Genomic DNA, 56,937 nt, shown 5'->3' with positions numbered 1-56,937 from the left:
CGCCGCGTGGAGACGCAGCTTGACGCCCAAACCGAATAAACCATTTAGATCGCTATTGAAGGAACCATCATGAAACGCATTGTCCTTTTCCTCGTCACCAACGTCGCCGTGATGCTGGTGCTGAGCCTCACCGCCAGCCTGCTCGGCGTGAACCGCTTCCTCACTTCGAACGGCCTGAACCTGGGCATGCTGCTGGTGTTCGCCGCCCTGATGGGCTTTGGCGGCGCCTTCATCTCGCTCCTGATGTCGAAGACCATCGCCAAGTGGTCGACCGGCGCACGCGTGATCACCCAGCCGGCCAACGCCACCGAGCGCTGGCTGGTCGATACCGTCGCGGCGCAAGCCCAGCGCGCCGGCATCGGGATGCCGGAAGTGGCCGTGTATGAAGGCGAACCGAATGCCTTCGCCACCGGCACCACCAAAAACAGCTCGCTGGTGGCGGTGTCCACGGGCCTGCTGCAGTCGATGACCCAGGAAGAAGTCGAGGCCGTGCTGGCGCACGAAGTGGCCCACATCGCCAACGGCGACATGGTGACGCTGACCCTGATCCAGGGCGTGGTCAACACCTTCGTCATCTTCCTGGCGCGCATCGTCGGCTATTTTGTCGACAGCATGCTGCGCAAGAACGACGAAGAATCGTCCGGCCCCGGCATCGGCTATATGGTGACGGTGATCGTCTGCGAGATCCTGTTCGGCATCCTGGCCTCGATCATCGTGGCCTGGTTCTCGCGCCAGCGCGAATACCGCGCCGACCGCGGCGCCGCCCGGATCATCGGCCGTCCGCAGCCGATGATCGCCGCGCTGCGCCGCCTGGGCGGCCTGGCCGAGGGCGAGTTGCCGAAGAACATGGCCGCATTCGGCATTTCGGGCAAGGGCGCGCTGGCGCTGTTCTCGAGCCATCCGCCGATCGAATCGCGCATCGCGGCCCTGCAGGGGCAGTGATCGCCGTGAGGCGCCAAGGTTAGCGGGCGAACCGAGCGGCAGGGCAGGGCGGACGTAGACTGCGGTTTCGATCACATAAAGTCGATTCCGATGAAACGAACCCTCCTTTCCTGCCTGCTCATCGCCTGCTGCGCCTCCTCCTGGGCGAGCGTCGACACCTCGCCCAAGCCAGGCGGCGTTTACCGCCTCAAACCCGGGATCTACGTCGACACCAGCATGGATTGCGGATCGCCGCCGAACGCGGCGATCCGCCGCTACGACGGCAAGGGCATCAGCACCGCGCACACGCGCGCCTGCCGCGCCAAGGTGCTGTCGAAAAAAGGCAAGGTGTATACAGTGCGCCAGAGCTGTATCGATGCGGGTTCGGGGCCTGGACCACGCTTCGACCAGACCCAGAAGATCAGGGTGGCGGATGCGCTGACGTTCAGCCAGACGATCCGTGGCCATTCCACTACCTACCGATATTGCCCGGTCTACCAGCTGCCCAAAGATCTACGGGCCTACGCGCGTTAGAGACCGTCGTCGAGAAGCTCGAAGCCGAGCTTCCCGACATAGAAATCGATGGCCTCGTCGTAGTCGCGTACGACCAGTGCGATGTGCACGATGGATTGCTGCATGCCTTCTCCCTTGTCGCTTCATGTGCCCGGGCGGCGCACAAACGTCCACTGTACCTGATTCCACAGCATTGCGTCCTGGCGGCCGGCACGGCGTTCACGGAGACTTGCGCGCCTGGCCTCGCCCGGCGTGTGCCGACGGCGAGTACGGCCTGGCCGCGAAGAATCCCGCCACGAAACCAAGGCCGGCCGTGGCCCAGACCAGCGCTGCAATGACCTCGAAGGGCGTGCGCAGCGCGGGATGTGTGAACGCCAGGGGAAGCACCACGAGTCCGCGCAGGAGGCAGATCGCCGCGATGCCCGCTAGCGTCAGCCGCAGCATGGGCAGGCGGCGCACCAAGCCGAGCGCCGAGCAGGCGTAGAGGGCGCAGATGCCCATCAGGAACGCGATCGCGGCAGCGGAAACTGGCGCCAGCCAGGTCCCTGCATGTGCGGAGTCGACGATCCTGGGCGGCGCACCGAAAAACTGATACCAGGACGGGCCGCCGACGATGGCGGCCACGTGGATCGCCGCGCCGGCCAGCGAGATCGCCGCGGCGGCGTAGACCATGCGGGTAGGGAGGCTGTTCATCGCTGCAGGCTAACAGAACGGCACACCTGGAAATGCTCGGATTGTCACGTCCCGCCTATCCCCGCCGCGCCGCCTCGATCGCCGCGATGTCGATCTTCGTCATCGTCATCATCGCCTCGAACACGCGCTTGGCCACGGCCTGGTCCGGATCGGCCATCCCGTCGGTCAGCGCGCGCGGCGTGATCTGCCAGGACAGCCCCCACTTGTCCTTGCACCAGCCGCAGGCGCTCGCCTGGCCGCCGTTGCCGATGATGGCGTTCCACAGGCGGTCGGTTTCTGCCTGGTCGTCGGTCGCGATCTGGAAGGAGAAGGCTTCGCTGTGCGGGAAAATCGGCCCGCCGTTCAGGCCGATGCAGGGGATGCCGGCCACCGTGAATTCCACCGTCAGGACGTCGCCTTCCTTGCCGGCCGGGTAGTCGCCGGGTGCGCGCCGGATGGCGCCGACCCGGCTGTCGGGAATGGTGGCGGCGTAGAACTCGGCCGCTTCCTGGGCGGCGCCATTGAACCAGAGGCAAATCGTGTTTTTGCTGACCATGTCAATCTCCATTTGGTAAGGGGATATCGGGATGCGAGCCGACCTACGCACGCCAGCATAGCGCATCCGGATTGCAAGATTTGAATTGTTATAATCAACAATCCAATTCCGATTTCCCGGCGCGCCCGGTTCGCTTTCGCTCAACAGGAGGAGACCAGATGACGACAGGCAGTACCCCTGAAGAGCGGGACGAGCTTCCGCAGGACGAGGCTGGCCACGGCCAGAGTGCCGGCACGCCGGCGGCCGGCACCCTGGAAGGCGGCGCCTACAGTCCGCTCGGCGACCCGGGCATTCGTCACTGGCAGGCATCGCACATCTCCAGGCCCGGCTTCGAGGAGCGCGGCAACATCTTCTTCGCCGCCATCGAGATGACCCGCATGCCGATGGTGGTCACCGATCCGAACCAGCCGGACAACCCGATCGCTTTCGTGAACCGCGCCTTCCTCGACCTCACCCTGTACAAGGAAGAGGAAGTCCTGGGCCGCAACTGCCGTTTCCTGCAGGGCGAACAGACCGACCCGCACACGGTCGACGAGATCCGCCGCGCCCTGAGCGAAGAGCGGGCGGTGGCGGTCGACATCCTGAACTACAAGGCCGACGGCAGCGCGTTCTGGAATGGCCTGTTCGTCGGCCCCGTGTTCGACAATGAGGGCAAACTGCTCTACTGGTTCGCCTCGCAGATGGACATCACGCGGCGGCGCGTCTCGGAGCAATCCTACCTGCAGGCCCAGAAGATGGAAGCGATCGGCCAGCTCACGGCCGGCCTGGCGCACGACTTCAACAACCTGCTGCAGGTGGTGGCGGGCAACCTGGAAATCGCCGGCTCGCACATGGACGACCGGCTGCTGCTCGAGCAGGCCATCGAGCGCGCCCGCCTCGCCAGCGAAAAGGCCGGCAAGCTCACCCAGCAGCTCCTGACCTTCGCGCGCAAGCAGCGCCTGGAACCGAAACGCATCAACCTGAATTCCCTGGTGGTCGAGTTCAGCGAGATGCTGGTGCGGACCCTGGGCGACAAGGTCGACCTGCACCTTGACCTGAAACCGGGCCTGCCGTCCTGCACACTCGATCCGACCCATATGGAGATGGCGCTGCTGAACGTCCTGATCAACGCACGCGACGCCATGCCGGACGGCGGCAAGGTCACGGTCGCGACCTCGATCATGGACGACATCGAGAAGCTCGAACAGCATCGCCTCGCGCCGGGACGCCATGTGGTGATCTGCGTGATCGACGAGGGCGAGGGCATGTCGCCTGAAGTGGTGGCGCGCGCCACCGAACCCTTTTTCACGACCAAGGGTCCCGGCACGGGCCTGGGCCTGGCGATGGTGCACGGCTTCGTGCAGCAGTCGCATGGCCGGCTGGAGATCGAAAGCAGCCTGCAGCAGGGCACGATCATCCGCATGATCTTCCCGCAGGCCGCGAAGACGGGCATGGAAATGATGGCGGAGCGTGGCAACAAGGAAAGCCCGAAGTGGACACCCGAGGCGATCCTCGGCCGGCGCACCATCCTGGTGGTGGACGACAGCGAGGAAGTGCGGGAGCTGGCGGAGCAGTCGCTGCGCGGCATGGGCTACCGGGTGCTGGGCGCGGCCAGCGGCGAAGCCGCGCTCGAACTCATGGACCGCTACGGCAGCGTCGACCTGCTGTTCACCGACATCATCATGCCGGGCGGGATGAACGGGCTGCGCCTGGCCGAACTGGTGCGCGAGCGCCAGCCAGAGGTGCCGGTGCTGCTGGCGACGGGCTACATCGACGATTTGCCGTCTCCGATCGGCTCGGCGACCACGCTTCCGCTGCTGGTCAAGCCCTACCGCCTGAACGAACTGGCCGAGCGGGTGCGCCAGGCGCTCAAGGTCGACCGCCGCCAGCACCCGGCGGCCGGCTTCCAGCACGAAGGATGAGCATGCAGCATATTCTCCTGGTGGACGACGAAGAAGCGATCCTCTACGTCTTCCAGAAATACCTCGAACGCGCGGGCTTTGCCGTGTCGACGGCGGCCAACGCGGATGGCGCGGTCGCCGTCTTCGAATCCCGCCACGTCGATGCGCTCGTCACCGACCAGCGCATGCCGGGCATGACGGGCGACCTGCTGGTCCAGCGCCTGCGCAGCGTCCGCCCCGGCCTGCCCGCCATCATCGTGACCGCCTACGCCGCGGAGTGCAGCCCGGACCTGCAGAACGTGCCGGTGCTGAACAAGCCGGTGCCCCCTGCCGATCTGGTGTCGGCGGTCGAGCGGGCCCTGGCCAGTCAATAAGCCGCGCAGGCTGTATCCGTCCGCGGCAGCGCGCGGCCGGCAACGAAGGCGCCAACCTGGCGCTCGAAGCAGTCGGGCGCTGTCCACAGAATGAAGTGCGGCGCGCCTTTCACCTCGACCAGCGTGATCCTGCCCGCGCCGCGCAGGGCGGCGACGTGCTCGACGGCGCCCTCGTAGTGCGTCTTCGGGTCCAGCGTTCCGTTTAATACCAGCGTGGGCGGCAGCCGGGAAGGATGGCCGCCGAAGTAGCCGTCGCGTGGGTACAGAGGCAGGCCGGGCTGCAGCAGCAGGCCGGGCAGGGGACTGCTGAACAGGAGCGGGTCCTCTTCTGCTTTCAATGCGGCGGCGCTGAGGTGCGGGCGCAGATTGTTCTCGGAGCCGCTGATGATGCCCACCAGCGGAATCGAAGGCGACGACTGAACGTAGTCGCCCAGCGCGGCGCCCGCATCGAGCAGGCCCGCCTTCACCTGCGCCATTTCGCTGCCGCCTCCCTGGCCCAGGTCGCGCAGCAGCCAGGGTATGCGTGCGCGCAGCGCCGGCACGTCGAGCAGGCGTCCCATCAGGCGCGGCAAGCCATGCGCCTGCGGCGTGTCCGAGGCCAGCACGCGCCGGTACAGGTTTGCCGCCGGCTCGCCCAGCATGGCGGCGCAGCGCGGGTCGGCGTCGCAGCGCGCCAGCACCTGGCGGCCGACGTCGTCCACCACCAGGGAGCGCCGGCTCAGGTCCCATTTCCCGGCGGTTTCCAGAGGCACGAGCGAATCGAGCACCAGGCCGGTGACCGGCAGCGCGCCGATCTGAAAGGCCCTCAGCGCCAGTTGCGTGCCGTAGGAGACGGCGTAGACATAGACCGGCTTGCCGTCGTGATGACGCAGGATCAGCTGCCGCAGGTCGTGCGCCGCATTCGTGATCGTGAACTGGCGGGCGCGCCCGGGCTGGCCGTTCAAGCCATCGAAGCAGCTGGCCCATTCGGCGCCGGCGAGCGCCATGCCGCCCGGGCTGCCGGCGGCTTCCTCCGCGGGGCAGAGGCGGCTGGAAAATCCGGTGCCGCGGTGGTCCGGCACCAGCAGGTCGAAGCCGGGAAAGCTGCGGCGCAGGCGCTCGATGAAGGGGTAGAGGGAGGCGCCGGATTCTCCCGGGCCCCCGGCCACCAGCCACACCGTGCCCTTGCCTGGACCGGCGGCCGGAAACTTGCGCACGAATAGCGAAAGCTGCTCTCCCGTGACACCCGGCGCATGCGACAGGGGCGCCGTCTGGCGGGCACAGACGCTGTCGCCGAGGGCATCTTCACAGGGCTGGAAGCGCGCGCCCTGGGCGGGACCGCCATACAGGAGGGCCAGCAGCAGCGCCGCGAAGGGCGGGAATCCTTTTGTCATCGACGTTCCTTCGATCGGGGAGAAGGACGCCAGTGTGCGGTTCCCGCCTGCAAAGCGCCATCGCCCGGCGACAGGCCTACGCTACAAGGGAACGAGTTGAGGATTCGCTGCCGCCAGCCGATGCCTCAATCGAGGTCGGATGCGTCGTGGCGCTCGGCTACCTGCTCGTCCGGATTGCCGCGCACGCGGTTGACCTTGCGGCCGCGTACCACCGCGGGACGCGCCGCGATCTCGTCGGCCCAGCGGCGTACGTTCTTGTACTCGTGGACCGACAGGAATTCGCCGGCCTCGTACAGTTCGCCGCGCACCATGCCGCCATACCAGGGCCAGATCGCCATGTCGGCGATCGTGTATTCGTCGCCTGCCACGTAGCGGTGGCCGGCCAGCTGGCGCTCCAGCACGTCGAGCTGGCGCTTGGTTTCCATCGCATAGCGGTCGATCGGGTATTGCAGCTTCTCGGGCGCGTAGGCGTAGAAGTGGCCGAAGCCGCCGCCCACGAAAGGCGCGGAGCCCATCTGCCAGAACAGCCAGTTCATGGTCTCCACGCGCGCCGGACCGTTTGAGGGCAGGAAGGCGCCGAACTTCTCGGCCAGGTAGACCAGGATCGAGCCGGATTCGAACACGCGCACCGGCTCGGGGCCGCTGCGGTCGACCATGGCCGGGATCTTCGAGTTCGGGTTGGCGGCAACGAAGCCGCTCGAGAACTGCGCGCCTTCATTGATCTTGATGAGCCAGGCGTCGTACTCGGCGCCCGTGTGGCCGAGGGCCAGCAGCTCTTCCAGCATGATCGTCACCTTGACGCCGTTCGGCGTCCCCAGCGAATACAGCTGCAGCGGATGCCTGCCGACCGGAAGCTCGGCGTCGTGCGTCGGGCCGGCGACGGGACGGTTGATGTTGGCGAAGGTGCCGCCGTTCGAGGCGGGCGGAGTCCAGACTTTGGGTGGGACGTAGGGCTCGGTCATCGGGATTTCCTTGTCGTTGCCGGATGAAAGCAACCATTCTAGCCAAGGCAGCCGAAACACGTTTCCGGCTGCGGAAAATCGCCAACGGCCGAGTGATTGTCCTCGCTAAAGCAGGAGCGCTTCCTATACTCGAATGACTCGCCCACTGGCGGGGACGCTGTCGGAAAGGAGACCACCATGAGAAAGCTTGGAATCGTCGCGTTGGCCCTGGCCGCGTGGCCTGCGCTTGCATCGGCGCAGACGGAGGAAGTCCGGGTCATCGCGCCGCAGGACAGGATCGTGCTTCCGTCAAACATGCACAATGTCTGGTATGACGAGTTCGACGAGATCGCGGGCGAGTATGCGCTGTCGAACGGCCGGACCATGCGTTTGAGCATGTGCGGCAATCGCATGTACGCGACACTGAGCGGGGTAGGGAGGATGCCGCTCGTGGCGGTGTCGCCCTATGTGTTCGTGACCCGCGATGCGGCAATGCGCATCGCGGTCGAGGATCCGGCACGCTCGCCGCCGAATCGGCTCAACGCCCGCCTGACGGTCCCGGCGACGATGTTTTCCAGCATGGCGCCGGCCGGCGAACAACGCATCCTGATGGCCTGGCGCTAGCTTCATGCATCCCGCATCAAAGCGGCCGGGGATGGATACGGCGGTGTAAAGGCGTGCCATGTTTGGCGGTTCTGCCAACCCACCGGAACCGCCATGCACGTCGAAGTACCCGAATCCCACTCGTTCGAGGAATTCGCCGGCGAATACATCACGATCGTCGTGAATATCATCACGGCTCCGGCGCTGGAATCAAGGCAGGTGTCGCCGACAAAGAGGCTGTGAAGCATGCAGTCACTGGCGCAGGAGGAGACGTTGGCATCAGTATGGTGACGCCATCGCTGCAGCACGAAGCCTGGGACGTTACCGTGGCCAACCAGTCGCTTACCTGCGTGCCGACGGAACGGCTGAAGCACTACGCGACGCAGTATGCGACCATGCGCGATGCACAGGTGGTGCTGTCGAACCGCGGAACCAGCTTCCTGGATTACACGCGGATCGCCGATACGTTTAGCAGCTTCGAACTGGGCGAGCTCAATTCACGCGACTTCCATCGCGTCCTGACGCAGATGAACTCGACCTACGACGCGACCAACAGCCTGTTGAAAGGGCTGGAGAAGCTGATGGTCGAGGAGCAGCAGAAAACGTCGAAGCTACCCCACTGAGGCGGCCACGCCGAAAAAAAAGAACCCCGCCGCAGCGGGGTTTTTTGTTGGCTGAGCCTGCTTACACGTAAGCGGCCAGCGCACCCTTCATCTTCTTCAGTGCCGCCGATTCGATCTGGCGGATGCGCTCGGCCGACACGCCGAACTCTTCGGCCAGCGTGTGCAGGGTGGCGCCCGAACCGTCGTCGTTGGCCAGCCAGCGCGCCTCGACGATGCGGCGCGAACGCGGATCGAGCTTGCCCAGCGCGGTTTCCAGGCCCTCCGACTGCAGGCGGGTGACCTGTTCGGCTTCCAGCACCTTGGTCGGCTCCTGCTGGTCCGAGGACAGGTAGGCGATCGGCGCGAACTTGTCGTCTTCGTCGTCGGTCGGCGATTCGAGGGCGATGTCGCGGCCCGACAGGCGGGTTTCCATCTCGATCACTTCCTCGCGCTTGACGTCGAGCATCTTCGCCAGCTCATCCACCTGGGTCGGCGTCATCGCGTCCAGGCCCACCTTGTTGCTGCGCAGGTTGAAGAAGAGCTTGCGCTGGGCCTTGGTCGTCGCGACCTTCACCAGACGCCAGTTCTTCAGGATGTATTCGTGCATCTCGGCCTTGATCCAGTGCATCGCGTACGAAACGAGACGCACGCCCTGGTTCGGGTCGAAGCGCTTGACCGCTTTCATCAGGCCGATATTGCCTTCCTGGATCAGGTCGGCGTGGGGCAGGCCGTAGCCGAGGTAGCCACGCGCGATCGACACCACCAGGCGCAGGTGCGAGAGCACCAGCTTCTGTGCTGCTTCCAAATCATTCTTTTCCCGCAGCGACTTAGCCAGCGACACTTCTTCTTCGTGGCTCAGCATCGGCAGACGGTTGACGGCCGAGATGTAGGCGTCGATATTGCCGAGATTGCCGGTGAAACCCAGGTTGAGGGCACGACTGCCGGCAGGAACCAATGCGGATTGTGCGGACATATTCATTTCCCTTGTAGTAATCTTGCTGCACCCTTAATGTGCCACGAACCCCTGTCGCGCGACACCAGCGTTACTGCTTGTTACCGGGTGCTCATCTTGATTTTCGCTGTGTTCGGAACATATATTAGCACTCTCCCGGGGTGAGTGCTAGGCAAGCCATCGCTTTGCCGGAATCGATTAAGTTTGGCTAAAGTATTGCCTATAGGAATCAAAAACGCGCCGTTTCCACTGTAGAGTAGACGGCGCGAACTTAGTTGATTCAACTCAAACGTACGCCTAAAAGCACTGGAAATCGCCGTAAGGACAGGTTACGGAGGCTTGAAGACGGCTTCTGTTGGATGGCGCACGTTCGCACAGCGAGCCCTGTAGGACGAGGGCCCGTCTGCACGTAGGGAGGGACGGATAGGCCGTATCGGGCAGGTGGGGACCATGGGCAGGATTGCAAGTCCTGCCCATGTGAAATCTGCCTTACCGGACCCGCGCGAGGTGACGCTGCACAGAGAGCATGGCGCCGATCAGGCCGAGCCCGGCGCTGACCGCCAGCAAGCCGGCGATTTCCAGTCCGCCGAGCGGCGCCAGCTGGAATTCCGAGGCGTACAGGCGCGCGAACCCGGCGATCGCCCGGTTCAGGGGCGACAGCGCCAGCGTTACCGCGCCGAGGGCCACGGCGCCGGCGCACAGGCCGAGCAGGGCGCCGGTGTAGTAGAAGGGGCGGTGGATGAAATTGTCGGTCGCGCCCAGCAGCTTGGAGACGGCGATTTCTTCCTTCTGCGTCAGCACCTGCAGGCGGATGGTGTTGAACACCACTGCGATCACCACGATGCCGAGGGTGACGGCCAGCAGCAGCAGGGCCAGGCGCAGGATGTTCAGCAGGGCGGCCAGGCGCTTGACCCAGGCCGAGTCCACCTGCACGGTGTCCACGCCGGGCAGGGCGCGCAGCTGCCCGACGATCAGGTCGACCCCTTCCGCCGCGCCGCCGCGTGCGAAGCCTTCCAGCTTCAACACATAGCTGTCGGGCAGCGGGTTGTCGCCGAGGGTGTCGAGCACGTCGCTCAGGCCGCTCTTTTCCTTCAGCGAAGCCAGCGCCTGCTCGCGCGGCACGAAGCCGACGTTCGCGCGGCCGCCGCTTGCGACGATCCGGCGGATCTGCGGGGCCAGCGCATTGGCTTCCTCGCGCGTGGCATCCTGCTTCATGAACAGGCTGATTTCCGGATCGACCGAGAGCTGTTCGGACAGGGGACGGACGTTGTCGAGCAGGGTGATGCCGGCGAAGGGCAGCATCAGCGCGAAGGCGACCACCAGCACGTTGAACAGGAAGCTGCCCGGCGCCTTGCGCACGGTGGACAGGGCCGCGCCTAAGGCGAAGCGGTGCTGGCGGAACCACGGGCTCATACGCCACCTCCCACAATCTGGCCTTGTTCGAGGCGGATCACGCGTGCGGTCGCGCTGCCGAGCACCTGGTCGTCGTGGGTCGAGATCACGCAGGTCACACCCGCGGCGTGGAAGGCGCGCAGCGCGTCCAGCACGCGGTCGGCCGCGGCGCGGTCGAGGTTCGCCGTGGGCTCGTCGGCCAGGATGATCTGCGGCCGGTTGACGATGGCGCGCGCCACCGCCACGCGCTGCTGCTCGCCGCCGGAGAGCTCCAGCGGCATCGCTTTCGCGCGGTCCAGCAGGCCGACCTTGTCGAGCGCCGCGCGGGCGCGCCCCTCGGCCTGCGCCTTCGGAGCGCCGGTGACGAGCAGGGGCAGCATCACGTTGCCGAGGATGTTGCGGTCGTTGAGCAGGCGCTGGTGCTGGAAGATCAGGCCCAGGTTACGGCGCAGGAAGGGGATGCCGGCCTTCTTGATGCGGCCGATGTCCTGGCCGTTGACGGTGACCACGCCGCCGGTCGGACGTTCGACCGCGGCCACCATCTTCATCAGGGTCGACTTGCCGGCGCCGGAAGGGCCGGCCAGGTAGACCAGCTCGCCCTTGGCGATGTTCAGCGAGACATCGCGCAGGGCGTAGGCATCATGGGAATATTGCTTGGAGACGGACTGGAATTCGATCATGTGGTGTCTGGTTAACCGAGCAGCGCTTCGACGAATTCTTCGGCATTGAAAGGCTGCAGGTCGTCCAGCTTCTCGCCCACGCCGATGAAGTAGACCGGCACCGGGCGGGTGCGCGCGATCGCGGCCAGCACGCCGCCCTTGGCGGTGCCATCCAGCTTGGTGATCACCAGGCCGGTCAGCTGCAGGGCGTCGTCGAAGGCCTTCACCTGGGCCAGCGCATTCTGGCCGGTGTTGCCGTCGATGACGAGCAGGGTCTCGTGCGGGGCGCCATCCATGCCCTTGCCGATGACGCGCTTGATCTTCTTGAGTTCTTCCATCAGGTGCAGCTGGGTCGGCAGGCGGCCGGCCGTGTCGACCATGACCACGTCGACGCCGCGCGCCTTGCCCGACTGGACCGCATCGAAGGCGACGGCGGCCGGATCCCCCGACGCCTGCGAGATCACGGTGACGTTGTTGCGCTGGCCCCAGACCATCAGCTGCTCGCGCGCGGCGGCGCGGAAGGTGTCGCCGGCGGCCAGCAGCACCGACTGCTCTTCGCGCTGCATGTGCTTGGCCAGCTTGCCGATGGTGGTGGTCTTGCCGGCGCCGTTCACGCCCGAGATCATCATCACGAGCGGCTCGTGGCGGCCGAGTTCCAGGGGCTTCTGCAACGGACTCAGGAGTTCGACCATCAGCTCCTTCAGCGCGGTCTTGACCGCGGCGGCATCGAGCAGCTTGTCTTCCTTGACCTTGCGGCGCAGGGCGTCGAGCAGGTGCTGGGTCGCGTCCATGCCGGCGTCCGACATCAGGAGCGCGGATTCGAGTTCCTCGTACAGGTCTTCGTCGATGCGCGCGCCCACGAAGAGCAGCGACAGGTTGTTCGAGGTCTTGGACAGGCCGGCCTTCAGGCGCGTCATCCAGGACTGCTTCTTCTCGGCCTCGGTGGTGGGGCGCTCGGCGGTTTCCGGGAACAGCTCGCCGGCTTCCAGCGCAACAGGCGCGGGGGCGCTGAGCGGCTCCGGCGCCGGCTGGGGAGCGGGGGCGGGAGCAAGGGCGCTCGGCGCGGCCGGCTCGGGAGCCTGGGTTTCCTGCTTCTTTCTCTTGAAGAAACTAAACATATGTGGTGGCGGATCCTGCGCGCAAGCCGGCTGGCGCCGGCGATGAAAAAAGTAGCGAATATTTTACCAGAGCAGCAAGACTGTTCCGCCGTGCCCGGGTATTGACGCTTCAATATGCGTCGAAGGAACTATATGTTGTGTTATTGATGAAACCGACTGGCTGCTCAACAGTGCACGTCTGGAAAACGATTGCGACTTGCGCTATCTTGAACGCAGAGAGAAAACCTGTATAGAAATACGATAAACGGGACACACCGTGAAAATTTCAAATTTCCTGAAGCGCCTCATCTATGGTGACAACGCCACGGATGGCAGCGCTGCGAACCTGCGCAACATTATCGTGTGGGCGTTCATCGCCCTCGTCGCATTGTTCCTGACGAATCCTTCCGGCGAGCCGGTCAGTTTCTTCGACAAGCCGATTCCGCTGCCGGCCGAGCTGAACCTCGGACAATAACCGGCCGCAAAACAGCTAGGGTGGACGGCTCTGCCGTCCGCGCGTTCAGCCAGAACATGCGTTGCGGCAGTGCATCCGTGAGGTGAACGCGCGGACGGCGAAGCCGCCTCTCGCGGCCCGGTCCACCCTATTAGTTCTTGGCTTTTGCGACTTCCGCGTTCTTGCGGATCGTCTCCAGGGTCGCATTCGGCGTAATCAGGTTGCCGTCATAACGCAGTTCGATCACCGCCGGCAGTCCCTTGCCGTTCGCGTGCTCCAGCGCGCGCTGGAGCGCGGGCCCGAATTCCTCCGTCTTTTCCACCACCTCGCCATGGCCGCCGTAGGCGCGCGCCAACGCCGCGAAATCCGGATTGTGCAGCGTGGTGCCCGACACGCGGCCCGGGTAGTCGCGCTCCTGGTGCATGCGGATGGTGCCGAACATATTGTTGTTGAAGACCAGGATGATCACGCCCGCGCCGTATTGCACGGCGGTCGCCAGCTCCTGGCCCGTCATCATGAATTCGCCGTCGCCGGCGAAGGTGACGACGGTGCGCTTCGGATCGATGATCTTCGCCGCCACCCCGGCCGGCACCGCATAACCCATGGCGCCGTTGGTCGGCGCGAGCTGGGTGCGTTTGCCGCCATAGCGGTAGAAGCGGTGGGCCCAGGTCGCGTAGTTGCCGGCGCCGTTGGTGATGATGGTGTCGCGCGGCGCCTGCGCCATGAGTTCCTGCACCACCTGCCACAGGTCGAGCGGCGCGCCGCCCTGGGCGAAGATCGGCGGCTGGGCCTGCCATGCGGCCAGTTCGGCCTTCGCTTCCTCGACCGTGCCCGCCCAGGCCGAGGAGTCCACCGGCGCCATCGCCGCCAGCATCGCGCAGACCTGCGGCGCGCCGCTGGCGATCATGAGTTCGCCCTGGTAGACGCTGCCCAGTTCGTCCGGGTCGGCGTGGATATGAACGAGCTTCTGGCGCGGCACCGGGGACGAGAGCAGCGAATAGCCGCTGGTGGTCATCTCGCCCAGGCGCGGGCCGATGGCGATCACGAGGTCCGCTTCTTTCACGCGGGCGGCCAGCTTCGGATTGATGCCGATGCCGACGTCGCCCACGTAATTGGGATGCGCGTTATCCAGCAGGTCCTGGAAGCGGAAGGTGCAGCCCACCGGCAGGCGGTTGGCTTCGGCGAAGCGGGCCAGGTCGGCGCAGGCCTGCTCGGACCACGAGCCGCCGCCCAGCAGCACGATCGGTTTGCGGCTTTCGGCCAGCATGGTGCGCAGCTGCGCGATCTGGTCCGCGGAGGGCGCCGCCTGCACCGGCTGGTAGCGGCGGGCATCGGCTACTGCCGCTTTGGTGACCAGCATGTCTTCCGGCAGCGCCAGCACCACCGGGCCCGGACGGCCGCTGGTGGCGACCTGGAAGGCGCGCGCGATGTATTCGGGGATGCGGTCGGCGCGGTCGATCTGGGTGACCCACTTGGCCATCTGCCCGTACATGCGGCGGTAGTCGATTTCCTGGAAGGCTTCGCGGTCGATGAAGTCGCTGCCGACCTGGCCGATGAAGAGGATCATCGGGGTCGAGTCCTGGAAGGCGGTGTGCACGCCGATCGAGGCATTGGTCGCGCCCGGGCCGCGGGTGACGAAGCAGATGCCGGGCTTGCCGGTCATCTTGCCGTAGGCTTCGGCCATGAACGCCGCGCCGCCTTCCTGCCGGTTGATCACGAAACGGATGTCCGAGTCGTGCAGGGCGTCCAGCACGTCGAGGTAGCTTTCGCCGGGCACGCCGAAGGCGGTGTCCACGCCGTGGATATGGAGCGCATCGACCAGGATCTGGCCGCCGGTGCGGGAAGGGTGCGTCATGGTGGTGTCATCCTTATCAAAGAGGCTCCCGAGATTCTAGGCGAGCGGCCCGGGGGTGGCTTTTGAAATGGCGACATCAAATTACATCAACCGTCGGCCAGCACCGCCCGCAGCTCGGCCACCGGCAGCCCGTAAGTCTCGTGGATGCGCAAGATGACGGCAGCACTGATTGGCGATTTTCCGGACCGGATCTTACTGAGTGTGCAAGCGTTGATGCCGAGGACGCGCGATAGTTCGGCATCGGTGCGCAGGTAATGAAGGTCGCGCAGCCTGTCCATCAGGCGGGAAGCGTTGTTTCCAGGGAAACTGTACTCGATGGGCTGCAGGGATGAAACGACGGTTGGAGATGGATTGCGCATGGTTGGCGATATTGGTTGTAGAGATATTCAGGTCAGTTGCAACTCGGGTGTGCGTCCCGGCGTCAGCGCCGGCGCCCGGCGGACAGCGACATCCCCGGTTCCCGGCTTGTCCTGCAGCTTGAACACGGCCAGGGCATTCGCGATTCCATCGGTTTGACCGGCAAGCGTGGAAGCGGCCGCGGCAGCCTGCTCGACCAGGGCCGCGTTTTGCTGCGTCAGGTCGTCGAGATGGGTCGCTGCGGCGTTCACCTGGGCGATGCCGCGGCTTTGTTCTCCCGCCGCCGTGGCGATCCCATGCATGACCTGGCGCACGCCGTCGATCACCTTGGTGACGTGCTGCACCTGCTCGTCCACCACCCGGCTGATGCGCACGCTGTCATCGACCCTGGCGATCGACGCATTGACGAGCTGGGCCACGTCCTTGGCGGAAGCGCTGCAGCGCGCCGCGAGATTGCGCACTTCGCTGGCGACGACGGCGAAGCCGCGGCCCTGCTCGCCGGCGCGGGCCGCTTCCACTGCCGCGTTCAGCGCAAGGATGTTGGTCTGGAAGGCGATGCTGTCGATCATTCCGATGATGTCGAGGACCTGCCGCGAAGACGAGGCCACCGCATCCATGGACGCCAGCATCGCCTGCACCGACGCTTTGCCCTGCGCCGCGGTGTCCACCGCCTGTTCGGCCATGCTCGACGCTTCCATGAGCTGCCGCGTATTGTCCTCGACGCTGCGCGCGAGCTGTTCCAGGCTGGCCGCGGTTTCCTGCAAGTTGGAGGCCTGGGTTTCGGTGCGCGCCGACAAGTCCATATTGCCCAGGGCGATCTCGCTGGTGGCGGTGCGCATCTGGTCGAAGTTGGCGCGCACGTCGCCGATGACGCTGCGCAGGTTGATGCCGACCTGGCGCAGCGCGGCGACCAGCCTTCCCATTTCGCTGTCGGCAGGCTGGCAGAGCAGTGGCGTCATGTCGCATCCGGCAAGCCGGGTGCCGAGTGCCGTCGCCTGGCGCAGCGGCAGCAGCACGCGTCGCCGCACCAGCAGCCAGGACAGGATGCCGCACAGGCCCACGAGAAGCGCCAGCAAGCCGTCGCCGGCGCTGCCGGCGCGCGCGGCCAGCGCCATGCAGCCGCCCGTCGACACGGTCGCCAGTATGGCGGCCTGGGTGGCGATCCGCATGCGCGCCAGCGCGCCGATCCAGCCGCGCCAGCCCTTGGCGAGCGCCTGTCCCTGGCGCAGGACCACGTCGGTCTGCCCGGCGCGCATGGCGGCGTACAGGCGCTCCGCCGCCGCCACTTCCTGGCGCGACGGGCGGGTCCGCACCGACATGTAGCCGACCGGCCGGCCGTTCTCCAGAACCGGCGTCACGTTCGCCATCACCCAGTAGAAGTCGCCGTTCTTGCAACGGTTCTTGACCATGCCGGTCCATGGCAGCCCCTGGCGGATGGTCGTCCACAGGTCCGCGAACGCCTCTTCCGGCATGTCGGGATGGCGCACGATGTTTTGCGGGGCGCCGATGAGCTCGTCGAGCGTGAAACCGCTGACTTCGACGAAGTAGGGGTTGGCGCTGGTAATGCGTCCCTTGAGGTCGGTGGTCGAGACGATGGTGCGGCGCTCGCAGAGCATGATTTCGTGTTGCGTGACTGGATGATTGATTCTCACGAAGTGACTCCATCGATCAGGTGAATGAAAGGGCAGGACAGGGCGGTGTCAGGGTGGACTGGCCGGGCACGCCGCGCGCCGGCGGAGCGGGGTGTCCTGGGGCATGGGACGAGCGAGATGGAAGCCCTGTGCGGCCGGACAGCCGAGGGCGCGCAGCAGATCGGGTTCGCGTTCGGATTCGATTCCTCGTCGACGATCTGCATGCCGAAGATTCGGCCAGGCGCGCCACGAAGCCACGCGGGCGCAAATTGATTGACAAGGCAGAACGACATACGGCACTCCGGTTCGGCAATAGCCATGCGGAAGTGCATGGCGGATCGCAAACACGGCGGTGAGGGCCGCATGGCCTGGCATGTCCAGAGAGGGATCACGCAGGTAGTTGGACTCGGCGTGGATGGCGCAGCGAAAGGGGCAGGCGATCGGCGGCGGAGCTGGTTGAATACAGGCTAGCACCAAACATTCGTTGAAGCAACTTAATGTCAATACAGGCGCTACGGGAGCTTTCTGGCATGTCGAATTTGATGTAATTGAGCAACATTTCCCAGAATCGCTAAAATTGTGCCCGGGGCGCATGCTATGTTCGGCAAAAAAAATCGCAAGGCCACCCATGCAAGAAGCTCATCGTTCCCGCCTGTTGCTTGGCGCAACCGCTGTTGCACTGCTGCTGACGATCGCCGCCACATTGTCCTTTGCTTCCTATCACGCCTACGAGAGCGAAATGGACGAATGGCACGACCAGCTGGACAACACCTCGTTGTTGCTTGCCCAGCAGGTTGCCAATGAAATGTCGGTAGCCGATCTTCTGCTCGATGGAATGCTCGAGCGGATCGCCGCACTCCGGATCGACACCGAAGGCCAGCTGGAGCAGCACATGTCCACGCTCGCGGCCCACCAAGAATTACTGGTTCGCAAAAAAGCGCTGCCGCAGATCGACGTGGCCACGATTGCGGATAGCCAGGGCAAGGTCCTGAATTTCACCCGCAGCTTTCCGGCGCCGTCTATTTCACTGGCCGACCGCGACTACTTTCTCGCACAGCGCGACCGCCCGCAAGCCAGGTCGTTCATCAGCCGCCCGGTGCGCAACCGCGGCAACGGCGAATGGACCTTCTATCTGAGCCGGCGCATCTCCGCCGCCGACGGCCGCTTCCTCGGCATCGCGCTGGTGGGCATCTCGAGCGGCCGCCTCGCCACCTTCTTCAGCCGGATCAGCCTCGGTCCCGGCGCCGCCGTCATGCTGTGCCGCAGCGACTGGGTCGCACTGGCCGGCTCGCCGCGCGCCGGGATGGCGGACGGCGGCGCCGACTGCGCCGGCGGCGCGCGCCGGGTGCTCGATGGCGGGCGGCGTCATGGCGTCGAGGTGATCGCCGGCCGGATGGTCGCCGTCCGGATCGTGCCGGACCATCCGCTGCTGGTCGCCGTCAGCGCGAGCGATGCCGTCTACCTGCGCAAATGGCGAAGCTTTGCCCTGCAGCTTGCCATCGTGGGGCTGTTGTGCGGCGTGGCGGTGCTGGTCGGGTTCGCGCTGCTGCGGCGCGAGATGCGGCGGCGTGACGAAGCCATGCTGCGCCAGCGCGCCCTGCAGGCCGAGGCCGACGCCGCCAACCGGGCGAAGGGCGATTTCCTGGCCATGATGAGCCATGAGATCCGCACGCCGCTGACGTCGGTGATCGGCTTCGCCGAGGAGCTGGAACATGCCCGCGGGGTGGACGAGGCGGTGGAGCTGGGTGGCATCATCGTACGTAACGGCAAGACCTTACTCGCCCTCGTCAACGACATCCTCGACATGTCGAAGATCGAGTCGGGCCGGCTGGTGCTCGAACACGTCAGGTTCGCACCGCACGACGCGCTCGCCGCGGTCGACCTGCTCCTGTCCGGACAGGCAGAGCAGCGCGGCCTGGCATTCGACGCCACCCTGGCCCCGGATTGCCCGATGGCGGTGATCGGCGACCCGACCCGCTGGCGCCAGATACTGACGAACCTGCTTTCGAACGCGATCAAGTTCACGCAGCGCGGCGGCGTGTCGGTGCACGTCTGGTACGAGCAGGCCGCGCAGCTGCTGCATTGCCGGGTGAGCGATACCGGCATCGGGATGAGCGGCGAGCAGGTTGCACGGCTGTTCAAGCCCTTCGCGCAGGCAGACGGCAGCATCGTCCGGCGCTTCGGCGGCACTGGACTCGGCCTGTACCTGGTGCGCCAGCTGGCCGAGGCCATGGACGGGTCGGTCGAGGTCGAGACGGCGCCCGGCGCCGGCACCCGGATCACCGTCAGCATCCGCGCCAGAAGCGTCGCTCCTGCGATCGACTGGCAGGAGCGTGGCAGCGCGCCGGGCTGCGCGCGGCTGGCGGGGCGCGTGCTGCTGGTCGAGGACGGCGAGGACAATCGCCGGCTGATCGAAGCGCTGCTACGGCGCCACGGCCTCGAGGTGTCGTGCGCGGCGGATGGGGAGCAGGGCGTCGACATGGCCCTGCGTGTCCATCCCGATCTGGTGCTGATGGATATCCAGATGCCGGTGCTCGATGGCATGGCCGCGATCGGACGCATGCGCGCGGGGGGGGTGCGTGCGCCGGTCGTGGCCTTGACCGCCAACGTGCTGGCGCATGACCGCGAGCGTTACCGCCAGGCCGGCTTCGACGCCTGCCTGGCCAAGCCGATCGAACGCGAGGCCTTCGGGCGGCTGCTGGCGGCCTTTCTACCGCGTGCGCCGGCCGCGGCCGCGGCGTTCTCCGACCTGCCCGAGTTCAGGGCGCTGTGCGCCGCTTTCGCCGCCAGCCTGCCGGCGCGGCTGGAACAGATGCGCACCGCGCTCGACAAGGGAGATCGCGCGGCGCTGCGGCAGGTCGCCCATATGCTGAAAGGCGCGGCGCCCAGCTTCGCCTGTCCGCGGACCGGCGCCTCGGCCGCCGAGCTCGAGCGCCGCTGTCAGGTAGACGACCTGCATGCCTGCCGGGCGGCGCTGCAAGCGCTGGAAGCGGCCGCGCTGGCCGAAGCGGTGGGGGGCAGTCCCTGTCCGCCTATGCCGGATGAATAAACTGCGATCGCGGACGGCCGGATTACCGGCGGACTCTGGTATGGGCCTATGCTGCATGATACGCTTGAAACGCACGCGCGAATGCGGATCGACACCACTACGGGGACTGCAACCATGTCAGCATCCATCCTTCTGGTCGACGACGACCCTCTCCTGGTCAGGATGATCGGCGCGATGCTGGGTGACCTCGGCAGGGTGAGGTTCGCGACCGGCGGCGCGGCGGCGCTGCAGCTGATGGCGCAGGAAACGCCCGACCTGGTGCTGCTCGATGCGGAGATGCCCGGCATGGGCGGCCTCGAGGTGTGCGCGGCGATCCGCGCCGACCCCGGCTACGCCGGGGTGCCGGTCCTGTTCGTCAGCGCCCACGGCGACGAGGAGTTCGCGCGGCGCTGCCTCGGCGCCGGTGCTGCCGATCTCATCCACAAGCCGGTGTGCGCCGCGCTGCTCCAGGCGCGGGTGGCCACCCACCTGCGCCTGAAGCAGGCGCTCGACACCATCCGCCGCATGGATCGGGCGTCCGCGTCCGGGTATGCGGAGAGCGGGCGGCGCCCATGAATACCGGGCCCGCGCCGGCGCTCGTGGGCGGACTGTGCTTCGCGATCGGGCTGGCGCTGGCGTTCGGCGCCGGCATCGCCCAGCAGCGCGTCAACGACGGTCTCGTGGCGCGCCGCTTCGACGCCCTGGCGCACCAGACCGTCGACAGCGTGGCTGCGCGCATGCGCGCTTTCGAGTATGGCTTGCGCGGGATGCGGGGCATCGTTTCTTCCTCGGGCGGCCTGCCTGCGCCCGACCAGGTCCGGCGCTACGCTCGGACCCGCGATATCGAGAGCGAATTCCCGGGTGCGCGCGGCTTTGGCCTGATCTGGCGCGTCCCCGAGGAGGGTACGGAAGACTTCGTCGCGCGCATGCGCGCGGCCGGACGGCCGCAGTTCGCGCTCAGCCAGGTCGCACCGCACGCAGGCGATCGCTTCGTCATCAGCTATATCGAACCGGAGGCGCGCAACCGGGAGGCCATCGGACTCGACATCGCATCGGAGGACCGCCGCCGCGCCGCCGCGCTGGCTGCGCAGGCCAGCGGCCGCGCCGCCATCACTGAGCCGATCACGCTGGTGCAGGCCAGCGGGCAGACGCTGCGCTCTTTCCTGTTGCTGCTGCCGATTGCGACGCGCTCGTTCCAGCCCGCGCAGGGCAGTGACAGCGTGGCGGGATGGAGCTACGCGCCGATCGTCATCGACGAGGTGCTTGCAACGTTGCAGCTGCCGGAAAAATCGCTCTGGTTCGAACTGCGCGATGCCGGCAGCAGTGCCGACGCCGTGTTCTACCGATCCGCCGGGGCGGCGCCGGCGGCAGGCGCGGCCGCCGCCGATATCCGCATTCAGATGTTCAACCGTGACTGGGTCGCCCACTTGCGCGCGCAGCCTGCGCTGGTGGAGGAATTGCGCCTGACCTCGCCCGGCTTGGTCGGCGGCGTCGGCGCGCTGCTGGCAGCGCTGCTTGGCGGCACCGTATTCCTGCTGGCGCAGCGCCGGGCGCGCGCCCACGGCCTGCTGCTGGAGCGCGCATGGCGCGCCGCCATCGTCGACGCGTCCGAAGATGGGATCGTCGGCATCCGCATGGATGGCGCGATCACCGCCTGGAACGAGGGCGCCGCACGCCTGTTCGGACTCTCGGCCGGTCAGGCGCTGGGACGCCCGCTCGACGAGGTGCTGCCCGCACCCGGATGGATCGCCGAGCAGACCGCGCTGTTCGCGAGCGTCGGCGCCGGGCGCCGGGTCGCGCCGTTCGAGACGCAGCGCCGCCATGCCGGCGGGGACCTGGTCGACGTTTCGGTCGGCGCGGCTCCCATCCACGATGCCGAAGGCAGGATGGCCGGCGTGGCCCTGACCTTCCGCGACATCCGCCCGGCCAAGGCCGCGCGGGTGCAGCTCGAAGCACTCAACGCTTCGCTGGAACGCCAGGTCGCCGAGCGCACCGCCGCGCTCGACCAGGCCTTGCGCAACCTGCGCAACATCGTCGACGCGCTGCCGTCGATGATCGGCTACTGGGACCGCGCCTTGCGCATCCGGATGGCGAATCGGGCCTACGCGGACTGGTTCGGCGCCGAAGCCGGCCAGCTCGAAGGGCGGGAGATGGCCGAGCTGCTTCCAGCCGAGGCGTATGAGCTGAACCGGCCCATGATCGATGCGGCGCTGCGCGGCGAAGCCAGGACCTTCCGCCGCAGCCTGCCGCGGCCGGCGGACGGGACCATGTTCCACGCGCTGACCCACTACCTGCCGGACGTGGTCGGCGGCGTGGTCCAGGGTTTCTACGTGCTGGTCCACGACGTCACCGAGCTGGAAGCGCAGCGCGTGGCGCTGGAAGCGGAAAAGCGCGAGAAGGCCGGCCTGCTGGCCACGATCGATGCCCATGCCATTGTTTCGACGACCGACCGCAACGGCATCATCGTTTCGGCCAACGAACGGTTCTGTCAGGTTTCAGGCTACACGTCTGCCGAGCTGGTCGGGCGTACCCACCGGATCGTCAACTCGGGCGCCCACGCGGCCGGGTTCTGGCCGGAGGTATGGCGCACCGTCGCGGCCGGCCATAGCTGGCAGGGCGAGATCTGCAACCGCACCCGCGACGGCGCTCCATACTGGGTCGACAGCATCATCGCGCCCTTCCTGGACGAGCGTGGCCGCATCGAGAAGATCGTCAGCGTCAGCACCGACGTCACGGCGCGCAAGCTGGCCGAACTGGCGTCGCGCCAGGCCCTGGCCACGCTCGAATCGGTGCTGGAGTCGGCCACCCAGGTGGCGATCGTGGCCACCGACCGCGATGGAAGGGTCACGCTGTTCAACAGCGGCGCCGTGCAATTGCTTGGTTACGCCGCGGGGGAAGTGGTGGGGCGCGCCAACGTCATGCTCTGGTACCGCGAAGAGGAACTGTCGACGCGCGCCGCCGCGCTCGGCATGTCCGGCGAACCCGGCCGAACGCCGCATGCGCTCCTGACCGACGAGCGCAGCGCGGGCGTGCCGTTCGACTGCCACTACGTATGCGCCGACGGCAGCCTGGCGCCGGTGACGGCTTCGGTGGTGCCGATCCGCGACGCCGACCGCGCGGTGCTGGGCTATATCCACGTGGCCCATGACATCCGCTATCGCCTGGCCCAGGAGGCGCTGCTGAGGGACGCCGCCGCCGCCGCCGAGCGCGCCAACGAGGCCAAGAGCCGCTTCCTGGCCAATATGAGCCACGAGATTCGCACCCCCTTGAACGCGGTGATCGGCCTGGCCTGGCTGCTCGAACGCACCGCGCTGGACCAGGAACAGGCCGGCCACGTCGCCAACATCCGCAGCGCCGGCGGGGCCCTGCTCGGCATCGTCAACGATGTGCTCGACCTGTCGCGGATCGAGGCCGGCGAGATGCCGCTCGAGCATTTGGTGTTCAGCCTGCGCAACCTGTGTTCCGAGCTGCAGGCGGTGTTCGGCGACCAGGCGCGCGCCAAGGGCCTGGCGCTGCGCCTGGCGCCCGATCCGGCGCTGCCGGACGCCCTGGTGGGCGATCCGACACGGGTGCGCCAGATCCTGCTGAACCTGCTGGCCAACGCCATCAAGTTCACCGAGCGCGGCGAGGTCGAACTCTCGATCCGGCGCGTCGACGCCGCGGGGGAGGGATGCCGCCTGTGCTTCACCGTGCGCGATACCGGCATCGGCATCGCGCCCGATACGCTGGAGCGGCTGTTCCAGCCCTTCGCCCAGGCCGACGCGTCGACCACGCGGCGTTTCGGCGGCAGCGGACTCGGGCTGTCGATCGTTGTGAATCTGGTGGACATGATGGGTGGCCGGATCTCGGTCGCAAGCACGCCGGGAGAAGGCAGCTGCTTCGAAGTGGTATTGCCGTTCGAGATGGGCGACCCGCGGGCGCTGGAATTGCCCGGCTCCCGCGGCGAGCCGGGATTGCAGCGCCTGGACGGCGTGCGGATTCTGCTGGTGGACGATAGCGAGATCAACCTGGCGGTGGCCGGACGTCTGCTCGAGCTCGAAGGCGCCTGCGTGACGGTGGGTCGAAATGGCTCCGAGGCAATTGCAATTGTTGCCGCCCGGCCCGAGCTGCACCTGGTCCTGATGGACATCCAGATGCCGGTCATGGACGGGCTGGAGGCGGCGCGCCGGATCCTGCGGCAGATGGGCGAAGCAGCACCGCGGCTGGTCGCGCTGACCGCCGGGAATACCGTCAGCGAGCGCCAGCGCGCCCGCGAAGCGGGTTTCGCCGAGATCCTCTCCAAGCCGATCGATCCCGAGCGCCTGGTGGACGCCATCCTGCGCGTGCTCGCCATCGATGCCGGAGCGGCTCCCGCCGCGCTTGTCGCCGCCGACAGCGGCTGGCCCGAGATCGATGGGATCGATACCGCGCAGGCGAGGCGCCGCTTCGCCGGCGATTCCGCCATGTTCGGAGACATGCTGGCCGCCGTGCTGGCGCTGTGCGACGAGGCGTTGCTGCAGGGGGCGCAGGTGCCGCGCGACACCGCCGCCCTGGCCGGTCTCATGCACCGGCTGAAGGGCAATGCGGCCACGCTGGCGGCATCCGGCCTGGCCGAGACCGCCGCTCGCATCGAGACCGCCTGCCGCCGCAGGCGCGAGGAGGCGCTCGCTCCCGCGCTCGAGGACCTGGGCCGGCTGGCACGCCGCCTCGCCCGGGCGGCAGCGGGTGTTACGGGTGGGACGAAGGACAGGCGCAAACCGTCCCGCACGGCCGCACCAATGCCGATCGCGGAGCTCGAGCAACTGCTGCGCGCGCTGCTCGCGCAGGACCTGGACGCGCTCGGCCTGTTCCAGCGCATCGCCCCGTCGATCGAGGCGCACATGGGCACGAACGCGGCGGCCGTCCTGGCCGAGCAGATCCGTGGACTGCGTTTCGCCGAAGCCGTGGCCACGCTGCGCGAAGCGCAGACGCCGGGAGTGCCGGCCAACTAAGGCAGCTGTTGGGGATTGTTCCGAAAATGACACGCTATCGATTTCGATTTTACTGATTTCGCTGTCATTACATGATATCTTGCAGTAGAGAAAAACATAACGTATTCCAGGGGAAGACGGCCATGGCCACAGGAGTGAGGATGCGACGCACGCGGAGCTGGCTTGCCTGGCCCGTGCTCGCGTTCGTGCTGGTCCTGGCCGCTTGCCCCGCCCGCGCGGCGCCGGACGTCCTGCGGGTAGTCGCCGACAACAACTACCCGCCCTACCTCTTCATCGAGCGCGACGGCAAGGCGGAAGGCTACCTGGTCGACCTGTGGCGCCTGTGGGAGAAAAAGACCGGCGTCGCCGTCGATCTCCGGCCGATGCGCTGGGAAGCCGCGCAACAAGCGATGCGCGACGGTCGCGCGGATGTCATCGACATGCTGTTCCGCACGCCGCAACGCGAACTCGCCTACGACTTCGCGCGGCCCTACGCCAGGCTCGATGCCAGCATCTATGTCGACACCGCGCTCGCCGGCCTGCACGATGCGCACTCGCTGGCGGGCATGGCGGTGGGCGTGCAGCGTGGCGACGCCTGCATCGAAGTCCTGGCGGGCAAGGGAATCGCCACCTTGCGCCCCTATCCGGACTACGAAACGATCCTGGCGGCGGCGCGGGCAGGGGAAATCAAGGTCTTCTGCATGGACGACATGCCCGCCAACTACTATCTGTACCTGCACCAGGACGGGCAACGCTTCGCCAAGGCGTTTACCTTGTATTCGAACAGGTTCCACCAGGCCGTTCGCAAGGGCGACAAGGCGACTCTGGCGCTGGTCGAGCGCGGTATGGCGCGCATCAGCGCGGCGGAGCGGGAAGCGCTGCAACGCAAGTGGTTCAGCCAGCCGGTGGAATTCCAGCCCCGTGCGCGCACGCTGCTGTTCGCGGGCCTGGCCGGACTGGCGCTGCTGGGCATCGTCCTGGCCTGGATCTTTTCGCTGCGGCGCGCGGTCCGGGCCCGCACCGCCGAGATCGAGCTGAAGACCGGCCAGCTGGAGCAGGTGGCGCGCGCGCTGCTGGCCGACCAGGCGCAACTGCGCGCGCTGTTCGACGGCAGCCCGGACGCCATGGCGCTGAAGGACCGGAACCGGGTGTATATGCATTGCAACCGCGAGTTCGAATCCCTGATCGGCCTGCCGCGCGATCGCATCCTCGGGCATGGCGACGTCGAGCTGTTCGAGGACCAGTCCTTCGTCGCCCTGGTCAGGCAGGCGGACGAGCAGGTGCTGGAAAGCGGCAAGGCCTATCGCAGCAATGAGGTGGTCCTGGCGCGCGATGGCATCGAGCGCCATCTGGAAGTCATCAAGGTGCCGATCCGCGGCGCCGACGGGGGCGTCACCGGCGTACTGGCCGTGTCGCGCGACATCAGCGATCGCCGCCGCGCCGAGCGCGACCTGCGCATCGCCGCGGTGGCCTTCGAGAGCCAGGACGGGATGATGGTCACCGACGGCGCAGGCGTGATCGAGCGCGTGAACGCCGCCTTCAGCCGCATCACCGGCTTCCCGAGCGCGGAAGCGATCGGCCAGACCGCCCACATCCTGCGCTCCGGCTTGCACGACAAGGCGTTCTACGAAGCCATGTGGGAAGCATTGGGCCGGACCGGCTACTGGATCGGTGAAGTGGTCAACCGCTGCAAGGGCGGGCGGCTGTACACCGCGCGCTTGTCGATTACGGCCGTCCCCGACGCGCGCGGCCAGGCCATGCATTACGTGGCGAATCTACAGGATATTTCTTCGGAAAAGCAGGCGCGCGAGCTGGCCGAACACCTGCGCCTGTTCGACCACCTGACCGGTCTGGCGAACCGCACCCAGCTCGCGGAACGTCTTGCCGCCGCCGTCGCCGAGCGCGCCGAATTGCAGGAATTCGGGGCCGTCATGATGCTGGACCTGGACAATTTTCAAAAGATCAACGATTCGCTGGGACATGGCGTCGGCGACCAGTTGCTGGTGGAAGTCGCGCGCCGCCTGCTCGCCGTGCGGCGCGCCGGCGACCTGCTGGTCCGCTTCAGCGGCGACAGCTTCGTGCTGCTGTGCGAGTCGCTCGGCCCGGACCGCGTGGTGGCGGCGACGCGCGCCATGGCGATCGCCGAGGCGGCCCGCCGCGCCATGGCGGACCAGCTGGTGCTGGGGAGCCACCGCTTCGCCTGCAGCGGTTCGGTCGGGGTGACCCTGTTCCACGAGGACCGGGTGTCCGCCGACACCCTGCTGCAGCAGGCCGAACTCGCCATGTACAAGAGCAAGCGGGGCGGACGCGATATGGTGTGCTTCTTCGAGGACGCGATGCAGTCCGAGCTCGACGGCCGCAACCGCATGGAAAGCGAACTCCGGCTGGCGATCGAGCAAGAGCAGCTCGAGCTGCACTACCAGATTCAGGTCGACCGCAGCGGGCGGCCGGTCGGCGCCGAAGCCCTGATGCGCTGGCGCCATCCGACGGCCGGCCTGATCGCCCCGTCGGTCTTCATCCAGCTGGCCGAGGAAACCGGACTGATCCTGCCGATCGGGCGCTGGGCGCTCGCCTCTGCCTGCAGGCAGCTGTCCGCATGGAAGGGGCGGGCGCTACTGGAAGAGCTGACGATCGCGGTCAACGTGAGCCCCTTGCAGTTCAAGGTGGACAGCTTTGTCGACGACATCCTCGACGACGTGCGCGCGGCGGGCGCTTCGGCGGAGAAGCTCAAGCTCGAAGTCACCGAGAGCCTGGCCATCGACGATTTCCGCGCGTCGATCTCCAAGCTGGACGCACTCAAGAACCATGGCTTCAGCATCTCGCTCGACGATTTCGGCACCGGGAATTCGTCGCTGAACTACCTGACGCGCTTGCCGCTGACCCAGCTCAAGATCGACAAGTCCTTCGTCGACGAGCTGCCCGACAGCCACGCAGGCGCGATGGTCGCCCAGACCATCATCGCGATGGGACAGGGCCTGGGCCTGGATGTCATCGCCGAGGGCGTCGAGAACGAGGCGCAGCGCGACTTCCTCGCCGGCCACGGTTGCCATGCCTTCCAGGGCTACCTGTTCGGGCGGCCGGTGCCGGTGGCCGAGTTCGAGGCCATGGTGCAGGCGCGGGCACGCTCGCCGGCGCACTGAGGAGCGGCCACGCCGGCGCCGCTCATTTGCGCCGGTCCTGGGTGCGCGGCCGGCCGCCGGGCGCTTCCTGCCGGGGCGCCGGGAGGGAGTTCAGGATCTCGGCGGCCTGCACCAGCTCCACCGCGACATCGTTCAGCTTGCGCTGGTGCGAGCGCGCATGGGAGCGCAGCATCCGCAGCGCATCATGGCGGTCGATGCGGTAGCGTTCCATCAGCACGCCCACCGCCATGCCGGTTTCCCGCCCTTCGCGCAACGCAAGGGTCAGGCGCTGCTCGGCGGCGCGCAGATCCTGGATCTCCAGGGCCCGCGCCAGGGCGGCCCGCACGGCCGGCAGCAGCTGCGCCGGATCGATCGGTTTCACGAGGTAGCCGACGGCGCCGCATTCGGCGGCCTGCTCGGCGATCTCCGGCCCGCTATTGGCGGACAGGAACATGTACGGCACGCCTTCCAGCTGCGCCGCCAGTTCCAGGCCGGACATGCCGGGCAGGGCGATGTCGAGCACCGCCAGTTGCGGCTGTGGCTGTCCGGCATGCAGCAGCGCCAGCGCAGTGGCGCCGTCGCCGGCGGTCAGTACGCGTAATCCGGCCGACTCGAGGGTCTGCTTCAGTACCCCGAGCAACAGCGCGTCGTCGTCCACCAGCAGGATCAGCGGCGCCTGCGCGGCGGAGGGTGTGCTTTCGGGCGCCGCCGCATCGGCGGCGAATGCATCCGGCGCATCCGCGAGCGCCGCCTCGCATAGCCGGTCCAGCGCGTTCCGGCTGCCGGCGAGGTCGGCGGCCCGGCAGCATTGCTCGAGCTCGGTGGCGGCGGCGCCGACGCGGCGGCAGCCGAAGGTGGCCGCCGATCCGGACAGGAGGTGGGCCGGCGCCTGCACGCCGGGCAGGTCGCCGCGCTCCAGCGCGGCGCGCATCTGCCGCAGGTGTGAAGCGAGAGCGGCGCCGAATGCGGCGAGCAAGTCGGCGCCAGGGAGCGAAGTCGTGCGGGTGGGGTCGTTCATCATGCGGGCCTGGCCTGGGATGAAGCACTATATCATGGGTTGCTCTTATGAAAACTGTCGCCCCTTCGGTCATTTCAATCGGCGATATTGACAATGAAGTTGTCATGTGGCAACATCATTCCGGTGGCATCCCATTCGCAGTCCGGCCCTATCCGCCGCTGTCCTTGCCACGCTGAGTGCCCGCCCGTCCCGTTCCGGACGCCGCCGGCCGACACGGCCTCCGATCCGCCGTTCCCGTACACCGCCACGCTTTCGCGCGTGAGAGTTGCAGAACAGGAGTGCCCGTGATTTTCTTCCCCATCCAGGTGCCGGCCATCGCCCGGCTGCATCCAGCAATGCCCGGCATGTTGCTCGCGAGGCAATCATGCTGAAGACAGTCGACGTCGGCCAGCTGCGCCCTGGCATGTTCATCCACGATCTCGATTGCGGCTGGATGGCGCACCCATTCGTCCGCAGCCGCTTCCTGCTCGCCGCCGACGACGAGATCGACAGGATCCGAGGCGCCGGCCTGAGCAAGGTCGTGATCGATTGCGCGCGCGGCCTCGACGTCGAGGATGCGCCCAACGTGGAAGAGGTGCGCGCCGCCACCGAGGCCGGCATCGTGGCGCTCGCGGCGGCGCCGGTGGCGGGCATGCGCACCGCGCTGGACGAGGAGGTCGAGCGCGCCGCGGCGATCCGCAGGCAGGCGACCGGCCTGGTCAAGTCCGTGATGCGCGACGTGCGCCTGGGCAAGGCGGTCGAGCTGGACAAGGTGGCGCCGGTGGTGGAAAGCGTGACCGCGTCCATCCTGCGCAATGCGGCCGCCCTGGTGGGGCTGAGCGTAATCAAGGACAAGGACGACTATACCTTCCTGCATTCGGTCAGCGTCTGCACCCTGCTGGTGGCATTCTGCCGGTCGCGCAATCTCGATGCCCAGACCATCCGCCAGGCCGGCATCGGCGGTCTGCTCCACGATACCGGCAAGGCCCTGATCCCGGACGCCATCCTGAACAAGCCCGGCCGCCTGAGCGAGGAGGAATTCGCGATCGTGCGCCGCCACCCGCGCGATGGCTACGACCTGCTGCGCCGTAGCCCGGGCATCGGCGCGATCCCGCTCGACATCACGCTGCACCACCACGAGCGACACGATGGCGGCGGCTATCCGGAGCGGCTGGCGGGCGGCGCCATCGGCGAACTGGCGCGGATGGCGGCCATCGTCGATGTCTACGACGCCATCACGGCCGACCGCTGTTACCACAAGGGGCTGGCTCCGGCGCAGGCGCTGCGCAAGATGTATGAGTGGAGCATGCAGCATTTCGATCCGGTGCTGATGCAGGAATTCATCCGCTGCGTCGGCATCTATCCGGTCGGCACGCTGGTATTGCTGGAGTCGGACCGGCTGGCCGTCGTGATCGAGCCCAACGACAGCCTGCTGCTCAGGCCGAAGGTCAGGGTGTTCTACGACGTCAGGCGCCGTGCCTATTGCACGCCCGCGACGCTCGACCTGGCGCGTCCCGACGGCCACGGCGGCGCCGACCGGATCGTGCGCCACGAATCCGCCGAGACGTGGGGACTGGACCCCGCGCGCTGCACGGCGCACGCCTGAGCAACGCGGCTAATAATGAAAGGAAGAGGCATGACGTTCAAACATTGGAAAGTGGGCAGCAAGCTGCTCGGCGGGTTTCTCCTCCTGGTCCTGTTCGGCAGCGCGGTGGCGCTGGCAGGACTATTCAACATGAGCAAGATCAACGAGATGGCGGGCAATATGTATGAGCGCGAGCTCATGGGACTTTCCTATATCAAGGAAGCCAACGTCAACCTGGTCTATGTCGGCCGGGCACGCGGGAACTACCTGCTGGCCACCACCCACCAGGAACGTGCAGGCCACCTGGCCAACGTGCGCAAGCACATGGCGGAAATCGACGCGAACCTCGACAAGGCGCAGCGGCTATTCGTCACCGCCGAGGCCAGGCAGCTGTTTGCCCAGTATGCGTCCACCGCCAAGGAATACGAGGCCGAGATGGCGCGCGTGTTCGCGCTGGAGGACAGGGAGCCGCTGAGCCAGCGCAGCGAGGCGCTGACCCAGGCCCTGGCGCAAACGCGCCAGCGTGCCGATGTCCTCGACGACCTGCTGTCGCGCCTGGCGCTGCAAAAGGAAGCGCGGGCCCGGGCGGCCGCCGAGGAAGGCGCGCAAACCTTCCGGTCGGCCCGCGCCCTCATGCTGGCGCTGACCGTCTGCAGCGGCATCGCCGGCATTGCTCTGGGCATGCTGATTACCCGCGATCTGACCGGGCAGCTGGGGGGCGAGCCGCGCGAAGCCGCGCGTATCGCCAGCCTGATCGCCGCCGGCGACCTGGGCGTCGCGATCGAAACCAGGGCCGGCGACCAGGCAAGCATGCTGTACGCGATGAAGCAGATGCGCGACAGCCTGGCGCGCATCGTCGGCCAGGTGCGCAGCGGCGCCGAGTCGATCAGCACCGCATCGGCGCAGGTGGCGGCGGGCAGCCTCGACCTCTCGTCGCGCACCGAGCAGCAAGCCGGTTCGCTGGAGGAAACCGCGTCCTCGATGGAGGAGCTCACGGCCACCGTGAAGCAGAATGCGGACAATGCGCTGGAAGCGAACCGGCTGGCAGGGAAGGCGACCGCGGTGGCTGTCAAGGGAGGCGAAGCGATCCACGAGGTGGTGGAGACCATGGGACAGATCAACGACGCTTCCCGCAAGATCGTCGACATCATCGCCGTCATCGACGGCATCGCCTTCCAGACCAACATCCTGGCCCTGAATGCGGCGGTCGAGGCCGCGCGCGCGGGCGAGCAGGGACGCGGGTTCGCCGTGGTCGCGAGCGAGGTGCGCTTGCTTGCGCAGCGTTCGGCCAGCGCCGCGAAAGAGATCAAGCTCCTGATCGGCGACTCGGTCGACAAGGTCGAGATCGGCAGCAAGCTGGTGACCCATGCGGGCGCCACCATGAACGACATCGTCGAGAGCGTGCGCCAGGTGACGCTCATCATCGAGCAGATCTCGACGGCGAGCCGCGAGCAGACCTGCGGCATCGAGCAGATCAATCAGGCGGTCGCCGAAATGGACCAGGTCACGCAGCAGAACGCCGCGCTGGTCGAAGAAGCCGCCGCGGCGTGCGATTCGATGCAGGGGCAGGCCGCGCACCTCGCCGGCCTGGTCGGCGTCTTCAAGCTCGACGGCGCGCAGCGTGCTGCGGCGAAGCAGGGCCCGGTATCCCGGGGGCGGACCGCTTCCGGCGGATTCGCCGCTCCGGTCCTGTCCGCGCCGATGGCGCACGCCTGAAGAGCGGCGGGCTGGTGACGTCGTTCCGACCTCCCGGGCGGCGCAAACCGGTGCGAAGACTGCGCTGCGGGCCGCCGGCTTGCGCACGAAACGGCCGGAGCGAGGCCCGCATCGGTTACAATGTCGGCCGTGAAGCAGGCCAGACAGCCGCTGGCCGTCATCTTCGGGTGATGGCGGGAGGAAGGTCCGGACTCCACAGAGCAGGGTGACGGTTAACGGCCGTCCGCTGAAAGCCCGGGTGAAAGTTCGGGTATAAGGCGAGGAATAGGGCCACAGAGACGAGCGTATTCAGTTACGGTGAAACGCGGTAACCTCCACCTGGAGCAATTCCAAATAGGCACGCGTTGATGTTGCTCGCGGAGCGTGCGGGTAGGAAGCTTGAGCGCTGGAGTAATCCAGCGCCTAGAGGAATGGCTGTCATAGGGGCGTCCCGCAAGGGAAACCACTACACAGAATCCGGCCTATCGGCCTGCTTTACATGAATTCTCTCCCGGGTGGAGGCTACGATGCAGAAATACATCCTGGCGCTCGACCAGGGCACCACCAGCTCGCGCGCCATCGTCTTCGACCACGAAGGGCGGCCGGTCGCGAGCAGCCAGCACGAATATCCCCAGCATTTTCCGCAACCCGGCTGGGTCGAGCACGATGCGCTCGACATCTGGCATAGCCAGCTCGCCTGCGCGCGCGAAGCGCTCCAGCAAGCCCGTATCGACGCATCCCGGCTGGCCGCCATCGGCATCGCCAACCAGCGCGAGACCACCGTGCTGTGGGACCGTGCGACGGGAGAGCCGGTCGCCCGCGCCATCGTCTGGCAGGACCGGCGCACGGCGGATGCCTGCGACCGCCTGCGGGCGGAAGGCAAGGCGGCCTTCATCCAGCAGCACACCGGCCTCGAAGTCGACGCCTATTTTTCCGCGACCAAGCTGCAATGGCTGCTCGAGCACGTGCCCGGCGCCCGGGTCCGCGCCGCGCGCGGCGAACTGGCCTTCGGCACCGTCGACAGCTGGCTGGTCTACCGCCTGTGCGGACGTCACGTCACCGACGCCGGCAACGCCGCCCGCACCATGCTGTTCAACATCCACACCTTGCGCTGGGACGAGGAACTGCTGGCGCTGTTCGATATTCCGGCGGCGCTGCTGCCCGAGGTCGTGGCCAGCTCCGAAACGGTCGGGCTGGCAGGCAAAGAATGGTTCGGCCACGCCATCCCGATCGCCGGCATCGCGGGCGACCAGCAGGCCGCCACCTTCGGCCAGGCCTGCCACCGCAAGGGCCTGGTCAAGAACACCTACGGCACCGGCTGCTTCATGCTGATGCATGCGGGCGGCAAGCCGCCCGTGTCGCACAACCGCCTGCTCTCGACCGTCGGCTGGACCGTGGGTGGCGCCATCGACTACCTGCTGGAAGGCAGCGTCTTCATGGGCGGCGCCACGGTGCAGTGGCTGCGCGACGGCCTCGGCATCATCAAGGCCTCGTCGGACGTCGAGGCGCTGGCCACCAGCGTGCCGGACAGCGGCGGCGTGCTGCTGGTGCCGGCCTTCACCGGCCTCGGCGCGCCGCACTGGGACCAGCATGCGCGCGCCACCATCATCGGCATGACGCGTGGGACGACGTCCGCCCACATCGCCCGCGCGGCGGTGGAGGCGATCGCCTACCAGAGCGCCGAGCTGCTGGCGGCCATGCAGAAGGATGCCGACTGCGCGGTCACCGAGATCCGCGCCGACGGCGGGGCCGCACGCAACGACCTCCTGATGCAGTTCCAGGCCGACCTGCTGGGCGTGCCGGTGGTGCGGCCGCGCGTCCTCGAAACCACGGCCCTGGGCGCGGCTTATCTCGCCGGACTGGCGGTCGGCTTCTGGGAATCGGTGGAGAGCATCGAACGCCAATGGCAGGTAGAGAAGCGCTTCGAGCCGGCCATGGACGCGGACCGGCGCGCGGCCCTGATGGCGCGCTGGACGCGGGCGGTCGAGCATGCGAAGCTATGGGGTAGCAACTAGAAAATGAAAGGGGACGTCATGACGCAGAAATACTGGTTCGCGGCCAAGCCGCCGGGCACTGGCTGGGGATGGGGGCAGCCGCTCACCTGGCAGGGCCGGCTGGTCTATATCGCCTTCTTCATCCTGCTGATCGGCGGCGGCGTCGTACTGATGCCCCATGGCGCACACTACTTCGTTGCCTACACCTTTGTGCTGGCCGTCATCCTGATGCTGATCGGCTCGCGCAAGGGCGAACCTCCCGGACGCTTCCCGACCGGAGAGCGCTAGGCAGAAGGCAGAGGGCGCTGCAACTGGCGACCTTCCCGTGCATTTCGCGCTTCCCGGCGCCGTTTCGTCGCAAGCCGCCAATCCGCTCGCGCGGGCTCGCTACAGTAGGTCCACTTCTACTTTCGCGGAGCCGGCCATGCTGTTTCAGATCGTCACCCACACTCCCATCTACGTCTGGGCAATCCTCGCCTTCCTGATTTACCGCGGCGTGCTCGCCTCGCGCGAGCGCGAGATCGCCTTTGGCCGAATGCTGGTGATTCCCGTCCTGATGCTGGCGCTGTCGCTGCAGGCCATCGCGAGCCAGTTCGGCATCGCGAGCGTGGCGATGGAAGCATGGACGCTTGCCGCCGCCGCCATTGTGCTGCAGCGCGTGCGGTTTGGTGCGAGCAGCACCAGTGCCGGCGCCGTCCCCGGCACCGTCCGCGTCCGTGGCAGCTGGGCGCCGCTGGCGCTCATGATGGCCGTCTTCACGATCAAGTATGCGCTGGCCGTGGCGCTGGCGATCCAGCCCGGGCTGGCGGACAAGGTCCCGTTCGCGGCTGCGGCATGCGGCTTGCTCGGACTATGCAATGGCTATCTTCTTGGCCAGCTGGCGCTCGATATCGCGTCCAGCCGGCGTGGGCCCGGTGTCTGTGCGGCCGAAGGAGGCCTCGCAGTCTGAGGATTCGCGGCTTAGTCTCTGCTTAAAGTGATTTTTCGAGAGTTTTGGTCCATTCGGCCAGTGACATGATGGGCGCCAGACTACTCGGGGAGACGGCGATGCGCGGGACGAAATCGGTGACGGATGGGAAGCTTCCTCTACTGTTCGCAAGCTTGTTCATATGCCAGTCGGCCGGGGCGGCGGCGCCCGGAGTCACGGCCGCGCCGGCAAAGTTTTCCTATCTCGGCATGATCAACGAGTCCGAAAGCCGCATCGGGGCACCGGCGGTGTTTGCCAGGCTGGAAGCGATGCAGCCGGAAGAGCAAGTCACCTTTGCCAAGACCCATCGTGCGCATTTTGACCGCCTGCGCACCATGCGTTCTCTCGCCGGAGATGCGACCGGGGCGGCTCAGGCATCCGTGTGGTTCGACATCGCCGACGGGGCATTGTCGCGTCATGCCGCTTCGAAGAGCGGGGAACTGGACACCGTGGTGCCGGACGACGCGGTGCAGGCCATCGTGAGAGAGGCGCGCAACCGCCGGATCGTCATCCTGAACGAGGCTCACCATGTTCCGGTGCACCGTGTGTTCGCGTCCAGGCTGGCGAGTGAACTGCGCAAGATCGGCTATACCTATCTGGCGGCAGAGGCCTTCGCTCCAGGCGTCCCGGCTCACCCCGCCACGCCCCGGCAGGTTGATGGTTTTTATGTGCGCGAGCCGATGTACGCCAGTTTCGTGCGCAGCGCAATTCGCGACGGCTGGACCTTTGTCGCGTACGACCATGTATCGACCGAAGCCAGCACGCCGGCGGAACGCAGCCGTCTGCGCGAAGTCGGCGCCGCCCGCAATCTTGTGGAACGCATCTTTTCCAAGAATCCCGAGGCGAAGGTGTTCATGTATGTCGGCTACGGCCATGCCCAGGAGATGCCGAAGGCTGGCCCAAACGGGTACACGACCGTCGCAACCGTACTCAAGGAAAGTACCGGCCTCGATCCGCTGACAATCGACCAGGCGTCGATGTACGGTCGCGGCGACGTCCGCGTGGACCTTCCACGCTACCGCGCGGCGATGCAGCGCTTTGCGCCAGGCAAGCCCGTCGTGTTCAAGACGGCCAGTCGCGGCTATGTGCTGGATAGCAGCCGCCCGGGCTATGACATGCAGGTCTTCCATCCTGACGAGACAGCGCATGGTCCGCATGGCCGTCCGTTATGGATGGAACGCCAGGCGGGTCTGAAGCCGCATCCTGTGCCCGCCGGTCTGCTGCCCGCAAACGGTCGCCGGCTGATCCAGGCCTTCCATGCCGGTGACGGCGAAGGCGCCATCCCGGTCGATCAGGTCATGGTGGAGGCCGGCAAGCCGGCAGCGTCACTGATGCTGCCTGATGGGCAATTCCGCTTCGGCTACGAGGAATAGCCAGTTTCAGAATCCGATCCGCCCCTTGCTGGGCATCGGCCGCAGCCGGATGTCGGCAGTTGTCACGTGCCCGCGCCCATCGGCCACCGCGTAGCCCAGGGCGTCGAGCAGCGTCTTGCGCAAGTCGCGCGGCGACACGGGCGCCAGCTTGTCGAGCACCGCGTCCTCCAGCGCATCGTCGAAGCCGGACAGGTTCATCTCCCGCACCAGGCCCCGGACCATGCGCCGGGCGATGCCGGCCGCTTGTTCGGGCGTGGGCGGCGGCACCTCGTAGACCGCCATGCGGTTGAGCAGCGGCGCCGGGATCCCTTCGGTCGAATTCGCGGTCAGCACCCAGAAGATGCGGCTGGCGTCGAGGTCGACGTCGATGAATTCGTCGCGGAAGGCCTTCGAGGTTTCCGGCTCCAGTAATTGATAGAGGGCGGCCAGGGGATCGGACTGCGAGGAGCCGGTCGCCTTTTCCACCTCGTCCAGCACCACCACCGGGTTCGCATACTTCCCGCGCACCAGGCGCTCGGCCACCTTGCCGCACTTCGCGCCGCGCCAGCTGGCCGAGCTGCCGGTGATGACGAAGCCGGCCGACAGGGCGTTCATGCTGATCAGCTCGCACTCGGTCTGCATGACCCGGGCCAGGCGCTTGGCGAAGTGGGTTTTCCCGACGCCCGGTCCGCCCAGCAGCAGGATGGGCATGACGTTGAAGCCCTTGTTCCCCGCATGCGCGAGGCGCAGGTAGCGCGCGAGGTCGTCCAGGACTTCGTCGAAGTTCGGGCATTCCTCGAACAGGGGATCGAGGGCGTCGATGGAAGAGGGGGTGGTGACGAAACGGTCGGCCCCGGTTTCCAGCATGCGTTCGTAGAACGCTTCGAGCTCCGGGGATCGGCCGCGGCTGCGGTCCAGCGCTTCCTGAACTTCGATCAGGTCGTAGACCGCGCAGGTATGGGCGAGGGTGATGCTCACGGCGACTCCTTGACAGCACGCCCGCTCCCAACCGGCTGCCATCCCGCCGAGCGGGCCATCGAAGCGGGATAGGTCATCGCCTTGTCCCGATCCTAACGCTTCCTGCCGAGCCCCGCAATTTTCAAATCAGGCAATTCTGCTTGGAAACTTTAATTTCCATGTGTAAACAAGACGAGCGCGGCTGACGCAGATCAAGGTATTTATTGTCCATACAAGTGAGGTGGAACCTTCACTCCGTTTCCTAAGTGACTGATTTAGGAGACATTTTAGGTTGACATCAGGTTAACACGCACCGCTAAGTCCTTGGTTTCATTAGTAAATTTCGGTTTTCTCAAGCGTGAATTCGCTTGACCACCAATCTTGATTCCAATAAAGTGGGAAACAGTGTGAAAAAGTGTCGATTTGTGGGGGATTTTCGGAACCCCAGGCGCTAAAACAATACTAAGTTGATAACTCTCCAAAGCTAGGTAAATACGTGTTCCAGGGCGCGTCAGCGATCAATCTCGATGCGAAGGGAAGGATGTCGATTCCGGCAAAGCATCGTGACGCCCTTGCGGTCCAGTGCGAGGGCCGCATGACGCTGACGAAACACCCGCACGGCTGCCTGCTGTTCTTCCCCCGTCCCGTGTGGGAACAACACCGCGAGCAGATCGCATCGTGGCCGATGTCGGCCCGTGCGTGGCAGCGCATTTTCCTTGGTAACGCGTGCGATGTCGAGTTGGACAGCGCCGGCCGGGTACTGATTTCACCCGAGCTGCGCGCCGCCGTGGGTCTGGAGAAGGAAGTCATGATGCTGGGCATGGGCACGCATTTCGAAATCTGGGATGCCGCCAAGCTCGCCGAGAGCGAAGCCGAGGCAGTCGCCGGCGGCATGCCCGATGTCCTTTCCAATTTCTCCTTCTGAGGCGCCATGACGGAAACAAAGACGGTGCCGGGAACGAAGGTCCCTGAGTATCAGCACCGGACGGTGCTGCTTGACGAAGCGGTCGACGCGCTCAACCTGATCGGTGCGCGCGCCGACGGTACTTATATAGATGGCACGTTCGGCCGGGGCGGGCACAGCCGCCTGATCCTGTCCAGGCTGGGCGCGCAGGGCCGCCTGGTGGCGTTCGACAAGGACCCACAGGCAATTGCCACCGCCGAGGCGGTGGAAGATACCCGTTTCACGATCGTGCATGACAGTTTTGCCACGATGACCGACGCGCTTGCCGCGCGCGGCATCGGCCAGGTGGACGGCATCTTGCTGGACCTTGGTATTTCGTCGCCCCAGGTGGACGACGCCACCCGCGGATTCAGTTTCCGCCAGGATGGCCCCCTCGACATGCGCATGGATACCACGCGCGGGATGTCGGCGGCCGAATGGCTGGCCACCGCGGCGGAACAACAATTGGAAAAGGTTATTCGAGATTATGGAGAAGAGCGGTTTGCTTTTCAGATTGCAAAGGCGATTGTTGCTCGCCGGGCAATCCAGCCAATTTCGACCACACGAGAGCTTGCCTCAATCGTGGCAGGCGCGGTCAAAACCCGCGAGAAGGGCAAGGATCCGGCAACCCGGACCTTTCAGGCTATCCGGATTTTCATCAATCAGGAGCTTGAGGACCTCGAAGCAGGCCTGAACGCCGCCTACGCCATGCTGGCGCCGGGCGCGCGCATGTCCGTGATCAGCTTCCACTCGCTGGAAGACCGCATGGTCAAGCAGTTCCTGGCGTCCAAGGCCAAGGTCGCGCAGCCGGATCGCCGGCTGCCGATCCGCGCTGCCGATTTGCCGCAACCGCAGATGAAGCTCATCGCCAAGATCAAGGCCTCAAGCGCCGAGGTGGACGCGAATCCGCGCGCCCGTTCGGCGGTGCTGCGCGTGGCCGAACGCATCGGAGGCGCCAAGTGAGCGCCAAGCTGAACGCCGTGCTGGCGGTCGCCGTGGTGGGCTGCGCGCTTTCCGTGGTGAACGCGCGCTACCAGGCGCGCCACCTGCTCATCGAACTGGAGCGCCTGCAGCAGCAGTCGCGCCAGCTCGAGATCGACTGGGCCCAGCTCCAGCTCGACCAGTCCACGCTCGGCAAGAACGAGCGCATCGAACAGATCGCGCGCGCCAGTCTGAACATGGCGCCGCTCACCCCGGCGCGTACCCAGTACCTGACGGAAGGCGCCCGATGAACTGGAACGCCAACCGCGCCGAAAGGCGCGCCACCTCGCGCGTCGCGGCCTCGAAGGGCGTGGCCTTCTCGAAGAGCCCCGTGCTGGCCGTGAACGTGCCGAACTGGCGTTCGCGCCTGGTGCTGTTCGCGCTGTTCGCTGCCTTCGCGGCCCTGGCCGCGAAGGCGCTCTGGCTGCAGGGCATGTCGAGCCAGTTCCTGCAAAAGCAGGGCAAGAGCCGCTACGAGCGCACGCTGGAACTGCCGGCCACGCGCGGCAAAATCACCGACCGCAACGGCGCCGTGCTGGCGTCGTCGCTGCCGGTCAAGGCCGTGTGGGCGATTCCCGAAGACCTGCTGAAGAACCCGTCCGAGAAGATCACGGCGCTGGCGCGCCTGCTCGAGATGCCGGAATCCGAACTGCGCAGGAAACTCGATTCGGACCGCACCTTCGTCTACCTGAAGCGCCAGGTCGAGATGCCGGTCATCGCCGAGATCGAGAAACTCAAACTCGAAGGCCTCGACACCCGCAAGGAATACAAGCGCTTCTACCCGCAGGGCGAAGTGATGACCCACCTGGTCGGCTTCACCAACGTCGAGGACGTGGGCCAGGAAGGCATCGAGCTGTTCCACCAGAAGGCCCTGATGGGCGTCCCGGGCAGCCGCCGCGTGATCAAGGACCGCCTGGGCCATATCGCCGAGGACCAGGGCATCATCCGTGAACCCTACCAGGGCAAGGACGTGACCCTGTCGGTCGACAGCAAGCTGCAGTACATCGCCTTCAACAGCGTGAAGAACGCGGTCGAGAAGTTCAACGCCCAGGCCGGCGGCGCCGTGGTGCTGGACGTGGAGACCGGCGAAGTGCTGGCCATGGCCAACTACCCGACCTACAACCCGAACGACCGCAAGAACCTGACCGGCGCCCAGCTGCGCAACCGCGTCATCACCGACACCTTCGAACCCGGCTCCACCATCAAGCCGGTGACGGTGGCGCTCGGCCTCGAGACCAAGCGCATCACGCCGGACACCGTGTTCGACGTCTCGCCCGGCTACATGACCGTGACGGGCAAGCGCATCCGCGACACCCACAACTACGGCGTGCGTACCGTGGGCGGCATCATCCAGAAATCCTCGAACATCGGCGTGGTGAAGATCTCGCAGATGATCCCGGCCCAGGAGATGTGGGAGATGTACACCAAGCTGGGCTACGGCCAGGCGCCGCGCTTCGGCTTCCCGGGCGCCACCGCCGGCCGCGTGCGTCCATGGAAATCGTGGAAGCCGATCGAATACGCCAACATGGCCTTCGGCCACGGCCTGTCGGTCTCGCTGCTGCAGATGGCGCGCTCCTACATGATCTTCGCCCGCAACGGCGACATCATTCCGCTGTCCTTCCTGAAAGTGGACGAAAAGCCGGTCGGCCAGCAGGTGATCTCGCCGAAGACCGCGGCCCAGGTGCGCACCATGCTCGAATCCGTGGTGAGCCCGGAAGGCACCGCCTCGAAGGCGCAGGTACCCGGCTACCGCGTCGGCGGCAAGACCGGCACCGCCGAGAAGATCGTCAACGGCCGCTACTCGCGCACCGACAACATCGGCTACTTCGTCGGCATCGCGCCGATGTCCAAGCCGCGCTTCATCATCGCCGTCATGATCGACAACCCGCGCGGGGCCTTGCGCACCGGCGGCAGCGTGGCCGCGCCGACCGCGGCGGACCTGGCGGCGAATGCCTTGCGGGCCGCGAACGTGCCGCCCGACTCGTCGATCACAGACATCATCATTCCAGAAGAGCCCGTTGAGGAGAGCATAGATGGCGCTTGACCTGAACGACATCATCGCGTGGATCCGCGCCGCCGCCCAGGGCGGCATTCTCGTTTCCGACTCGCGCCGCGTGAAACCGGGCGACGTGTTCTTCGCCTACCCGGGCGATGCCGCCGATGGACGCAAATTCATCGGCGCGGCGATCGCCGCCGGCGCCGCCGCCGTCGTGTACGACGACCAGGACTACGAATGGGATCCCGCGCATGGCGTGGCCCACCGCGGCGTGCCCGGACTGAAGAAGCTTGCGGGCCCGATCGCCCATGCCGTGCTCGAACAGCCCGACAGCGGCATGTTCACCGTGGGCGTCACCGGCACCAACGGCAAGACCTCGATCGCGGTGTGGACCGCCCAGGCGCTGGCGCGCCTTGGCGAGACCGCCGCCATCGTCGGCACCCTGGGCGTCGGCCTGGTCAAGGGCAGGGCGGAACCGGGCTTCGATGCCACCGGCTACACCACGCCGGACGCGGTGCTGCTGGCGCAGACCCTCGCCGACCTGCGCGCGCAGGGGACCAGTGCGCTGGCCATCGAAGTCTCGTCGATCGGCCTGGTACAGGAACGTACCGCCGGCATGCATTTCGACGTCGCCATCTTCACCAACCTGACCCGCGACCACCTCGACTTCCATGGCGACATGGCGAACTACGAGGCGGCCAAGGTCAAGCTCTTCGAGTGGCCGAAGCTGGGCGCCGCCGTCGTCAACCTGGACGATCCGGCAGGCCAGCGCCTGGTGGCGCACCTGCGCACGAACTTCGCGGCCATGCCCGTGATGGGCTACACGCTCAGGGACGAGGCGGCCATCGACGGCGTGCACGTGCTGCGCGCAGTGAGTATCCGCAGCCGCAATGCGGGCACCGAGTTCCAGCTCGAATCGCCGGCCGGTTCGGCGCTGGTGAAGACCCAGCTGGTCGGCCACTTCAACGTCAGCAATGCGCTGGCGGTGCTGGGCGCGCTGCTGGCGCGCGATGTGCCCTTGAAGAACGCGGTCGAGGCCATCGAAGCCTTGACCCCGGCCCCGGGCCGCATGCAGCAGGTCGGCGGCCAGGATGCGCCGATGGTCGTGATCGACTACGCGCATACGCCGGACGCGCTGGAGAAGACCCTGGCCGCGCTGCGCCAGGTAGCCATTGAGCGCGGCGGCGACCTGTGGTGCGTATTCGGCTGCGGCGGCGACCGCGATCCGGGCAAGCGCCCGCAGATGGGCAAGATTGCGGAAAGCGCCGATCACGTGCTGGTCACCAGCGACAACCCGCGCAGCGAAGACCCTGCGCGCATCATCGCGCAGATCGTGGCGGGGATGGACAAGGACTACCAGGCGGTGGAAGACCGCGCGACCGCGATCCTGCTGGCCGTGAAGAACGCCGGCAAGCAGGACGTGATCCTGCTGGCAGGGAAGGGCCACGAACCCTACCAGGAAATCAAGGGCAAGAAGATTCCATTCTCGGACGCCGACCATGCTTCGCTGGCACTGACCGCGCGGCTCACCATGATGAGGACGCATTGATGCGCGCTACCCTGGCACAACTCGTCGCCGCGATTCCTGGCGCACAGCTGGTGGGCGGCGACGTCGCATTCGATGGCGTGTCGACCGACAGCCGCACTGCGCCCGCCGGCGCACTGTTCGTCGCCCTGAAAGGCGAGACCTTCGACGCGCACAGCTTCCTCGAGCAGGTCGCGGGCCGCGGCGTGGCCGCAGTGGTCGTGCACGCACTGCCGGAAGGCTGGACCCTGCCGGCCATCGTGGTGCCGGACACCCTGGTGGCGCTGGGCCGCATCGCGAACAGCTGGCGCGTCCAGCACGCGATCCCGGTCATCGGCGTGACCGGCTCGAACGGCAAGACCACGGTCAAGGAGATGATCTCCGCGATCCTGGCCGCCGCCTTCGGCGAGGACGCGCGCCTGGCCACCCAGGGCAACCTGAACAACGAGATCGGCGTGCCGCTGACCCTGTTCCGCCTGGGCAGCCAGCACCGCGCCGCCGTGATCGAGATGGGCATGAACCACCCGGGCGAGATCGCCCGCCTGGCCGCCATCGCCCAGCCGACGGTCGCGATGGTCAACAACGCCCAGCGCGAGCACCAGGAATTCATGCACACCGTGGAAGCGGTGGCGCGCGAGAACGGTTCCGTGCTCGAAGCACTGGACCGGAACGGTGTGGCCGTGTTCCCCGGCGACGATGCATATACGGAGCTGTGGCGCGGCCTGGCGCAATGCGATGTGCTGACCTTCGGCCTGAGCGAGGCCTGCGACGTGCGCGCCACCTACGCCTCGAACGGCTTCGGTAATACGCTGCAGGTCAGCGCGCGCGGCGCGCAATTCACGGTGGAGCTGGCCGCGGCCGGCGACCACAATGTCCGCAATGCGCTGGCGGCGATCGCCAGCACCCTGGCGGCCGGCATTCCCCAGGACGCGATTGTGCGCGGCCTGGAATCCTTCGCCCCGGTCGGCGGCCGCCTGCAGCGCAAGCAGGCCGCGAGCGGCGCGACCGTGATCGACGACAGCTACAACGCCAACCCGGACTCGATGCGCGCCGCGATCGACGTGCTGGCGGCCTATCCGGCCCCGCGCATCCTGGTGGTGGGCGACATGGGCGAAGTCGGCACCCAAGGTAAAGAGTTTCACGAAGAAGTCGGTGCCTACGCCCAGCAGCGTGGCATCGAGCACGTGCTCGCCACCGGCGAACTCACGCGCAGCATGGCGGCGTCGGGAGCACGGCATTACGAGCAGTTCGACGCATTATTGGCAGCACTGGATTCAACACTGGGCGGCAATAGCAACGCGACTGTGCTGGTGAAGGGCTCGCGCTTCATGAAGATGGAGCGCGTGGTCCAGCACCTGACCGGATCAACTGAACCTAACAAGGACGCCCACTAACATGCTTCTCTGGCTCGCCCAATACTTCCAGGACTACATCGGTCCGCTGCGCGTCTTCAACTACATCACCTTCCGCGCGGTGTTCGCCACCATCACGGCGATCGCCATTGGCCTCATCTGCGGCCCGGCCGTGATCCGCAAGCTGACCGCGATGAAGGTCGGCCAGGCCGTGCGCACCTACGGTCCGCAGACCCACCTGGCCAAGCACGGCACCCCGACCATGGGCGGCGTGCTGGTCCTGATCTCGATCGGCATCTCGACCCTGCTATGGTGCGACCTGTCGAACCGCCTGATCTGGCCGGTGCTGGTCGTGACCATGGGCTTCGGCGCGGTCGGCTGGGTCGACGACTACCGCAAGGTGGTCTACAAGGACCCGGAAGGCATGCGCTCGCGCGAGAAATACTTCTGGATGTCGCTGATCGGCATCGCCTCGGCGCTGTACCTGGCGTTCTCGGTCTCGGCCGCGAACCCGTGGCAGGTGCTGCAGCTCTTCTATGCCTGGGTGCAGTCGGGCTTCTCGATGACGCTGCCGCCGAAGGCCGACCTGATCGTCCCCTTCTTCAAGTCGATCAGCTACCCGATGGGCGTGTGGGGCTTCATCGCGCTGACCTATTGCGTCATCGTCGGCTCCTCGAACGCGGTCAACTTCACCGACGGCCTGGACGGCCTGGCCATCATGCCGACCGTGATGGTCGGCGCCGCGCTCGGCCTGTTCGCCTACCTCACCGGCAGCGTGACTTTCTCCAAATACCTGTTCATCCCCTACATCCCGGGCGCCGGCGAACTGCTGATCTTCTGCGGCGCAATGGCGGGGGCGGGCCTGGCCTTCCTCTGGTACAACGCGCACCCGGCCCAGATGTTCATGGGCGACGTCGGCGCGCTGGCGCTGGGCGGCGCGCTCGGCACCATCGCCGTCATCGTGCGCCAGGAAATCGTCCTGTTCATCATGGGCGGCGTGTTCGTGGCCGAAACCCTGTCGGTGATCATCCAGGTCACCTGGTTCAAGTACACGAAGAAGCGTTACGGGGCAGGGCGCCGCGTCTTCCTGATGGCGCCGCTGCACCACCATTTCGAACAAAAGGGCTGGAAGGAGACCAAGGTCGTGGTCCGCTTCTGGATCGTGACCATGATGCTGGTCCTCATCGGCCTGTCTACCCTGAAGCTGCGCTAAGAGCATGAACTACGAAGGCAAAACCGCACTGGTGCTGGGCCTGGGTGAATCCGGGCTGGCGATGGCGCAATGGCTGGCACGTTGCGGCGCGCGCGTGCGCGTGGCCGACACGCGTACCGAGCCGCAGCGCCTGTTCGCCCTGCGCCAGGCGGTGCCGGCGGCCGATTTTGTCGGCGGCGACGCATCTGGAAAATTCGCTGAGAGCCTGCTCGAGGGTGTGGATTTCGTCGCCGTCAGCCCGGGCCTGGCCCCGGACCGCGAGCTGGCCGTGGTGAGCCCGGCCGCACGCGAGCGCGGCATCCCCGTGTGGGGCGAGATCGAACTGTTCGCCCAGGCCCTCGCGCACCTGCGCAGCGAACACGCATACACGCCGAAAGTCATCGCCATCACCGGCACCAACGGCAAGACCACCGTCACCAGCCTGACCGGCCTGCTGTGCCGCCGCGCCGGCCTGTCGACCCGCGTCGCCGGCAACATCAGCCCGGCGGCGCTGGACGTGCTGCGCGAATGCCTGGACAGCGACGACCTGCCGCAAGCCTGGGTGCTGGAACTGTCCAGCTTCCAGCTGCACACCACCTTCAGCCTGCAGGCCGATGCGGCGACCGTCCTGAACCTGACCCAGGACCACCTGGACTGGCACGGCAGCATGGACGCCTACGCGGCGGACAAGGCGCGCATCTTCGGCAGCGCTACCATCCGCGTGCTGAACCGCGACGACGCCACCGTGATGCGGATGAAGGCCATCGACACGCCGGCCTTCACCTTCGGCACCGGCGAACCGGCCGAGCCGGACAGCTTTGGCCTCATCAACGAGCGCGGCGTGCTGTGGCTGGCCAATGCCGTGGCGCTCGATGACGAGCCCCTGAAAAAGCTGAAGAAGGGCGAGAGCGCGCCGCCCGTGGAAGTCACCGTCAACCGCCTGATGCCGGCCGACGCCCTCAAGATCCGCGGCCTGCACAATGCCTCGAATGCGCTGGCCGCGCTGGCCCTGTGCCGCGCCTGCGGCCTGCCGCTGGCGCCGCTGCTGCACGGCCTGCGCGAGTACGCGGGCGAGCCGCACCGCGTCGAACTGGTCGCCAATATCGACGGCGTCGATTTCTACGACGACAGCAAGGGCACCAATGTCGGCGCCACCGTCGCCGCGCTGGAAGGCCTGGGCAAGGCGTTCGCGGGCGAAGACCAGCAGATCCTCCTGATTGCCGGCGGCGACGGCAAGGGCCAGGATTTCGCGCCGCTGGCGCTCCCGGCCTCGCGCTACGTGCGCGCCGTGCTGCTGATCGGCCGCGATGCGCCTAGTGTGCGCGCCGCGATCGAGCCGAGCGGCGTGCCTGTCTTCGACCTCCCGGGCCTGCCGGAAGCCGTGCGTCGCGCCAGCGGCCTGGCGCGTCCCGGCGACGCCGTGCTGCTGTCGCCGGCCTGCGCCAGCCTCGACATGTTCACCAACTACGCGCACCGCGCGCAGGTGTTCGTCGACGCCGTCCGCGACATCGCACTGGAAAAGGGGCAGGAGATCTGATGGCCTTCCAGCTTCCATTCAAGTTTTCCGGATCGAGTAGCGACGCGAGGATCGCGGAACGCAGCCGTCCGTCGAAAATGATGGATTACGACCAGCCGCTGGTCTGGGTCACCGTGCTCCTGATGCTGTTCGGCCTCGTGATGGTGTATTCGGCGTCGATCGCGCTGCCGGATTCGCCCAAGTTCGCGTACCTGCAGGACAAGAACGAGTACTTCCTCTACCGCCAGATGATGTACATCGGCGTGTCGATGGCCGCCGCCGCCGTGGTGTTCCAGGTACCGATCGCCGTGTGGCAGAAATACGCGCCCCTGCTCTTCATCGGCACCCTGGTGCTGCTGGCGATCGTCCTGATTCCAGGCATTGGCGTCTCGGTCAACGGCGCGCGCCGCTGGCTGCCGCTGAAGGTCATGAACCTGCAGCCCTCCGAACTCATGAAGATCGCCGCCGTCCTGTACGCGGCCGATTTCACGGTGCGCAAGCAGGAATACATGCACAAGCTGACCAAGGGCTTCCTGCCGATGATGGTCGCGATCGGCCTGGTCGGCGGCCTGCTGCTGATGGAACCGGACCTGGGCGCGTTCGGCGTGATCGTCTGCATCGCCATGGGCATCCTGTTCCTGGGCGGGATCAACATCGTCTGGTTCGGCGGCATCGGCGCGCTGCTGGTCCTGATCTTCGTGTCGATCATCGCCCTGTCGCCGTTCCGCCGCGCGCGCATGTTCGCCTACCTCGATCCCTGGGAAGAGGGCAATGCGCTGGACAAGGCTTATCAATTGACCCACTCGCTGATCGCCTTCGGCCGCGGCGAATTCTTCGGCGTGGGCCTGGGCGGCAGCGTGGAAAAACTGTTCTACCTGCCGGAAGCGCACACCGACTTCATCATGGCCGTGATCGGCGAAGAACTCGGCCTGGCCGGCGTGCTGGTCGTGATCGCCATGTTCTACTGGCTGGTGAAACGCGCCTTCGACATCGGCCGCCAGGCGATTGCCCTGGACCAGATCTTCGCTGGCCTCGCCGCGAAAGGGATCGGCATCTGGATCGGCGTGCAGACCTTCATCAATATGGGCGTGAACCTGGGCCTGCTGCCGACCAAGGGCCTGACCCTGCCGCTCATGAGCTTCGGCGGCTCGGGCGTGCTGTTCAACTGCGTGGGCCTCGCGATCCTCCTGCGGATCGACTACGAGAACCGTGTCCGCATGCGTGGAGGCCGCACATGAAGAAGCTGATGATCATGGCGGCCGGCACCGGCGGCCACATCTTCCCCGGCATCGCGATCGCGCAGACCATGCGCGCGCGCGGCTGGGAGGTCTCGTGGCTGGGCACGGCGCACGGCATGGAGACGGACCTGGTGCCGAAGGCCGGCATCCCGATGGACAGCATCGACTTCGCCGGCCTGCGCGGCAAGGGCCTGAAACACACCATCACGGGGGCTTTCAAGATGCTCGGCAGTTTCGTAAGCTGCCGCCGCTACCTGGCCAAGCGCGCACCGAGCGTGGTGCTGGGCATGGGCGGCTACGTGACGGTGCCGGGCGGGATGATGGCGCGTTCGCGCGGCGTGCCGCTGGCACTGGTGAATGCCGATGCGGCCCTGCTGCTGTCGAACAAGACCCTGGCCCCGATCGCCCAGCGCGTGCTGTTCGGCTTCCCGGCGGACTTCGGCAAGGCGGCGGGCAAAGCAGTCGTCACCGGCAATCCGGTGCGCCAGCAGATCCTGGACCTGCCGGCGCCAGGCGAGCGCTTCGCCGGCCGTACGGGTCCGCTGCGCATCCTGGTGGTGGGCGGCAGCCTGGGCGCCAGGGTGCTGAACGACAGCGTGCCGGCGGCCCTCTCGATGCTCGAGCCGACCTTGCGTCCGGTCGTGACCCACCAGTCCGGCAAGAAGAACATCGAGGCCCTGCGCGCCGCGTATGCGCAGGCCGGCGTCGAAGCGAATGTGGTCGACTTCATCGACGACATGGCGGCCGCCTACGGACAAGCCGACCTGGTGATCTGCCGCGCAGGCGCGATCACGGTGTCGGAACTGACCGCGGCCGGCGTGGCCAGCGTGCTGGTGCCTTTCGTGGCCAGCACCACCAGCCATCAGCGCGACAACGCGGTCTGGATGGCGGGGCAGAAGGCGGCCGTGTACCTGCCGCAGGGCGAACTGAATCCGCAGCGGCTGGCAAGCCTCTTGCTGTCGACCAGCCGTGAAGACTGCCTGGCGATGGCGCAGGCAGCCCACGGCGTCGGCAAGCGCGATGCGAACGAAGCAATTGCAAATGAACTTGAAAGATTGGCAGGCGCATGAAGCATAAGATCAAGAACATCCATTTCGTCGGCATCGGCGGCAGCGGCATGAGCGGCATCGCCGAGGTGCTGCTCAACCTGGGCTACAAGGTGTCGGGCTCCGACCTGTCGAGCAATGCCGCCAGCCAGCGCCTGGCGGAACTCGGCGCGCGCGTCTACACGGGCCACTCGGCCGAGCACGTGGTCGGCGCCAACGTGGTCGTGACCTCGACCGCCGTCAACGAAGCCAATCCGGAAGTCGTTGCCGCCCGCGCCGCCAAGGTGCCGGTGGTGCCGCGCGCGATCATGCTGGGCGAACTGATGCGCCTGAAGCGCGGCATCGCGATCGCCGGCACCCACGGCAAGACCACCACCACCAGCCTGGTCGCCTCGGTGCTGGCCGCCGGCGGCATGGACCCCACGTTCGTCATCGGCGGCCGCCTGACGGCAGCCGGCGCCAACGCCGCACTGGGCTCGGGCGAGTACATCGTGGCCGAGGCGGATGAATCCGACGCCTCCTTCCTGAACCTGTCGCCGATGATCGAGGTGATCACCAACATCGACGCCGACCACATGGACACCTACGAGCACGACTTCGAGAAGCTGAAGGCGGCGTTCGTGAACTTCACCCACCGCCTGCCGTTCTACGGCCGCGTGATGCTGTGCATCGACGACCCGCACGTGCGCGCCATTCTGCCGCAGGTAACCAAACCGGTGACGACCTACGGCTTCTCGGAAGACGCCGAAGTGCGCGCCCTCGATGCCCACGCCGATGGCGTGCAGATGCACTTTACCGTGCGCCAGCAGGGTTATCCAGATGCGAAGTTCGTGCTGAACCAGCCGGGCATGCACAATGTGCAGAACGCCTGCTCGGCAATCGCCATCGCGCGCGAGATCGGCATCCCGGACGAGGCAAGCAACGTCGGCCTGCAGGAATTCCGTGGCGTCGGCCGCCGCTTCACCCGCTACGGCGACGTGGCCATCCCCGGCGGCGGCAGCTTCACCCTGGTGGACGACTTCGGCCACCACCCGGTCGAGACCGAAGTCACCCTGGCCGCCGCGCGCGCCGCCTACCCGGGCCGCCGCCTGGTGCTGGCCTTCCAGCCGCACCGCTACAGCCGCACCCGCGACCTGTTCGAGGACTTCGTGAAGGTGCTGGCAACCCCGGACGTGCTGCTGCTGGCCGACGTCTACCCGGCCGGCGAGGCGCCGATCGTGGCCGCCGACGGCCGCGCCCTGGCGCGCGCACTGCGTACCGGCGGCAAGGTGGAACCGATCTTCGTCGAGGCGATCGCCGACATGCCCGCCGCCATCCTGAACGCGGTGCGCGACGGCGACGTCGTCATGACCATGGGCGCCGGCTCGATCAGCGGCGTCCCGCTTCAACTGACCACTGCAAAGGCATAACATTGTGAATGCGACCGTGAACGCACCAACCACCCCCATCGACCCGGCATCCTTCGGCAAGGTCGGCGTGCTCTTCGGCGGCCGCTCCGCCGAGCGTGACGTGTCGATCATGTCCGGCACCGGCGTGCTGAACGCATTGAAAAGCCGCGGCGTCGACGCCCATCCCTTCGACCCGGGCACCCAGAGCCTGGCCGAGCTGGCCGCGCAAGGTTTCGACCGCGTCTTCATCGCGCTGCACGGCCGCTACGGCGAGGACGGCAGCCTGCAGGGCGCCCTCGAGCAGCTCGGCATCCCCTATACCGGCAGCGGTGTGATGGCCTCCGCCGTCGGCATGGACAAGATCACCACCAAGAAGATCTGGAAGATGGACGAGATCCCGACGCCGGACTACATGACGATCGACCCGTCCACCGACCTCGACGAAGTCCTGGTCGCGCTCGGCCTGCCGATGATCGTCAAGCCGCCGCTCGAAGGCTCGACCATCGGCATCAGCAAGGTCAGCAAGGCGGACGAGCTGAAGGCGGCCGTCGACGTCGCCCTCGGCTTCGACCCCGTGGTCCTGGCCGAGGAATTCGTCACCGGCCGCGAATTCACCGTGGCCGTGCTGGGCAGCGGCAAGACGGCGCGCGCCCTGCCGATCGTCGAGATCGTGGCCCCGGAAGGCAACTACGACTACCAGAACAAGTACTTCACCGACGACACCAAGTACCACTGCCCGGCGCCGCTGGATGCGGCCCTGACGGAAGAGATCCAGCGCCACGCCGTGAACGCCTACCGCGCGCTCGGCTGCGAAGGCTGGGGCCGCGTCGACGTGCTGGTGCGCCAGGAAGACATGCGTCCCTTCCTGCTGGAAGTGAACACCTCGCCGGGCATGACCTCGCACTCGCTGGTGCCGATGGCCGCGCGCGCGGTGGGCATCGGCTACGAAGACCTGTGCCTGGAAATCCTGGCATCGGCCCGGCTGAAGATGGCCAAGGTGAAAGGCTAAGCACGCATGTGGCATGACGTCCGCGCCCTCAACGCCACCGCCAGTTCCCTGGTGGCCGTGACGGTGCTCGCCGTTCTCGCGTCGATCGTGTGGTGGCTGTCGCAGCTGCCCATGTTCTCGCTGCGCGCGGTGACGGTGGAAAGCATGTACGAGATCCCGCTGCGCCACGTGAACGAGCTCACGGTGCGCAACGGGGTGATCGGCAAGATCCGCGGGAATTTCTTCACCACGGACCTGGAACAGGTGAGAAGCACGTTCGAAACCGTGCCCTGGGTGCGCCGCGCCACGGTGCGCCGCGAGTGGCCGAACCAGCTGATCGTCGAGGTCGAGGAACACGAGGCGCTCGGCACCTGGGGCGACGACCGCCTGCTGTCGGTCAAGGGCGACGTGTTCACCGCCAACCTGGCCGAGGCCGACGACGACCACGAGCTGCCGGCCTTCGAGGGCCCGAAGGGCAGCGAGAAGCAGGTGCTGGCGCGCTTCACGGAGCTGCGCACCCTGTTCGCGCCCGTGCAGCTGGCGCCGCAGGCACTGTCGCTGTCCGAGCGCTATGCCTGGACCGTGAAGCTGGACAACGGCATGAGCGTGGCCCTGGGCCGCGAGCAGGACAGCGATATGCTGAAGAAGCGCGTGCAGCGGCTGGTGGGCGTCTACCCGCAGCTGGTCGCGCGACTGCAGGAAGGCCGCATCGACACGATCGACATGCGCTATCCGAACGGCCTGGCGCTGTCCTCGGCGGCGCTGGCAGTCCCGGAAGATGCCAGCAAGCCGGTGAAGCCGGCCAGGAAGAAACCGAATCAACCTAACAAAACCAGCAAACAAACATAAGCAGGCAACAGCAATGACAAAAGACGCGAAGAACCTGATCGTCGGCCTCGACATCGGCACCTCGAAAGTGGTGGCGGTCGTGGCCGAAGTGATGTCCGACGGACGCCACGAGGTGATCGGCCTCGGTCAGCACGAGTCGAAAGGATTGAAGAAGGGCGTGGTCGTCAACATCGAGGCCACCGTCGAGTCGATCCAGCGCGCGCTCGAGGAAGCGGAGCTGATGGCCGACTGCAAGATCCGCAACGTCTATGCTGGCATCGCCGGCAGCCATATCCGCTCCTTCAATTCGAGCGGCATGGTTGCGATCAAGGACAAGGAAGTCACCGCCACCGACGTGGCGCGCGTGATCGAGACCGCCAAGGCGGTGAACATCCCGACCGACCAGCAATTGCTGCACACGGTGCCGCAGGAATTCATCGTCGACAACCAGGAAGACGTGCGCGAGCCGATCGGCATGAGCGGCATCCGCCTGGAGGTGCGCGTGCACATCGTCACCGGTGCGGTGTCCGCGGTCCAGAATATTGTAAAGTGCGTGCGCCGCTGCGGGCTCGAGGTCTCGGACCTGATCCTGCAGCCGATCGCCTCGGCCGACTCCGTGCTGACCACCGACGAAAAGGAACTGGGCGTGGTGCTGATCGACATCGGCGGCGGCACCACCGACATCGCCGTGTACTCCGACGGCGCGATCCGCCACACCGCGGTGCTGCCGATCGCGGGCGACCAGATCACCAGCGACATCGCGATGGCCCTGCGCACGCCGACCGGCGAAGCCGAGGACATCAAGATCCGCTACGGCGTGGCCAAGCAGGTGCTGGCCGATCCGGGCGAGACGCTCGAGGTGCCGGGACTGGGCGACCGCGGACCGCGCGCCCTGTCGCGCCAGGCGCTGGCCGCCGTGATCGAGCCGCGCGTCGAAGAGCTGTTCGCGATGGTGCACACGGTGGTGCGCGAGTCGGGCTACGAGGGCGTGCTCTCGTCAGGCATCGTCCTTACCGGCGGCAGCTCGATCATGCCGGGCATGATCGAAATGGCCGAAGACATCTTCCTCAAACCGGCGCGCCTCGGCACGCCGGACTACCGCGGCCAGCTGGCCGACGTCGTGCGCAGCCCACGCTACGCCACGGTGCTCGGCCTGCTGCTGGAAGCGAAGAAGCAGTACCTGCGCGGGCACATCGTCACGCGTCAGGATGGTTCGGTGAAAGCAGTCTGGCAACGCATGAAGGAATGGATAGCGGGGAATTTTTAATCGAAGGTTCACAGGCAGGTTTTCAGCAGCACGCAACACACGAAATATTTAGGTACGTCAGCAACAAAGCGTTCACGGGTCAAGGTTTTTTACATACAATCGCTACTTCCGGTTTCAGGGCCTGTCAGGGGCCTGGCAAATCCCTCGCAACCGGCAGCGGCATTTGAATATTGGGAGTTCATCATGGAGTTCGATATGGTCGATAACGCAGCACTGGGAACCGTTATCAAAGTCGTGGGCGTCGGCGGCGCAGGCGGCAATGCGGTTCAGCACATGATCAATAAAGGTGTGTCCGGTGTCGAGTTCATCGCCGCAAACACGGATGCGCAGGCACTTGCCGCGTCGAGCGCAAACAACATCATCCAGATCGGCGAATCCGGCCTGGGCGCAGGCATGCGTCCGGAAGTCGGCCGCCAGCTGGCCGAGCAGTCGCGTTCGCGCATCGAAGACGCGCTGCGCGGCGCGCACATGGTCTTCATCGCCGCCGGCATGGGCGGCGGCACCGGCACCGGCGCCGCGCCGATCGTCGCCGAAGTCGCCAAGACCATGGGCGCACTGACCGTCGCCGTCGTCTCGAAGCCGTTCTCGTACGAGGGCGACAAGTGCATGCAGGTCGCCGAGCAGGGCCTGGAAGAGCTGTCCAAGCACGTCGACTCGCTGATCGTCATCCTGAACGAGAAGCTGGAAGACATCTACGAGGACGACTGCATGCTCGACTGGATGAAGCACGCCGACGACGTCCTGAACAACGCAGTGGCCGGTATTGCCGAGATCATCAACGTGCCGGGCCACATCAACGTCGACTTCAACGACGTGAAGACCATCATGGGCGAGCAGGGCAAGGCCATGATGGGCACCGCGACCGCTTCGGGCGTGGACCGCGCGCGCATCGCCGCCGAACAGGCCGTGGCATCGCCGCTGCTGGACGGCATCGACCTGTCGGGCGCCAAGGGCGTGCTGGTCAACGTGACCGCAAGCCGTGGCCTGAAGGGCAAGGAGATCAAGGAAGTCATGGCCGCCGTGCGCGCCTTCGCCGCGCCGGACGCGTCGATCGCACAGGGCATCGCCTACGACGACGCGATGGGCGACGAGCTGCGCGTGACCGTGGTCGCGACCGGCCTGGGCAAGAACAAGAAGATGCAGCTGGTGCAGCCGCAGCAGGTGCTGCGTACCGGTACCTATAACGCACCGGTGATGGCCGGTTCGGCGGCGGTCGCCGGCGGCCTGACCATGGGCCAGGCAGGCGGCGACGCCATGGGCGGCATGAAGCAACCGGCCGTGTGGCGCCGCGAGCAGGCTTCGGAGCAGGTGCAGGCCATGCAGCGCAACGGCGTCGAGACCTACGACATCCCGGCCTTCCTGCGCAAGCAGGCTGACTAAGCCAGTCGTCAATCGATAGCGAAGGGCCAGCGCAAGCTGGCCCTTTGTTTTTTTGGCCGCCGCCAGCAGGCGATGAGCGGATCGGCGATAATTGCCAGATTCCCAAAACACAAGAAGGAGCACACCATGACCATTCAAGTCGGCGACCGCCTGCCGGAAGGCACCCTGTCGGAATTCATCGAAACCGAAACCGCGGGCTGCTCGCTCGGTCCAAATACCTTCGAGGTGGCGGACCTGGTCCGGGGCAAGAAGATCGTCATCTTCGGCCTGCCGGGCGCCTACACCCCGACCTGCTCGGCGCAGCACGTGCCGGGCTACGTCCAGCACGCGGACGCCCTGAAAGCAAAAGGTGTCGATGAAATCTGGTGCATCTCGGTGAACGACGCCTTCGTGATGGGCGCCTGGGGCCGCGACCAGAAGGCCACCGGCATCGTGCGCATGATGGCCGACGGCAACGCCGCCTACTCGAAGGCCCTGGGCCTGGACGCCGACTTCTCGAAGCACGGCATGGGCACGCGCTCGAAGCGCTACTCGATGCTGGTCGAGGACGGCGTGGTCAAGGCGCTGAACGTCGAAGCCGCCGGCTTCGAAGTCTCGAGCGCCGAGAAGATGCTGGAACAACTGGGCTGAACTCAGCCGCAAACCACTGCAAACGGCGCCGCGGCGCCGTTTTTCATCCCATGATCATCAATGCCGAAACCCCGGACCAGCCAGAAGTCCGCGCCATGCTGGAACAGCTCGACGCCTACTGCGCCGCCCTGTATCCGGCCGAATCGAACCACCTGATGGACATCGCGTCCCTGCTGCAGGGCGATGTGCTGTTCCTCGTTGCGCGCGATGTCGATGGAAGAGCGGTCGGCTGTGCAGCCCTGGTCAACCGCGGCAGCTACGGCGAAGTGAAGCGCATGTTCGTCGATACCGCGCGGCGCGGCCTCGGCACGGGCGCCAAGCTGCTCGAGTACCTGGAGATGTTCGCGCGCATGTCCGGCATCCGCGAGCTCAAGCTGGAGACGGGCATCCACCAGCCCGAGGCGATCCGTCTGTATGAGCGCGCCGGCTTCATGCGCTGCGAACCCTTCGGCGACTACCAGCCGGACCCATTGAGCCTGTTCATGGAAAAAGCCCTGTAAGGTAAAGCTTGTGACCCGACCCAGCGGAAACCTGTACAGCATCTACGCGATGATGCTGGCCGTGTTCATGTTCGCCCTGATGGACACGGTGATGAAGCTGCTCTCGCAGCGCTACCCGGCCATCCAGGTGGCGGCGCTGCGCTCGCTCACCTCGCTGCCCCTGATCGTCGTCTACGTGGGGGTGAGGGTCGGCTACGGCGACATATTCAGGATCCGCTGGCCCCTGCACGTCCTGCGCGCGGTGCTGGGCATCGCCATGCTGAGCTTCTTCGCCTTCGGCATCCGCAAGCTGTCGCTGGCCGAGGCCTATTCGATCTTCTTCATCGCGCCGGCCATCATCACGGCCTTGTCGGTGTGGTTCCTGAAGGAGAAGGTCAACGTCGCGCGCTGGATGGCGATCGGCGTGGGCCTGTGCGGCGTGCTGGTGGTGCTGCGCCCGAGCGGGGCGGGTTTTCTCACCATCGGCGGCCTGGCGGTGCTGGGCGCGGCCGCGATGTACGCGATCTCGGCGATCACGGTCGGCATCCTGGCGCGCACCGACCGCAGCGAATACATGGTGTTCTGGCTGATGGTGATGATGTCGATCGGCGCCAGCCTGCTGGCCGCGCCTGGCTGGGTGGCGATGAGCATGCAGGACGCGCCGCTGCTGCTCGGCCTGGCCCTGTCCGGCTTCATCGGCCAGCTGGCCATCA

At 66.6% G+C, this 56,937-nt stretch carries 52 protein-coding genes and 1 other RNA gene (2 of these 53 only partly in view); 38 read left to right on the top strand and 15 right to left on the bottom strand.

The window, feature by feature from the left end; genetic code table 11:
• From ACQ7JA_RS04550 to ACQ7JA_RS04540, 3 genes are all read left to right on the top strand, one after another.
• Positions 1–39, top strand: partial view of a TerC family protein gene (locus tag ACQ7JA_RS04550; RefSeq protein ID WP_430894968.1) — the final stretch only. It extends 1,524 nt beyond the left edge of the window; only the last 39 of its 1,563 coding nucleotides appear in the window; the start codon falls outside the window, past its left edge; it ends in the stop codon at positions 37–39.
• Positions 40–69: 30 nt separating this feature from the next.
• Positions 70–942, top strand: coding sequence for a protease HtpX (gene htpX / locus ACQ7JA_RS04545; protein WP_430894966.1), 873 nt, complete (start codon positions 70–72; stop codon positions 940–942).
• Between the two features lie 90 nt (positions 943–1,032).
• Positions 1,033–1,455 carry a hypothetical protein gene (locus ACQ7JA_RS04540; protein WP_430894964.1) on the top strand — a complete coding sequence of 141 codons (423 nt, stop codon included), beginning with the start codon at positions 1,033–1,035 and terminating at the stop codon, positions 1,453–1,455.
• Here ACQ7JA_RS04540 and ACQ7JA_RS04535 read toward each other — a convergent pair.
• From ACQ7JA_RS04535 to ACQ7JA_RS04525, 3 genes are all read right to left on the bottom strand, one after another.
• On the bottom strand, positions 1,452–1,559 hold the full coding sequence (locus tag ACQ7JA_RS04535; protein WP_430894962.1) for a VOC family protein: 108 nt from the start codon (positions 1,557–1,559) through the stop codon (positions 1,452–1,454). The two genes, ACQ7JA_RS04540 and ACQ7JA_RS04535, sit on opposite strands and share 4 nt — an antisense overlap.
• Positions 1,560–1,653: 94 nt before the next feature.
• Positions 1,654–2,127 (bottom strand): hypothetical protein, encoded by a 474-nt coding sequence (locus tag ACQ7JA_RS04530; RefSeq protein ID WP_430894960.1) that lies wholly within the window; start codon positions 2,125–2,127, stop codon positions 1,654–1,656.
• Between the two features lie 55 nt (positions 2,128–2,182).
• On the bottom strand, positions 2,183–2,662 hold the full coding sequence (locus ACQ7JA_RS04525; RefSeq protein ID WP_430894958.1) for a VOC family protein: 480 nt from the start codon (positions 2,660–2,662) through the stop codon (positions 2,183–2,185).
• A gap of 158 nt (positions 2,663–2,820) precedes the next feature.
• Between ACQ7JA_RS04525 and ACQ7JA_RS04520 the strand changes: the two genes are divergently transcribed.
• On the top strand, positions 2,821–4,563 hold the full coding sequence (locus ACQ7JA_RS04520) for a histidine kinase famiy protein (protein WP_430894956.1): 1,743 nt from the start codon (positions 2,821–2,823) through the stop codon (positions 4,561–4,563).
• A 2-nt stretch (positions 4,564–4,565) separates the two neighbouring features.
• Positions 4,566–4,916, top strand: coding sequence for a response regulator (locus tag ACQ7JA_RS04515; RefSeq protein WP_430894954.1), 351 nt, complete (start codon positions 4,566–4,568; stop codon positions 4,914–4,916).
• Here ACQ7JA_RS04515 and ACQ7JA_RS04510 read toward each other — a convergent pair.
• On the bottom strand, positions 4,910–6,289 hold the full coding sequence (locus ACQ7JA_RS04510) for an alpha/beta fold hydrolase (RefSeq protein WP_430894940.1): 1,380 nt from the start codon (positions 6,287–6,289) through the stop codon (positions 4,910–4,912). The two genes, ACQ7JA_RS04515 and ACQ7JA_RS04510, sit on opposite strands and share 7 nt — an antisense overlap.
• Before the next feature lie 125 nt (positions 6,290–6,414).
• Positions 6,415–7,251: a glutathione-dependent disulfide-bond oxidoreductase gene (gene yghU, locus ACQ7JA_RS04505; RefSeq protein ID WP_430894935.1), complete on the bottom strand. Its 837-nt coding sequence runs from the start codon at positions 7,249–7,251 to the stop codon at positions 6,415–6,417.
• Positions 7,252–7,428: 177 nt separating this feature from the next.
• Here yghU and ACQ7JA_RS04500 point away from each other — a divergent pair, with 177 nt between their 5' ends.
• From ACQ7JA_RS04500 to ACQ7JA_RS04490, 3 genes are all read left to right on the top strand, one after another.
• Positions 7,429–7,854 carry a hypothetical protein gene (locus tag ACQ7JA_RS04500; protein WP_430894933.1) on the top strand — a complete coding sequence of 142 codons (426 nt, stop codon included), beginning with the start codon at positions 7,429–7,431 and terminating at the stop codon, positions 7,852–7,854.
• Between the two features lie 93 nt (positions 7,855–7,947).
• Entirely contained in the window at positions 7,948–8,076 is a 129-nt protein-coding gene (locus ACQ7JA_RS04495) for a hypothetical protein (protein WP_430894931.1), read from the top strand.
• 41 nt (positions 8,077–8,117) lie between these two features.
• A complete protein-coding gene (locus ACQ7JA_RS04490; protein ID WP_430894929.1) occupies positions 8,118–8,456 on the top strand; it encodes a hypothetical protein in 339 nt (112 codons plus the stop codon).
• Between the two features lie 61 nt (positions 8,457–8,517).
• On the opposite strand, the gene rpoH is transcribed toward ACQ7JA_RS04490, so the two are convergent.
• The 4 genes from rpoH to ftsY all read right to left on the bottom strand — a co-directional run bounded on the left by rpoH (position 8,518) and on the right by ftsY (position 12,556).
• Entirely contained in the window at positions 8,518–9,408 is an 891-nt protein-coding gene (rpoH, locus tag ACQ7JA_RS04485) for an RNA polymerase sigma factor RpoH (RefSeq protein WP_258827715.1), read from the bottom strand.
• Positions 9,409–9,876: 468 nt separating this feature from the next.
• Positions 9,877–10,800 carry a permease-like cell division protein FtsX gene (ftsX, locus tag ACQ7JA_RS04480; RefSeq protein WP_430894926.1) on the bottom strand — a complete coding sequence of 308 codons (924 nt, stop codon included), beginning with the start codon at positions 10,798–10,800 and terminating at the stop codon, positions 9,877–9,879.
• On the bottom strand, positions 10,797–11,459 hold the full coding sequence (locus ACQ7JA_RS04475) for a cell division ATP-binding protein FtsE (RefSeq protein WP_430894924.1): 663 nt from the start codon (positions 11,457–11,459) through the stop codon (positions 10,797–10,799). The genes ftsX and ACQ7JA_RS04475 overlap by 4 nt, the downstream gene beginning before the upstream one ends.
• An 11-nt stretch (positions 11,460–11,470) precedes the next feature.
• Positions 11,471–12,556 (bottom strand): signal recognition particle-docking protein FtsY, encoded by a 1,086-nt coding sequence (gene ftsY / locus ACQ7JA_RS04470; RefSeq protein ID WP_430894922.1) that lies wholly within the window; start codon positions 12,554–12,556, stop codon positions 11,471–11,473.
• Between the two features lie 256 nt (positions 12,557–12,812).
• Here ftsY and ACQ7JA_RS04465 point away from each other — a divergent pair, with 256 nt between their 5' ends.
• Positions 12,813–13,010, top strand: coding sequence for a hypothetical protein (locus ACQ7JA_RS04465; protein WP_258827719.1), 198 nt, complete (start codon positions 12,813–12,815; stop codon positions 13,008–13,010).
• A gap of 130 nt (positions 13,011–13,140) precedes the next feature.
• Here ACQ7JA_RS04465 and ACQ7JA_RS04460 read toward each other — a convergent pair whose 3' ends face one another.
• From ACQ7JA_RS04460 to ACQ7JA_RS04445, 4 genes are all read right to left on the bottom strand, one after another.
• Positions 13,141–14,844: a thiamine pyrophosphate-binding protein gene (locus ACQ7JA_RS04460; protein ID WP_430894920.1), complete on the bottom strand. Its 1,704-nt coding sequence runs from the start codon at positions 14,842–14,844 to the stop codon at positions 13,141–13,143.
• A gap of 86 nt (positions 14,845–14,930) precedes the next feature.
• On the bottom strand, positions 14,931–15,203 hold the full coding sequence (locus ACQ7JA_RS04455; RefSeq protein ID WP_430894918.1) for a helix-turn-helix domain-containing protein: 273 nt from the start codon (positions 15,201–15,203) through the stop codon (positions 14,931–14,933).
• A 27-nt stretch (positions 15,204–15,230) separates the two neighbouring features.
• The gene (locus tag ACQ7JA_RS04450; RefSeq protein WP_430894916.1) at positions 15,231–16,817 is read right to left on the bottom strand and encodes a methyl-accepting chemotaxis protein; all 1,587 of its coding nucleotides are present in this window, start codon (positions 16,815–16,817) and stop codon (positions 15,231–15,233) included.
• A 610-nt stretch (positions 16,818–17,427) separates the two neighbouring features.
• Positions 17,428–17,724: a hypothetical protein gene (locus ACQ7JA_RS04445; RefSeq protein ID WP_430894914.1), complete on the bottom strand. Its 297-nt coding sequence runs from the start codon at positions 17,722–17,724 to the stop codon at positions 17,428–17,430.
• Between the two features lie 63 nt (positions 17,725–17,787).
• Here ACQ7JA_RS04445 and ACQ7JA_RS04440 point away from each other — a divergent pair, with 63 nt between their 5' ends.
• The 4 genes from ACQ7JA_RS04440 to ACQ7JA_RS04425 all read left to right on the top strand — a co-directional run bounded on the left by ACQ7JA_RS04440 (position 17,788) and on the right by ACQ7JA_RS04425 (position 27,949).
• Positions 17,788–19,881 (top strand): ATP-binding protein, encoded by a 2,094-nt coding sequence (locus ACQ7JA_RS04440; RefSeq protein WP_430894912.1) that lies wholly within the window; start codon positions 17,788–17,790, stop codon positions 19,879–19,881.
• A 114-nt stretch (positions 19,882–19,995) separates the two neighbouring features.
• Positions 19,996–20,436 carry a response regulator gene (locus ACQ7JA_RS04435; RefSeq protein ID WP_430894910.1) on the top strand — a complete coding sequence of 147 codons (441 nt, stop codon included), beginning with the start codon at positions 19,996–19,998 and terminating at the stop codon, positions 20,434–20,436.
• A complete protein-coding gene (locus ACQ7JA_RS04430) occupies positions 20,433–24,830 on the top strand; it encodes a PAS domain S-box protein (protein ID WP_430894908.1) in 4,398 nt (1,465 codons plus the stop codon). The genes ACQ7JA_RS04435 and ACQ7JA_RS04430 overlap by 4 nt, the downstream gene beginning before the upstream one ends.
• A gap of 140 nt (positions 24,831–24,970) precedes the next feature.
• Complete coding sequence (locus tag ACQ7JA_RS04425; RefSeq protein ID WP_430894906.1) at positions 24,971–27,949, top strand: EAL domain-containing protein; 2,979 nt, start codon at positions 24,971–24,973, stop codon at positions 27,947–27,949.
• Between the two features lie 22 nt (positions 27,950–27,971).
• Here ACQ7JA_RS04425 and ACQ7JA_RS04420 read toward each other — a convergent pair whose 3' ends face one another.
• The gene (locus ACQ7JA_RS04420) at positions 27,972–28,949 is read right to left on the bottom strand and encodes a response regulator (RefSeq protein WP_430894904.1); all 978 of its coding nucleotides are present in this window, start codon (positions 28,947–28,949) and stop codon (positions 27,972–27,974) included.
• A gap of 361 nt (positions 28,950–29,310) precedes the next feature.
• Between ACQ7JA_RS04420 and ACQ7JA_RS04415 the strand changes: the two genes are divergently transcribed.
• From ACQ7JA_RS04415 to ACQ7JA_RS04385, 7 genes are all read left to right on the top strand, one after another.
• Positions 29,311–30,531, top strand: a complete 1,221-nt coding sequence (locus ACQ7JA_RS04415) for an HD-GYP domain-containing protein (protein WP_430894902.1) — start codon at positions 29,311–29,313, stop codon at positions 30,529–30,531.
• A 30-nt stretch (positions 30,532–30,561) separates the two neighbouring features.
• Entirely contained in the window at positions 30,562–32,226 is a 1,665-nt protein-coding gene (locus tag ACQ7JA_RS04410) for a methyl-accepting chemotaxis protein (protein WP_430894900.1), read from the top strand.
• Positions 32,227–32,357: 131 nt separating this feature from the next.
• An RNA gene (gene rnpB, locus ACQ7JA_RS04405) (RNase P RNA component class A) lies at positions 32,358–32,706 on the top strand.
• 26 nt (positions 32,707–32,732) lie between these two features.
• Positions 32,733–34,220: a glycerol kinase GlpK gene (glpK, locus tag ACQ7JA_RS04400; RefSeq protein ID WP_430894898.1), complete on the top strand. Its 1,488-nt coding sequence runs from the start codon at positions 32,733–32,735 to the stop codon at positions 34,218–34,220.
• Between the two features lie 18 nt (positions 34,221–34,238).
• Positions 34,239–34,487, top strand: a complete 249-nt coding sequence (locus ACQ7JA_RS04395) for a hypothetical protein (RefSeq protein WP_430894896.1) — start codon at positions 34,239–34,241, stop codon at positions 34,485–34,487.
• Positions 34,488–34,623: 136 nt separating this feature from the next.
• Complete coding sequence (locus ACQ7JA_RS04390) at positions 34,624–35,148, top strand: DUF6622 family protein (protein WP_430894894.1); 525 nt, start codon at positions 34,624–34,626, stop codon at positions 35,146–35,148.
• 98 nt (positions 35,149–35,246) lie between these two features.
• Entirely contained in the window at positions 35,247–36,539 is a 1,293-nt protein-coding gene (locus tag ACQ7JA_RS04385) for a hypothetical protein (RefSeq protein WP_430894893.1), read from the top strand.
• A 6-nt stretch (positions 36,540–36,545) separates the two neighbouring features.
• Here ACQ7JA_RS04385 and ACQ7JA_RS04380 read toward each other — a convergent pair whose 3' ends face one another.
• Positions 36,546–37,496 (bottom strand): AAA family ATPase, encoded by a 951-nt coding sequence (locus ACQ7JA_RS04380; RefSeq protein WP_430894891.1) that lies wholly within the window; start codon positions 37,494–37,496, stop codon positions 36,546–36,548.
• 475 nt (positions 37,497–37,971) lie between these two features.
• Between ACQ7JA_RS04380 and mraZ the strand changes: the two genes are divergently transcribed.
• From mraZ to ACQ7JA_RS04290, 18 genes are all read left to right on the top strand, one after another.
• The gene (gene mraZ, locus ACQ7JA_RS04375) at positions 37,972–38,400 is read left to right on the top strand and encodes a division/cell wall cluster transcriptional repressor MraZ (protein ID WP_159696337.1); all 429 of its coding nucleotides are present in this window, start codon (positions 37,972–37,974) and stop codon (positions 38,398–38,400) included.
• Between the two features lie 6 nt (positions 38,401–38,406).
• On the top strand, positions 38,407–39,381 hold the full coding sequence (rsmH, locus tag ACQ7JA_RS04370) for a 16S rRNA (cytosine(1402)-N(4))-methyltransferase RsmH (protein ID WP_430894888.1): 975 nt from the start codon (positions 38,407–38,409) through the stop codon (positions 39,379–39,381).
• Entirely contained in the window at positions 39,378–39,650 is a 273-nt protein-coding gene (ftsL, locus tag ACQ7JA_RS04365) for a cell division protein FtsL (RefSeq protein WP_430894886.1), read from the top strand. The genes rsmH and ftsL overlap by 4 nt, the downstream gene beginning before the upstream one ends.
• Positions 39,647–41,443, top strand: a complete 1,797-nt coding sequence (locus ACQ7JA_RS04360) for a peptidoglycan D,D-transpeptidase FtsI family protein (RefSeq protein ID WP_430894884.1) — start codon at positions 39,647–39,649, stop codon at positions 41,441–41,443. The genes ftsL and ACQ7JA_RS04360 overlap by 4 nt, the downstream gene beginning before the upstream one ends.
• Positions 41,433–42,944, top strand: coding sequence for a UDP-N-acetylmuramoyl-L-alanyl-D-glutamate--2,6-diaminopimelate ligase (locus ACQ7JA_RS04355; protein WP_430894882.1), 1,512 nt, complete (start codon positions 41,433–41,435; stop codon positions 42,942–42,944). Before ACQ7JA_RS04360 ends, ACQ7JA_RS04355 begins: the two co-directional genes overlap by 11 nt.
• On the top strand, positions 42,944–44,314 hold the full coding sequence (locus ACQ7JA_RS04350) for a UDP-N-acetylmuramoyl-tripeptide--D-alanyl-D-alanine ligase (protein WP_430894880.1): 1,371 nt from the start codon (positions 42,944–42,946) through the stop codon (positions 44,312–44,314). The genes ACQ7JA_RS04355 and ACQ7JA_RS04350 overlap by 1 nt, the downstream gene beginning before the upstream one ends.
• 1 nt (position 44,315) lies before the next feature.
• A complete protein-coding gene (gene mraY / locus ACQ7JA_RS04345) occupies positions 44,316–45,485 on the top strand; it encodes a phospho-N-acetylmuramoyl-pentapeptide-transferase (RefSeq protein ID WP_430894878.1) in 1,170 nt (389 codons plus the stop codon).
• 4 nt (positions 45,486–45,489) lie between these two features.
• Positions 45,490–47,001 (top strand): UDP-N-acetylmuramoyl-L-alanine--D-glutamate ligase, encoded by a 1,512-nt coding sequence (gene murD / locus ACQ7JA_RS04340; protein WP_430894876.1) that lies wholly within the window; start codon positions 45,490–45,492, stop codon positions 46,999–47,001.
• On the top strand, positions 47,001–48,218 hold the full coding sequence (gene ftsW / locus ACQ7JA_RS04335; RefSeq protein WP_430894874.1) for a putative lipid II flippase FtsW: 1,218 nt from the start codon (positions 47,001–47,003) through the stop codon (positions 48,216–48,218). The genes murD and ftsW overlap by 1 nt, the downstream gene beginning before the upstream one ends.
• A complete protein-coding gene (gene murG / locus ACQ7JA_RS04330; protein ID WP_430894872.1) occupies positions 48,215–49,288 on the top strand; it encodes an undecaprenyldiphospho-muramoylpentapeptide beta-N-acetylglucosaminyltransferase in 1,074 nt (357 codons plus the stop codon). Before ftsW ends, murG begins: the two co-directional genes overlap by 4 nt.
• Positions 49,285–50,673 (top strand): UDP-N-acetylmuramate--L-alanine ligase, encoded by a 1,389-nt coding sequence (gene murC, locus ACQ7JA_RS04325; protein WP_430894870.1) that lies wholly within the window; start codon positions 49,285–49,287, stop codon positions 50,671–50,673. Before murG ends, murC begins: the two co-directional genes overlap by 4 nt.
• A gap of 16 nt (positions 50,674–50,689) precedes the next feature.
• Positions 50,690–51,661 (top strand): D-alanine--D-alanine ligase, encoded by a 972-nt coding sequence (locus ACQ7JA_RS04320; RefSeq protein WP_430894868.1) that lies wholly within the window; start codon positions 50,690–50,692, stop codon positions 51,659–51,661.
• A gap of 6 nt (positions 51,662–51,667) precedes the next feature.
• The gene (locus ACQ7JA_RS04315) at positions 51,668–52,489 is read left to right on the top strand and encodes a cell division protein FtsQ/DivIB (protein WP_430894866.1); all 822 of its coding nucleotides are present in this window, start codon (positions 51,668–51,670) and stop codon (positions 52,487–52,489) included.
• A 13-nt stretch (positions 52,490–52,502) separates the two neighbouring features.
• Positions 52,503–53,735: a cell division protein FtsA gene (gene ftsA / locus ACQ7JA_RS04310; protein WP_036210857.1), complete on the top strand. Its 1,233-nt coding sequence runs from the start codon at positions 52,503–52,505 to the stop codon at positions 53,733–53,735.
• Positions 53,736–53,918: 183 nt separating this feature from the next.
• Positions 53,919–55,115 carry a cell division protein FtsZ gene (gene ftsZ, locus ACQ7JA_RS04305; RefSeq protein ID WP_430894864.1) on the top strand — a complete coding sequence of 399 codons (1,197 nt, stop codon included), beginning with the start codon at positions 53,919–53,921 and terminating at the stop codon, positions 55,113–55,115.
• Between the two features lie 126 nt (positions 55,116–55,241).
• The gene (locus ACQ7JA_RS04300) at positions 55,242–55,745 is read left to right on the top strand and encodes a peroxiredoxin (protein WP_430894862.1); all 504 of its coding nucleotides are present in this window, start codon (positions 55,242–55,244) and stop codon (positions 55,743–55,745) included.
• A 50-nt stretch (positions 55,746–55,795) separates the two neighbouring features.
• Positions 55,796–56,245: a GNAT family N-acetyltransferase gene (locus ACQ7JA_RS04295; RefSeq protein WP_430894860.1), complete on the top strand. Its 450-nt coding sequence runs from the start codon at positions 55,796–55,798 to the stop codon at positions 56,243–56,245.
• A gap of 49 nt (positions 56,246–56,294) precedes the next feature.
• Positions 56,295–56,937, top strand: the 5' portion of a protein-coding gene (locus tag ACQ7JA_RS04290; RefSeq protein ID WP_430895399.1) for a DMT family transporter. It continues 200 nt past the right edge of the window; 643 of the gene's 843 nt are visible here — the first part of the coding sequence; the start codon lies at positions 56,295–56,297; its stop codon lies beyond the right edge, outside the window.

The sequence above is a fragment of the Massilia sp. BKSP1R2A-1 genome, assembly GCF_050586525.1.
Lineage (GTDB): Bacteria > Pseudomonadota > Gammaproteobacteria > Burkholderiales > Burkholderiaceae_D > Telluria.
This window is presented reverse-complemented; position numbering and strand designations above follow the sequence as displayed.

Coding starts and splice junctions, on each gene's coding strand:
- ACQ7JA_RS04430 (WP_430894908.1), top strand. CDS start 20,433: ATGAATACCGGGCCCGCGCCGGCGCTCGTGGGCGGACTGTGCTTCGCG.
- ACQ7JA_RS04385 (WP_430894893.1), top strand. CDS start 35,247: ATGCGCGGGACGAAATCGGTGACGGATGGGAAGCTTCCTCTACTGTTC.
- murD (WP_430894876.1), top strand. CDS start 45,490: ATGAACTACGAAGGCAAAACCGCACTGGTGCTGGGCCTGGGTGAATCC.
- ftsW (WP_430894874.1), top strand. CDS start 47,001: ATGGCCTTCCAGCTTCCATTCAAGTTTTCCGGATCGAGTAGCGACGCG.
- ACQ7JA_RS04475 (WP_430894924.1), bottom strand. CDS start 11,459: ATGATCGAATTCCAGTCCGTCTCCAAGCAATATTCCCATGATGCCTAC.
- ACQ7JA_RS04425 (WP_430894906.1), top strand. CDS start 24,971: ATGCGACGCACGCGGAGCTGGCTTGCCTGGCCCGTGCTCGCGTTCGTG.
- ACQ7JA_RS04420 (WP_430894904.1), bottom strand. CDS start 28,949: ATGATGAACGACCCCACCCGCACGACTTCGCTCCCTGGCGCCGACTTG.
- ACQ7JA_RS04490 (WP_430894929.1), top strand. CDS start 8,118: ATGGTGACGCCATCGCTGCAGCACGAAGCCTGGGACGTTACCGTGGCC.
- ACQ7JA_RS04520 (WP_430894956.1), top strand. CDS start 2,821: ATGACGACAGGCAGTACCCCTGAAGAGCGGGACGAGCTTCCGCAGGAC.
- ACQ7JA_RS04455 (WP_430894918.1), bottom strand. CDS start 15,203: ATGCGCAATCCATCTCCAACCGTCGTTTCATCCCTGCAGCCCATCGAG.
- ACQ7JA_RS04415 (WP_430894902.1), top strand. CDS start 29,311: ATGCTGAAGACAGTCGACGTCGGCCAGCTGCGCCCTGGCATGTTCATC.
- ACQ7JA_RS04435 (WP_430894910.1), top strand. CDS start 19,996: ATGTCAGCATCCATCCTTCTGGTCGACGACGACCCTCTCCTGGTCAGG.
- ACQ7JA_RS04525 (WP_430894958.1), bottom strand. CDS start 2,662: ATGGTCAGCAAAAACACGATTTGCCTCTGGTTCAATGGCGCCGCCCAG.
- ftsY (WP_430894922.1), bottom strand. CDS start 12,556: ATGTTTAGTTTCTTCAAGAGAAAGAAGCAGGAAACCCAGGCTCCCGAG.
- ACQ7JA_RS04540 (WP_430894964.1), top strand. CDS start 1,033: ATGAAACGAACCCTCCTTTCCTGCCTGCTCATCGCCTGCTGCGCCTCC.
- ACQ7JA_RS04315 (WP_430894866.1), top strand. CDS start 51,668: ATGTGGCATGACGTCCGCGCCCTCAACGCCACCGCCAGTTCCCTGGTG.
- ACQ7JA_RS04360 (WP_430894884.1), top strand. CDS start 39,647: ATGAACTGGAACGCCAACCGCGCCGAAAGGCGCGCCACCTCGCGCGTC.
- htpX (WP_430894966.1), top strand. CDS start 70: ATGAAACGCATTGTCCTTTTCCTCGTCACCAACGTCGCCGTGATGCTG.
- ACQ7JA_RS04295 (WP_430894860.1), top strand. CDS start 55,796: ATGATCATCAATGCCGAAACCCCGGACCAGCCAGAAGTCCGCGCCATG.
- ACQ7JA_RS04495 (WP_430894931.1), top strand. CDS start 7,948: ATGCACGTCGAAGTACCCGAATCCCACTCGTTCGAGGAATTCGCCGGC.
- ACQ7JA_RS04515 (WP_430894954.1), top strand. CDS start 4,566: ATGCAGCATATTCTCCTGGTGGACGACGAAGAAGCGATCCTCTACGTC.
- ACQ7JA_RS04350 (WP_430894880.1), top strand. CDS start 42,944: ATGCGCGCTACCCTGGCACAACTCGTCGCCGCGATTCCTGGCGCACAG.
- glpK (WP_430894898.1), top strand. CDS start 32,733: ATGCAGAAATACATCCTGGCGCTCGACCAGGGCACCACCAGCTCGCGC.
- mraY (WP_430894878.1), top strand. CDS start 44,316: ATGCTTCTCTGGCTCGCCCAATACTTCCAGGACTACATCGGTCCGCTG.
- ftsA (WP_036210857.1), top strand. CDS start 52,503: ATGACAAAAGACGCGAAGAACCTGATCGTCGGCCTCGACATCGGCACC.
- ftsX (WP_430894926.1), bottom strand. CDS start 10,800: ATGAGCCCGTGGTTCCGCCAGCACCGCTTCGCCTTAGGCGCGGCCCTG.
- ACQ7JA_RS04390 (WP_430894894.1), top strand. CDS start 34,624: ATGCTGTTTCAGATCGTCACCCACACTCCCATCTACGTCTGGGCAATC.
- ACQ7JA_RS04530 (WP_430894960.1), bottom strand. CDS start 2,127: ATGAACAGCCTCCCTACCCGCATGGTCTACGCCGCCGCGGCGATCTCG.
- ACQ7JA_RS04300 (WP_430894862.1), top strand. CDS start 55,242: ATGACCATTCAAGTCGGCGACCGCCTGCCGGAAGGCACCCTGTCGGAA.
- rsmH (WP_430894888.1), top strand. CDS start 38,407: ATGACGGAAACAAAGACGGTGCCGGGAACGAAGGTCCCTGAGTATCAG.
- ftsZ (WP_430894864.1), top strand. CDS start 53,919: ATGGAGTTCGATATGGTCGATAACGCAGCACTGGGAACCGTTATCAAA.
- ACQ7JA_RS04395 (WP_430894896.1), top strand. CDS start 34,239: ATGACGCAGAAATACTGGTTCGCGGCCAAGCCGCCGGGCACTGGCTGG.
- murC (WP_430894870.1), top strand. CDS start 49,285: ATGAAGCATAAGATCAAGAACATCCATTTCGTCGGCATCGGCGGCAGC.
- ACQ7JA_RS04355 (WP_430894882.1), top strand. CDS start 41,433: ATGGCGCTTGACCTGAACGACATCATCGCGTGGATCCGCGCCGCCGCC.
- ACQ7JA_RS04510 (WP_430894940.1), bottom strand. CDS start 6,289: ATGACAAAAGGATTCCCGCCCTTCGCGGCGCTGCTGCTGGCCCTCCTG.
- murG (WP_430894872.1), top strand. CDS start 48,215: ATGAAGAAGCTGATGATCATGGCGGCCGGCACCGGCGGCCACATCTTC.
- ACQ7JA_RS04410 (WP_430894900.1), top strand. CDS start 30,562: ATGACGTTCAAACATTGGAAAGTGGGCAGCAAGCTGCTCGGCGGGTTT.
- yghU (WP_430894935.1), bottom strand. CDS start 7,251: ATGACCGAGCCCTACGTCCCACCCAAAGTCTGGACTCCGCCCGCCTCG.
- rpoH (WP_258827715.1), bottom strand. CDS start 9,408: ATGTCCGCACAATCCGCATTGGTTCCTGCCGGCAGTCGTGCCCTCAAC.
- ACQ7JA_RS04500 (WP_430894933.1), top strand. CDS start 7,429: ATGAGAAAGCTTGGAATCGTCGCGTTGGCCCTGGCCGCGTGGCCTGCG.
- ACQ7JA_RS04450 (WP_430894916.1), bottom strand. CDS start 16,817: ATGCTCTGCGAGCGCCGCACCATCGTCTCGACCACCGACCTCAAGGGA.
- ACQ7JA_RS04535 (WP_430894962.1), bottom strand. CDS start 1,559: ATGCAGCAATCCATCGTGCACATCGCACTGGTCGTACGCGACTACGAC.
- ACQ7JA_RS04460 (WP_430894920.1), bottom strand. CDS start 14,844: ATGACGCACCCTTCCCGCACCGGCGGCCAGATCCTGGTCGATGCGCTC.